Below are 57,671 nucleotides of genomic sequence, written 5' to 3'. Positions count from 1 at the left end.
TCGGCATGACGGGCGGGCGCACCCGCGGCTGGTGGGAGGAGTACCGGGAGCAGCTCCCGAACGCCGCGCTCGACCTCGTCGAACTGGAACACCACGCCTCGGCTCTACGTGTGGCCCAAGCGCTCCACATCCCTGGGCTACTGCAGACAACCCAGCACGCCCGCGCGCTCTTCGGCGACGCGGTCCCATCTCTTCTGCCTCACGAGATCGAGCACCGACTCTCCTACAGGATCAAGCGGCAGGCGGTGCTGTACGGCGACGAGCCGCTCCCCTACACCGCACTCATCCATGAGGCCGCGCTTCACATGTGCGTGGGAGGTCCAGACATCGCGTCCGAGCAGCTCTCCCACCTCGCCGACATGAGCGAGCGCGACAACATCACGATCCTCGTCATCCCTTTCGGGCGGGGGGCTTTCCCCGGTTCGGGGCAGGGCGTCGACTACGCACACGGCCCCGTTGCCCAACTCGACACAGTGCAACTCGACACCGAGCATGGAAGTGAATTCCTCGACGCGGCAGCCCAGTTGGAGCGCTACACAATCGTCTTGGACCGACTCGAGAAGCTCGCGTTGCCCGCCGAGGAATCTCGCCGCCTCATCCGCCACACCGCCCACCGCGCCTGAAGGGACCACAACCCTCATGCCCGCCCCGCACGCACTCGCCTGGCAGAAGTCCTCCTACAGTTCCGAGGCCTCCTCCTGCGTCTACATAGCCGCCACCCCAGACGGCCGCATCTACCTCCGCGAGAGCGACGACCCCGACATCACCCTCACGACGACCCCCGACCGCCTGCACAACCTGATACGCACCCTCAAGGCCGCCCCTCAACGCCGTTGACACCGATCTCCATCGTCGGCGAGCACCACAGGGCCGTACAGCCCAGGGACGGAACTCCTCAGCACACCCCCTCGCTGTATGACGCCCACATTTGATCCGAAATACAGGGTTCGCTCTTGAGTGCGCAGACTACGAATCTGCGATGCATGCGGTATCAGCCAACCCAGTGCCCCATAGGCCGGCGCGGATCATTCGCATGAAAGCATTTGCACCTTGGCCATCGTCAGGTGCCCAAAACGCCGTCACCCTCACTGGAGTCAGAAGTGAACCGCCGTTTCCTGCCCGTTGCGGTCGCGATCACCGCAACCACCGCGCTCGTGCTGACCGGATGTGGTTCCGGCGACAGAGACGACGACTCGTCCGACAAGATCAAGGGAGCCGGAGGCGGGGACAAGGACGCTTCAGCCTCCGCCGGCGCATCGGCGAAGCCGAACGGGGCCAAGCGGCCGGAGGTCAAGCTGCCCAAGTCCTTCAAGGTCGGCTTCGAGGGCTGGACGAACAGCGATCCGAAGCTGCAGGCCATCCTGGACGACGGCAAGGAGAGGCTCCTCGCCTCCTACGCAGCGATCATCAACAAAGACCCGAAGTACAACGCCTTCACCTTCTACAGCGAGAGCGACGCGCTGCGCACCGGGACGACATGGATCAAGGGTTTCACGGACAAGAACCTGGTCCTGATCGGCAGCGGCCGCGTCTTCCAGCCGCAGCCCCGCATCAGCCCAGATGGTTCCGGCACGCTCTTCTACTGCGTCGACGAGGGCAAGGGGTCCACCAAGGACACCAAGACCGGCAAGGTCACCGCCACCCCCGCCGATGACGCCCTCGTGCTGTACCGGACGAAGCTGAGCAAGAACAAGGAGGGCATCTGGAAGACCACAATGGTCCAGACAGAGCGGGGGGCCTGCGAATGAGGAAGCCGTCCCGCCGCGCGGTGGCACTCGCCACGGCACCCCTGTTGATCACGCTGCTGACACCGTCGGCAGCCTTCGGCTGGGGGGAGGACCCCGGAGAGGGCAGCAAGCCGCCTGGCGACGACAGCGCTCAAGGCACAGCCAGCGGCCCGGAACTGGGGGCGGAGGTCACCCGCTCTCGCATCGTCGTCAAGCAGTCGGGCGGCGGCACGGCCAAGCCATCGGCCGGAGGGCTCACCGCCGTCGACCCGAACTGGAAGCCCCCAGCCTGCTGGTACGAACCGCTCGCGACGCCGCAGCAGCTCAAGGACGCCACAGAGAAGCTGAAGAAGGGCGACTTGCTCTCGGTCAACTTCGGCCGCCGCTGGGGCAAGGACCTGCTCGTCGACGCGTTCGACAAAGGCGATCCGACCTTCACCGACACACCCACCAAGAACTACAACGTGGGCAAGAAGGGCATGTTCTGGCGTGCGGTGGCCCGCAAGGACCGCGCGAACGACCCCGAAATCCTGGACTGCTCGAAGAACATGTTCTGGCAGGACGGCGACACTGTCCCCAAGGACCCGAACGCCCCCACCCCCGAGGTGCTGGCCGCCTACGCCTACGACAAGATCCGCGTCCCGGACACCGAGATCGAGCTGAAGCCGCAGGGCAAGTCGACGGTGAACCTGCCCACTTGGGTGTGGCTGGACAAGGCGGTCTTCAAGGACGTCACGGTGCGCGCCGAGCTCCCAAACACCCCGCTGTACGCGGTGACGACCGCGAAGCCGGTGGCCCTGCACCTGGAACCGGGCACCCAGGACGCGAAGACCTTCCCCGCCTCCGGCGACTGCCCGGTCAACGAGGACGGCTCGATCGGCAGTCCGTACACCAAGGGCGCGTCGAAGCAGGACCCTCCTTGCGGCATCGCGTACGAACGAGCAACGAGCGGCGAGCCGTACCAGTTGAAGGCCTCCGTCACCTGGGAGATCTCCTGGAAGGGAACAGGTGGCGCGAAGGGCGACCTGCCCAACGGCTCCTTCGAGACCACCCAGAACATGAACGTCCAGGAGATCCAGTCCATCAACCGATAGACGACGGCACAAGCAAGACGGGGAGAGAGGCATGGCGGGCCACAGGCCGCGGGATTGGCACGTCCTGGACTTAGACAAGGATCCGACTCCGGGTGATCCGGACCGGGTTCGCAGCCTCGCCAAGAACCTGCACGACTTCTCCGACGATGTCGGCAGGGTGCTGCGCGACATCAAGGGGATGGCGGGCGAGGACGCGATCCTGAAGTGGGCGGGCAAGACCGCGGACGCCTTCACCGAGCAGTTCGAGGACGCGCCGAGCAAGCTGAAGAAGCTCAAGAAGAGCTACGAGATGGCCGGCGACGCCCTGTCCGCGTACTGGCCGGACCTGGAGCGCGCCCAGACCCTGGCCGACAAGGCGCTGGTCAAGGGCCGTGAGGCGAGAGCCGACCTGTCCTCCGCCAAGTCCAAGCTGTCCTCGGCGAATTCGTGGGTGGAGCGGGCGGGCAAGGAAGCCGACAAGTACAAGGACGACAAGGGCTCGGGCAAGAAGGACGTGCCCGAGCCGGACCCGGACAAGGTCAAGGCCGCCACCCGCAACGCCACCTCGGCCGAGAAGGCCCAGACCACCGCCAAGGGCGATGTCACCTCCGCGCAGAGCGCGCTGGATGCGGCGAAGAAGATGGCCGAGGACGCGCGCAAGATGCGCCAGGACGCCGCCGGTACCGCGAAGCGGAAGATCGACGAGGCCTCCGACGCGGGCATTCAGAACCGCAAGTGGTGGGAGGAGATCGGCGACTGGGTCTCCGACAACTGGGACACCATCGTCGAGATCTGCAAGGTCGTCGTCGCCGTCGTGGGCGTCATCGCGATGATCGTGGGCGGGCCCATACTCGCCGCCATCGTCGTCGTGGCCGCCGTCATCGTCTTGGCCGACACCCTCAATAAATACGCAAAAGGCCAAGCAGGCCTACTAGATGTCGCGTTCGCTGCCCTGGACTGCATACCCGGCATGAAGGGCCTTACCACTCTCGGCGGCCTCGCCAAGGGCATGAAGGCCCTCGCCAAGGGGGGCCTCAAGGGCATGGCCAAGGGCCTCGGCAAGCGCCTGAAGGGCCTAGGCCGCAAGAGTGTCAACGATTCACCAACCGGTTCAAGCCGCCCCAAAGACAGCGTCTGCTCGAACGGCACAGACCCAATCGACCTCGCCACCGGCAAGATGTACCTGCCGCAGACCGACATCACCCTGCCGGGCACGCTGCCACTGCTTTTCAGGCGCCGCGTCGAGTCCGGGTACGAGTTGGGCCACTGGTTCGGCCCCTCATGGGCGTCAACTGCCGACCAACGCCTGGAATTCGACTCCGAGGGCGTCATCTTCGTACACGAAGAGGGCCTGATCCTCGCGTACCCGACGCCTGCCGGTCCAGGCACTCCGGTCCTCCCCAGCCATGGCCCGCGCTGGCCACTGCTGCAGACCGGCGACACCACCTTCACGATCACCGAGCCCGCTACCCGCCAGACCCGTCACTTCACCCGACACGACGACGATGTCGCACTGCTCGAGCGGATCGAGGACCGCAACAGCAACACGATCACGTTCGCGTACGACGCCGAGGGCGCGCCTACGGACATCGTGCACAGCGGCGGCTACCACCTCAAGATCACCACCGAGGATGAACGGATCACCGCCCTCCACCTAGCGGGCGCGGCCCCGGACGGCAGCGACCAGGAGTTGTTCCACTACAGATACACCCTTGGCAACCTCACCGACGTCATCAACTCTTCAGGCACACCCCTGCAGTTCACTTATGACGCCGCGAACCGCATCACCTCATGGACCGACACCAACGGCCACAGCTACCGCTACGAGTACGACGCCCAGGATCGCTGCGTCGCTGAGGGCAGTCCCGAAGGCCATATGGCCTTGCGACTCAGCTACGACGACACCGACCCTGCCACCGGGCACAAGGTCACGACGACCACCACAGGCGAGGGCAACACCCGCCGATTCGTCATCAACGACACGCACCAACTCATCGCGGAGACCGATCCGCTCGGAGCAGTTACGTGCTACGAACGGGACCTCTACGACCGACTACTGTCTGAAACCGATCCGCTCGGCCGCACCACCGCCTTCCGGTACGACGAGGCCGGGAATCTCACCACGGTCATCCGCCCCGACGGCAGCGAGGCCCACTCCAAGTACAACGAACTTGGACTTCCCGTCGAGGTCGTCAACGTGGACGGGGACACGTGGCATCAAGCCTTCGACGACCGCGGCAACCGCACACAGATCACCGACCCCGCTGGAGCCACCACCTGTTTCACCTACGGCGAGGCCGGCCACCTCACCGCGATCACCGACGCACTGGGCCACACCACGTACTTTCGTACAGACGCCGCCGGTCTTCCGGTCGAGACGACCGATCCGCTCGGTGGGATCACGCGGTACGAGCGGGATGCCTTCGGCCGCCGTCGCGCCGTGACCGACCCACTGGGGCGCACCGTGCGTCTGGAGTGGACGGTGGAAGGCAGGCTCGCCCGCCGTACCCTGCCCGATGGCAGCACCGAGTCCTGGATGTACGACGGCGAGGGAAACCGCACGCGTCACACGGACCGGATGGGCGGCGTCTCCTCCTTCGAGTACGGACACTTCGATCTACTCACCGCCCACACCACCCCGGACGGCGTCCGCCTGGAGTTCCGCCACGACTCCGAGCTGCGTCTCACTCAGGTCACCAACCCCCTTGGGCTGACCTGGAACTACACATACGACGCCGCGAGCCGCCTGATATCCGAGACGGACTTCGACGGCCGTGCCGTCGCGTACGCGTACGACGCGGCGGACCAGCTCCGCGCCCGCACGAACCACCTCGGGCAAGTGGTCCATTACCAGCACGACTCGCAGGGCCGGATCCTCTCCAAGGACGTCGACGGTGACGTCACCACCTTCGAGTACACACCCGCCGGGCAACTCACTCGGGCTACGGGCCCCGGCGCGCAACTCACCCGCGACCACGACCCCGCAGGCCGACTGCTCGCGGAATCAGTCAACGGCCGCACCACCACCTATGCGCAGGACGCAATAGGCCGACGTGCGCACCGCACGACCCCGACCGGCGCTGCAAGTTCGTGGTCCTACGACGCGGCCGGGCGGCACACCCAGCTCTCTACCGCAGGGCGCACGATCGACTTCGAACATGACGCGGCAGGCCAGGAACTCACCCGCCACATCGGTGAGACCGTCACCCTGGCCCACACCTTCAACGAGGTTGGCCGCCGCACCACCCAGTCGGTGGACACCATGGCCGGGCGCGGCATCCAGAGCCGGGCCTACACCTACCGCGCTGATGGCGTCCTCATCCGCCTGGACGACCAGCTGAACGGGGCGCGGGACTTCGACGTCGACGCGGCAGGCCGGGTAGCCACTGTCAGCGCCGCCGACTGGAGCGAGTCCTACGCCTACGACCAGGCGGGCAACCAGACCCACGCCTCATGGCCCGACAGCCACCCCGGCCACGAGGCCACCGGCACCCGTGCCTACGCGGGCACCCGCATCACCCGTGCGGGGAACGTGCGTTACGAGCACGATGCCCTGGGTCGAATCGTGCTTAGACAGAAAACCCGACTCTCCCGCAAGCCGGACACCTGGCGCTATGCCTGGGACGCCGAGGACCGTCTCATCTCCGTCACCACTCCTGATGGGACACTCTGGCGCTATCAGTACGACCCGCTCGGGCGCCGCATCGCCAAACGGAGGCTCGCCCCCGACGGCGAGACCGTGGTCGAGCACACCGACTTCACCTGGGACGGCAGCACCCTCTGCGAACAGACCACCAAAGCACCAGGGCTGCCGGGACCGATCACCCTCACCTGGGACCATCGGGGTCTCCACCCGGTGGCCCAGTCCGAGCGCATCACCGCCGTCGACGCGTCACAGGTCGAGATCGACTCCCGATTCTTCGCGATCGTCACCGATCTCGTCGGAACACCCACCGAACTCGTCGACGAGACCGGTGACATCGCTTGGCGCTCTCGCAGCACCGTGTGGGGCACCACCACATGGGCGGCCACGAGCACCACGTACACGCCGTTGCGCTTCCCGGGCCAGTACTACGACCCGGAATCGGGCCTCCACTACAACCACTTCCGCACGTACGACCCCGAGACCGCCCGATATCTCACTCCGGATCCTCTCGGCCTGATACCAAGCCCCAATCCGAACAGCTACGTCAACAACCCATACCTGTGGACCGACCACCTCGGCCTCTCGCCGGACGGCTGCCCTCCGATGCTCTATCGGGCACCGAAGACGGGCCAGCGCGAACCAGCGAGGCAGGGTCTTGACCAGGCGATGCACGGCGCCCACGGCCGCCATGAAGGTACGGCGTATCTTGGCGACAGTCCGGAGGTGGCGGCTCAGTACGCGGGAACACCTGGATTCGAGCCAGGTTTCTGGGAGTACAAAATGAAACCCGAGTTTCGCGATGAATTCCCGGCAAGCGAATATCGACAGCGGCACGAGAACAGCAGGGGTGCGGAGGAATACGAGTGGGTCATCCCAGAGGAGAAGATCCCCCTGTTCAACTCCCTCATTGACGGCGAGCCGCAATGGTACGACTCCTCGCACGGCTGGTTTGAGCGGGGTCGCTGACGCGTTTAAACTCTGACACCGACTGAAATACCAACCCACACAAAAGGTGGCCATTTCATGCCTGAACAGAACACTTCAAATCCAGTGAAGGCAGGCGACGTCCGCAAAGGAGTCGTCTCTGCCGTCGAGGAATTCGGCGTACTTGTGGATATGGGGGACTGTGAAGGGCTGATCGACCGGCTTGAGGTCTCCTGGAAGCGAGGGGTAGATGCCTCCCAGACGGTTCGCGTCGGGCAGGAGCTCGCAGTACTGGTCCTCGGCGTCGATCAGAGACGCGGACGGATCGCCTTGTCGTTGAAGGGACTGGAACCGGACCCCATGCAGGAGTTCGGGCGAAAGAGCCTAGGCACAACAATCTCGGGACGCGTTACGGAGATCAACCGGATCGGCACGTTTGTACAGCTCGACGACGACCTCGTGGGATTGCTCTTCGGGCAACCCGAGAAGCAGATGAAGATCGGCGATGAGGTCTCCGTCACCGTCCGTGGGGTCAACCTCCACACGCGGCAGATCCGCCTCAGCCTTGCGAATGCCGATTAGCCCGACCGCGTGCCGTACGAAACCTCCGCCCCTGTTACTTAAGGCCATATCTCTGGGGGCCTGGAGGAGCCTTCCAATGACGTGACCGACTGAGCCAGGATTTGAGCCCGAAGCCTTTGCAGTAGAAGGCGGGACTCTACGACTACTCGGCGGATATGGCAGCAACCACGGCTCTCGTTACGAAGCACGGGTCATCCATCGCGGAGATTTCCCTGGCGAGATCAGCACGCACGTCGGGATGGCGCAAGAACACGACGTTGAACGCACTCTTCGACAGCCCAGGAGAATCGGGCTTATCGCCCCATGATTCGCCCTTGCCGCTGTTCTCGAGTACTCGGGGCATTGACGACCCCATAAGCCGCGGGCCAGCACCCTGCGCTTCAACTCCGAATTGACGACCCTGAGACAGGCCTCAACTATAACTATTTCCGCCACTATGCCCCCGAGACAGCCCGCTACCTGACCCCGGAATGCAACGTTGCAGAACGAGGTCCTTGGCGTTCCACTTGGTGCATCGCCAGAGGCCTGGGAAGCGAGACTCGGTGGGGATTTTCTGGACGATGTCCAGAAGTCGCGAATACGCAGGGACTACGGACTGATTGAAGTTGCATTCGCCAAACGTGACGGCATCTGGAAATCTGTGACAGCCTCGCTTCAGATCCACCGAATGGCACGTGGTCCCGGAAACGTCGTCCCGCCGCCGCTCACGGATACCTATGGGGAGTTCTCCGAGAGCGTACCGTTCGACCTGTTCCATGAGACGTTGCAGGCTCATGGGGGAAGTCTCGAAGAGGTAGCGAATCCCTCCACTGAGGGGTTTCGTCAGTTCCGGGAACCCAAGGATCAGAGCCACTTGTACGTGGCTGTCAAGTCTCCACTCAGCGGCATGCAGCCAGGTTCTCTTTGGTCGATCATCTTGTCCCGTGGTAGCCAGTTGTAACTCTTTCCACGCTCCATTGGTTTTCGATGACGCTGAAGGAGATGAGGACGCAGCGGAGGCTTCTCAACGCCTTGATACGCATCCTCAGGGCCCCCCTCCCCCGTCAAGGGCCCGAATCGGAGACACCAACTGCCCTCGGCTCACCCCAAGTGCGTATCCCCGAGCGACACCAACAACCGCCGCAACGCCCCATCCAGCGCCCGGCGGTCATCGGCCGACAGCGACCCCAACATCCGCTCCTCGTTCGCGACATGGTCCATCACCGCCCGGTCGACCAACTCCAGCCCCGCCTCCGTCAGGCGGACGCGGATCGCGCGGCGGTCCGCCGGGTCGGGGTGGCGTTCGATCAGGCCCTTGCGTTCCAGTTTGTCGAGGCGGTTGGTGATCGCGCCCGACGTCACCATCGCGGACTTCAGGAGGCCGCCCGCCGTCAGTTCGTGGGGGGCGCCGACCCTGCGGAGGGTGGCGAGGACATCGAACTCCGCGAACTCCAAGCCGTGTTCGGCAAAGATCGGCTTCATTCCCTTGCTCAGCAAGTGATCGGCCCGTTTGATCCGGCCGACCAGTGCCATCGCCTCCAGGCCCGCCGCCTCCATGTCCGGGCGCTCGCGGTGCCACTGAGCCCGCAACTCGTCGATGGCGTCGGTGTCCGCCGCCTCGGGCCGCCGGTCCGTCTCCTGCTCAGCCGCCACGCCTGGTCCCTTCCTCGTCATAGAAGCCCCGGCTCCAGATCTCTCAACATTCAGATACTTGACGTTCGCAGACCCTGGGGTTCATATTTATCTCAACGTTGAGAATAACAGCGTTGAGGGGAACCCGAGGGGGAGCACACCATGTCCATCAGCAGCCCGCCAGCCCGCACCGCACGCACAGCACACCGCCCCATCAGCCAAGGCCGACCCGACCCCGCGCCCCGCAGCCGCTCCCTCGCCGCCGCAGGCCTCGCCGCCATAGGCCCCGCCACCTGGGGCACCACCTACGTCACCACCACCGAGCTGCTGCCCCCGGACCGCCCGCTGCTCGCCGCGGCGCTCCGCGCACTGCCCGCCGGGCTCATCCTGCTCGCGCTCACCCGGCGGCTGCCCACCGGCGACTGGTGGTGGAAGGCAGGCGTGCTCGGCCTGCTCAACTTCGGGGCGTTCTTCCCGCTCCTCTTCTTCGGCGCCTACCACCTCCCCGGCGGCGTCGCCTCGACCATCAGCGCCGTCATGCCGCTGCTCGTCGCGGGATTTGGGATCGGTGTTCTGAAGGTGCGGCCCACGCGTCGGACCCTCGCCGCCGGGCTCGTCGGAGTCATGGGCGTCGCCCTCCTCGTACTGCGCGGCAACGCGTCCGTCGACCTCGCGGGAATCGTGGCCATGCTGGTCGCCACGACGCTGATGGCCCTCGCCGTCGTACTGAGCAAGCGGTGGGGACGGCCGGAGGGGGTCTCGCTGCTCGCCCTCACCGGGTGGCAACTGACCGTGGGCGGACTGGTGTTGGCCCCCATCGCCCTCACCGCCGAAGGACTCCCCGACCACTTCACCGGCGCCAACCTCGCCGGATACGCCTACCTCGGCATCATCGGCACCGCCGTCGCCTACGCCCTCTGGTTCCGCGGCATCGAACGCCTCCCCGCCTCGTCCGTGTCGTTCCTCGGACTCACCAACCCCGTCGTCGCCACCCTCGCCGGACTGGTCCTGCTCGGCCAGACCCTCACCCTCTGGCAGGTGGGCGGGCTCGTCCTCGTCGTGGCGAGCGTTCTGGTCGGACAGGGCCGCCGCCGCTCGACCCGGCGACACCCGTAATTCCCGCCATCAGGCCCACCAAATCCCCACCATCAGGCCGCCAACCAAGGAGCAGTTCACATGCGCATCACCGTCTTCGGAGCAGCCGGAAACGTCGGCAGCCGCGTAGTCACCGAGGCCCTCACCCGCGGCCACGACGTCACCGCCGTCGTCCGCGACCCCGCCCGCTTCGGCGAGCTGCACCCGGGCGCAGCGCATCGCGTCGGTGACGCCCAAGACCCCGAGCAGGTGGCCGAGTTGAGCACCGGCCAGGATCTCGTGGTCAACGCCACCAGACCCGCTCCCGGCCGCGAGTCCGAACACGCCGCCATCAGCCGGGCGTTGCTGGCCGGACTCGCGAGCGTCAGTGGCGTACGGCTGATGATCGTGGGCGGAGCCGGCAGCCTCACCGTGCCGGGCAAGGGGGGCGTGCTCGCCGCCGACGATCCGGCGTACGTCCCCGCCGCCTGGCGGCACATCGCGCTCGCCTCCAACGATCAGTACGACGCCGTCCGCACCGCCGAGACCGAGGTCGACTGGACGTATCTGAGCCCGTCCGCCCTGCTGGAGCCGGGTGTCCGGACCGGTGTCTTCCGGCTCGGCACGGATGAGCTCATCGTCGACGCCGAAGGCAACTCCTCCCTCTCCATGGAGGACTTGGCGGTAGCGCTCCTGAACGAGGCCGAACTCCCCAAGCACCGGCGCACTCGCTTCACCGCCGGGTACTGAACGGCACAGAGCCCTCGGCCGCAGCCGCATGGTCAACCGCCGCGGCGGCCAGCGCCCGGATGATCGGGTGGGGCCGAGTGCCGTCGCCCGCGAGCTCGGGCTGGAACAAGGTGGCGAGGAAGAACGGGTGGTCGGGCAGCTCGGCCATACGCACGTCGCCCGCCTCGTCGACACCGCCGAAGCGCAGTCCGTGCGCACGCAACACATCCAGATAGGCCGGGCTGAGGCCGTACGAGCAGTGGTACCGCTCTACAGTCCGCTCAGCGCCAAGGACACGCTCCGCCAACGAGCCTGCCACCACCTTGACCACGCCTTCGTGCCCGACCAGGGAGCAGGCCAGGGGGACGACGAGCAAGTCGTCCCCCTCCGGTCGGTTCTCCGCGTGGTCAACACCGGAGAGCCCGCACACGTCGCGCGCGAACTCCAGGAGCGCGTGCTGGAAGCCACCACACGTGCCCAGGAACGGGATCCCCTGCTCACGGGCGGTGCGGGCCGCCGCGATCGCCCCGGCTTCGCTGCGGTACGGGCTTCCGGGCACAAGCCAAATGGCATCGAACCCGGTGAGGGCGTCGGCGGCTTCCGCGTCCTGGGTCGGGATCCAGTACGCGTCCAGGACCAGCTGGTCGCGCTGGGCCAGCGCGTCGAGAAGACCGGGGATACGGGTGTGGGCTCGCACGCTGGGCGAGCGGTCGCCCACCAGCGCGATACGGGCTGTCGAAATGTTCAAAGGCTCGGGCATGCGAACATCCTGCTCCAGCAAGCGAGTTCAGCACCAACGATGATCTGCGACCCTCCCATTAGCAGTACTGATGGACACTGATGGACATGGATCCGCACCTTCTCCGTACGTTCGTGGCTGTGGCACGCCGCGGTTCCTTCTCCGAGGCGGCTCGCGAACTGGGCTACACCCAGTCGGCGGTGTCCCAGCACATCGCCACGCTCGAAAATGACCTCGGAGCAGTCCTCCTACAGCGGCGCCCAGTCTCTCCAACGGCCGTCGGCGTCCGACTCCTGGAACACGCCGGGCCGCTGCTGTTGCGGCTGGACGCCGCCCGCGCGGACATCGCGCGCCTCACCGCGGCACCCGCCGCCCGCATCGTCATCGGCGTCTCACCTCTGGCGCTGACCCCACAGCTCACCCGACCTCTTGCCGACATACGCCGGACCCAGCCCCTTTGGGACATGACCGTGCGAGTTCTGAGTCGCGAGGTCATCACCCGCCAAGTCGCCACCGCGGACCTGGACATCGGCCTGGTCGACGGCATGACAGCCCCCAACGACCCACTCCACCTCCCCGACATCGGCCCCCTCACCGCGACGGCTGTCACCGAGCAACCGCCAGCCGTCGCTCTGCCGTCCCAGCACCCGCTGGCCGACCGGACCGGCCTCCGCTTGGCCGACCTCGCCGACGCCCGATGGATCGACGCCCCCGACACCGCCATCCCACTCGCACAACTGCGCACCGCGAGCGGAACCGACGGCTACCGCGCGTCCTTGCGCTACGAAGGAACCGACGTACGCGTACTCCTCGCCCTGACCGCTGCAGGACACGGACTCACTCTGCTGCCCCAGCCGTCGATCGAAGGCATACCCGGCATCAAGGCGGTCCTCGTCTCTGCACCACGACTGATACACCGCACCGAGGTCCTGCACAGCAATGCGGTGGAGGGTCCTCCGGCACTTCTCGCGGCAGCTCTCATGTCCGTTACGGGATGACCGACGCGAGCGGATCGTCGAAGCTCACCAGCTCCGCGACCTGACCGAGGATGGCGCGGTACTGCTCCCGGCGAGCGATCCCGGCAGTGGCCAGCGTGAGGATGGCCAGGCGCTTGCCCGCCGGGTGCGGGAGGTGGGCGTGAATCTGGAGGAGGGGTTGCTGCGGGAGACCGCTGTCGGCGGAGGCCGTACGTACGGTCTCGCTTACGGACGCGGGGCCACAGGGCAGTTCGACGTACTCGACGTGCGTGTGCCCCTCGGACGATGCGACGGCTCGGGCGGCGGTGATGGCGGGCGGTGCGACGGTGATGTCCCGCCAGGAGAGCGTGAGGAGGGAGATCAGCGGCGGGCCACCGGTTCCGCCTACGTCGTCGCGGTGCAGCCCCACGGAGCAGTGCACCGTCCCGGCCTCGCGCAGGGCTTCCAATATCTGCTGCCCTGCGGCTAGTTGGGCGATGAGCTGCTGTCGCGTCGCGTCATCGGGCGCCGCGTCGAGGAGCGGGGCGAGGGCTGTGCGCAGCTTCTCGGCGGCTGGGGAATCCTGCGGGGCCAGCAGGACGTCGAGCGGGATGGTGGTGAAGCCGGCCGGTTCGACGAACCAGATCTCGGCGTCGGGGTCTTGGGCGGATTCGTGGAGTGTGAAGTAGGGGGTGGTGGTGCTCACGGGGCATATCCCTTTTCGGGGGACGCTTCCCAGCCGGAGAAGCGGCTGCCTTCCTCAGCAAGCATCTGCTGGCGGAGGACGTGGAGGCGCCTGGGCGCCCGGCCACTGGCTGTTGGGGCGGCGATGATCCCGCCGAACCGTGGGTCACCGGCAAACCACACCACTTCGATCTGCGCCTTCAATTTGGGTTTGGCCCGGGGAGCCAGTCGCCGCATCCACCAATTCACACGCATGTGCTGAGGGAAGACCAACGGCAGCAGTTGCTCAGGGCAGGCCGGGTTGGAGAAGGCGAACCATCCGTACTGATTGCCCTGAACGTCAGGGTGATCGGCCAAATCCCTAGGTACATCTCGCAGCACCTGCCATGGGTACGTTCGGAGAATACGCAGTATCCGCAGCGCCGGCCGGAAGTACCTGAGCTGGACCGTTGCCCGGTATGGCCCATAGATGAAATAGGGCATGAAGATCCATACAACCCAGTTTGGGGTGTAGGTCGAGATACCGAGGAGAGCAATCCATCCGGCGATCCACCCGATGAGCCCGACCACATTCATGCCCATGTGTCGCAGCCAAGCTCGGCGAGTCGGTGGATGGTCCCAGGCAGCGTCACAAGCTTCCGGATTCACGGGGGTACTCCATCTCCGCTAAAAGGGTCACGAGAAAGCGTGGCGAGCCAGACTCAGGACTCCGCCGCTGTCGAGGCCGAGGCGTGCACCGTCAATCCCCGCGACGGCACCGTCCTTGACCTTGGTGTCGTCGCCGTCCATGGCGCTGTCGACCAGGCCGAAACCCGCTGTACCCACGCCAAGAGACCCTGACCCGGCGGCTACCGCCTTGGCCGCCCCAGCCGGGTCACTCGCGCGACGGGCCGCGCGTGCGATCAACCGGTTCTCCAGTGCTGCGATGGTCCGTGCCTCATCCATGGTCTTGGTACCGAAGGTGGCCATCTTCTGCCCGAGGCTCATGACCTCTGTGCTTGTGTGCACCGCACGCACGGCCTTCATCCCTCCCTTACCTACAGCCCCAAGCCCCGGCAGCAGCCCTGCGACCTCCGCCCCCACCGACACCGCATTGCTCCAGAAATCCGCATCGAACTCCCGCTTGGTAACCCCGTCCATCAGCGACGCCCGCACCTCCGGATCCGACACCCTCATCCCAAGCGCACCTGCACTCAACGCCGAAGACGCCAACATCAACGCGGCCACCATCGCGATCCCCAACGGACCGGAAAAGACGATCGCCACCAGGGCGACGACACCAGCCAGCGCACTGAGAATGTCCGGCAGGTTCTCCTTGACCCAGTCGGTCGCCTTGTCGAACCAGCCTGGTTCGTTCGGCGCCAGCCGGTGCGTCGCGTCGCGGATCTTGCTCGCCCGATAGTTGGCCCGCTCCTCGTGCTCGTCAGCCAGGCCCCGGGCCCTCTTCAGAATCCGGTCGAGTTCGTCCTGGGCGTCCTGCACCTGCCCGTTGGCGCGCTTCAACGCCTTCCTCGCGTCGTCGTGCCGGGCCGCGCCCTCCTTTTCAAGGTCCGGGTCGTCACCCGCACGCTCGGCGCGCCCCTTCTCTGCTTCCAGGGCTGCACGCGCATCCTTCGCCGCCTGATTCAGGCGTTTGGCCCGGCGCTGGAAATCGTCGAGTTCACCGTGCCAGCGATTCAGATGCTTGGCCGCCTTGCCGATGGAATTGGCGGCGTCCTTAAGGTTTTTCGGGAGTGGACCATCCTCGATTTGCTCCCGGAAGGCGACGGCCGCGTCGCCCTTCCAGCAGCTGCCGTCCATCAATCGAGTCACCACACCGTGCGTCTCATGGAGAGTCGTGGCGCAGTCGACCAGTTTCCGGCGCAGCGCCTTCACCGTGTCGGTGTCGCCCGGCACCGGGTTGAACCCGAGATCCGGGTAGTCGGGATTCGGGACCTCCGGGGAGGACTTCATGCCCTGCGGAAGCGGACCGTTGCGGCGGGCCGGCGAATCCGGCGGGAGGGTCGTGGTGCCAGCTGCGGGGTCATACGTCACGCCGCACCCCCAGTGCCGCCACTCTTCCCCTTGCCCTTGCCCTTCTCCCTCAGGCACTCCTCCAGCGCCTTATCGACCTCGCGGTAACTCTCCTTGCTCGCATTGAAGATCTTCGCGAGGTCCTCGGCCTGCTCACCGATCTGCTCCGTGCCGTACTTCCAGTCGTCCTGAAAGTCCTGGCAGGCCCAGTCGAGGTCGTCCGTCCCGAGGCCCATGGTGGTCGCATCACCCAACACCTTGCGCATGCTCTTCAGCGAATCCCTCGATCTGTTGAGCAGCTTCATGAAGTGTTCGAGCTCATCACCGTCGACCACGAGCCGATCCGCCATCGCGCGCGCTTCTCCTCAGATTGCCGAATACGTAGACACTCACCGATTGACGGACTGGATCTCCTGCACCACGACGTCCCGCGCCGCCCCGTACACCCCGTCCGGCAGACCGCCCCTGTCACCTGTGGTGCTGGTCCAACTGATCCGCCAAGTCAGAGTGGCGTTCAGTTCGTACGAGTCGCCCTGCCCCGGGGCCCGCAAGTACCGCACGCCACACGGAGGCAGCGTCTCCGCCGGCGTCCCCTTGGCCCGTGGCGCACCTATCCGCCCGCCTCTGATGGGGCACTCCCCCGAGGTCGGGAACGTCTCGGCGTCCGCCGTGCCGGGATCGATCGTGAGGGAGACGGGCCGGGCGGTCGTTGTTGCGGAGAGCCCGGACCCCGGGATGCTCGCGGTCACCGAGACCTTCTTGAACTTCGCCTTCTCCAGCCAGATCCAGGTCGGCAGATTGACCTTGGTCTCACTGGGCGGCGCCATGGCGAATTCCGTGTCGGGGACGGGGAGTTCGTCGTAGGCGTACGCGGCGAGAACCGCGGGGCTCGCGGCGAGAGGCTCGTCGGGGGTTTCACCCTTGTCGACCCAGAAGGGCGGCCTGTCGCATGCCATCGCCTCGGGGTCGTCCTTGCGGTTGGGGTTGATCACCCGGGCCCAGAACATCCCCTCGCCCTGCTTGTCGAGGTTGTAGTTCTTGTATGGGTGGCCGTCTTTGTAGTACGTGTCTAAGGCGTTCCCGAGGGCGGCGCCGATACCGCCCATGAACGGGGCGCCGGCACCCAGACCGCGCATCCCCTTGACCACCGCTTCGATTTCCTTTGGAGAGAACGCGGGCTCGTACCAGCACGCCGGAGGAGTCCAGTTGGTGTCCGCAGAGGAGAGGTTGCCGGTCCTTCTGGCGTCCCTCGTATGTCCGTTGACGCTCGTCTGAATGCTCGTCCGGACAGTGATGGTCTGGCCCTGCTTGCCACCCTGAGCACTCCCGTGGCTTCCACCCAGGCTCTTGTCACCCGCGTACGCAAGAGCGGACGACGCACCCGCAACCAGCGCCAGAGCCAGCGCAAGACCCACGAGCTTCAGGGCCTGGCGAGACAGTCCTCTCATGGCTGACACTTCTGCGCGCCTTCCTCGGAGGTCACGCTCGTCGCCTGCCAGACGCCGCTGGTGTTCTTCTCCATGCGCACGTTGTACGAGATGTAGTCATCCGAGTCGCCGGGGGTCTTCTTGACCGCCCCGCTCTTGCGGTTCGCGCTGTACGCCTTCGTCTCGTCGCCGCAGTAGGTGACGGCCGCGGCTCCGCCCTTGAGGAACGTGACTTGCTGGTCGTAGTACCGAGTCAGTCCCACCCACGTGACGCCTGCGTCATAGAACGACTGGACATACGTGGCAGCGCTGACGAGCGCGTCACCCGCCGAGTAGAACTCCAGCGCCGGATGCTTCTTGGCGTCGACGGTGATGGCCTCGTCGATTGAATTGATCATGCGCTCGTGGTCCGCGAGCACCGCATCCTTCTTCGCATCGCCCGTCTCACCGCCCTCGAAGACGTTCTCCACGCCCTTCGGCAGCTTGATCTCCGGTCGGTCGATGCCGTCGTCGGACGCCGCCGGGGACGGCGACCGTCTCTTCCTGTCCCCCGTATCCGCCCCCGCGATCTTCTCCCCGCCCTGGTCCCCCTCGGCGCCTCCTCCACACGCAGACAGCGAAAGCACCACGGAAACAGTGGCGGCGGCCGCTGCGAACAGGAACAGGTGGGGGCGACATGGCATGTTCGGCTCCTGGCGAGGCAAGGCGAGGCGAAGACCCTCGGGAGCGAGCAAGTTATCCATCAGGGGTGGGCGGTGCCAGCGGCATGTTCACCGAGCGTTAGGACATATCAGCACATTCAAGGGCTCCAAGTTCACCCTTAGTTGGTAACTTCGCGCCGCGCCCCCACAGCGTGCTCACGCACCACCTGTGTCCGCCCCCGCACACAAAAGTGGCCGCACACCACACCAAAGTGCGATCCGCGGCCACCCCCACGCTGACGCGCGCTACCGAGCCCTCCGCCCCTTCCCCACCTTCCCCACCTTCGCCCCATTAGGCCAAAGCCGAGGCCTCCGCTGCGCCGCCACATCCTCCAGCCAGCCCACAGCCACAATCATCAGCCCGATCAACGGCCACACCAGAACCGTCATCCACAGCATGTACGTCGAGTCCAGCGCCGAGCTCCACTGCTCGTCCTGCATGAACGGCAAGTCGTACGCCATGTCGATGATCGGCACCGTCGCCATGATCAGCAGGTTGTGCCAGAGGTAGATCGTGACCGCCCGATTGTTGGACAGCGTCACCAGCTTGTCCCACTTCCTCAGACGTCCCGGCAGTTCCTGCCACGACGGGGAGTACTGGAACAAGATCACAACGAAGCCGAAGGACCACGCCGCCTGCGCCAGCGGGATGTCGTTCAGGTCCCAGCCGTCCGGGCCCAGATGGCCCGACGCCCACCACAGGCCGAAGGCCATGATCAGGGCCGACACGGAAACCGCCAAGTAGCGCGGCACGCGGGCCAGTACGCCCTCCTGGTGGGCGAAGCCAAGGACCCAGCAGCTGCCGTACACCGCGAAGTCCGACACCGCGTTACCCGTCTCGCCGGGGATCTTCACGACGTCCGTGGCGAGCACCGCTGTCAGGGCGAGGGGCGCCAGCAGCGTGACCCACGGAACCCTGCGGAACGCCCACAGCAACAACGGCGACGCGATCACGAACCACAGGTACGCGCGGATGTACCAGAGCGGGCCCGCGGCCTGCGCCGGCCACGTGTCCTCCAGGAGGCCCGCCTTGTCCCCGATGTGCCAGGGGAACGGCGGGGCGCCTATCGGGAACACGTAGTTGAGCATCGACACCAGGCCCCACGTGTCCCCGTGGTCCGGGTCCTTCGTCACATTCCAGCCGCCGTAGAACAGCAGGAACAGGGCCACCGCGCTGAACGCCCACATGGGGGGCAACAGGCGCCGTATTCGGCCCCTGATCACGCCCCACGCCGGGCGCTTCAGCGAGCGTGCCATCAGTGCGCCCGCCAGCGCGAACATCACGCCCATCGACGGGAACAGGATCGTCAGCCAGGCCCAGCCGAACAGGTGGTAGATGACGACGCGGACCAGGGCCAGCGAGCGCAGTACGTCGAAGTAGCGGTCCCGGCCGCCTGGCTTCTTGGGGGCCGCCGGCGGCGGTTCAACCGCCGTCGGAACCTGCGGCAGCGGCTGCGTGGGATAGGTCATGCGACGGGCCTCCGATCAGCGCCGCCCGCCCGCTGCTGCGGAATCGAGGGCGGCGACCCCAGCACGCCCGTACGCCGGAGCTTCTGCCAGCGAAGGCGGCCTCCGGTCAGGGCGGTGATCCAGGACTGCAGCAGCACGACGTACATCAGCTGCCGGTAGAGGATCTGCTGGAGGGGCAGCGAGATCAGATGGGTCATGCGCTCGCGGTCGAGGCGGAACGCGTATGCCGCGCACACCGCCTGGATGGCGAGCACGCCGAGCCAGGCGATGATCGTCTTCTGGGTGGGGCCGAAGACCAGTCCGTACAGCAGGAATACGTCGATCAGCGGGGCCAGCAGTGGCGCCAGGACCATGAACAAGGACACCAGGGGCATGCCCACCCGGCCGAAGCGGCCCGAAGGGCCCGACTCGATCACCGAGCGGCGGTGCTTCCAGATCGCCTGCATCGTGCCGTACGACCAGCGGTAGCGCTGGGACCACAGCTGCTGCACCGTCTCCGGCGCCTCGGTCCAGGCGCGCGCCTTCTCCGCGTACACGACCCGCCAGCCGTCGCGGTGCATCGCCATGGTGATGTCGGTGTCCTCGGCGAGCGTGTCGTCACTCATGCCGCCGACCCGCTCCAACGCCGAGCGGCGGAAGGCTCCCACCGCGCCGGGGATGGTCGGCATGCAGCCGAGCATGTCGTACATACGGCGGTCCAGGTTGAAGCCCATCACGTATTCGATGTGCTGCCACGCGCCGATGAGTGAGTCCCTGTTGCCCACCTTCGCGTTGCCCGCCACCGCGCCCACGCGCGGGTCGCCGAACGGCTGCACCAACTCGCGGACAGTGGACTGCTCGAAGACCGTGTCGCCGTCCATCATCACGATGAGGTCGAAACGGGCGTTGGCGATCCCGCGGTTGAGCGCCGCGGGCTTGCCCGCGTTCTGCTGGCGTACGACGCGTACGTTCGGCAGGCGAAGGCCCTCGACGATCAGCGCGGTGCCGTCCGTCGAGCCGTCGTCGATGACGATGATCTCGATGGGGTGGTCGCTCGTCATGAGGGAACGGACCGTGGCCTCTATGCACTTGGCCTCGTTGTAGGCGGGAACGAGGACCGAGACCGGTTCCGTGACGTCGGGGCCCCAGCGGAAGCCGCGTTTGCGGACCTTGCGCGCGTGCACCGCGGAGAGCAGCAGCATCAGGGCGAAGCGGGCCATCACCAGGAAGCCGATCACGGCGAGTGCGACGACGAGGCCGCCGGTGATCTGCTCCGACGCACCGACCAGGAAGACCCAGGCCTTGCCCTTCCACAGCTCTATGCCGGTGACCGGCGCGTGCGCGCTGCGCGTCTCCAGGGCCTCGGTGAGGTTGGTGAAGTGGTAGCCCTTGTCCTGTAGATCGGGCAGGAAGGTGTCGAGCGCGGCGACCGTCTGCGAGCGGTCGCCGCCGGAGTCGTGCATCAGGACTACGGCGCCCTTGCCGCCCTTGGGCGTGGCACGGCGGATGATCTCGTCGACGCCGGGGCGCCTCCAGTCCTCGCTGTCGGTGTTGTTGACGACGGTGAGATAGCCGCGGCTGCCTATGTACTTCGTGACCGGCCAGGACTTGTTGTCCATCGCGTCCGAGAAGGAGGAGTACGGGGGGCGGAACAGGGAGGTGCGGATGCCGGCCGCGCCCGCGAGGGCCAGCTGGTTCTGCGAGAGCTCCCAGTCGATGCGGCTCGTGGACTGGTAGGAGAGGTCCGGGTGGTTGAACGTGTGCAGGCCGACCTCGTGGCCCTCGGCCACCATGCGTTCGACCAGGTCGGGGTAGCGCGACGCCATCGTGCCGGTGACGAAGAAGACGCCGTGCGCGTGGTGCTTCTTGAGGACGTCCAGGACCTTGGGGGTCCACTCCGGGTCCGGGCCGTCGTCGAAGGTCAGCACGAGGCGGTGGTCGGGGACGCTCAGCGTCTCCTCGTGACCGCCCCGGGTGTCGATGACCGGGCCGCCGCCTTCGAGGACCTCCTTGGGCACCTTGTCGGTGGCCGCGGGCGGGCGCACGCGGTGGTCGGCGAGGATCTCGCTGTGGGTGTACCCGCGCAGCATCAGCATCGCCATCAGGGCGACGAGAAGCAGCGAGGGCAGCAGATGGCGCAGGGGGAGTCTGCGCCGCCTGGTGGCCCGCGCGGGCTTTGCGCGGCGGCGGCCGCCCCCGGACTGGGCGTGGCTGTTCCGGGCGCGGTTTGACCGGCCCCTGTTGGTGCGGGCGTTCATCGCTGTGCGGCCTCCGAGGGCTGCTGGTCAGCGCTTTGCGGGGACTGGTAGCCGACCGACTGGGCGCTCATGGACTGCTGGTCGGCGGCGGGGTTCACCACGGGGACTTCGCCGCCGCCTCCCGCGCCGCCGCTCGAGGACTCGGTGGGGTCCGGATCCGTGGGCGGGTCCGTCGGCTCGGTCGGGTCCGGGTCCGGGTCGGGCGTGGTGGGCTTGTCCGTGGGGTCGGGGTCGCCGCCGTCGTCCGTCGGGTCCGGGTCGGGCTTGCCGTCGTCCGTCGGGTCGGGGTCGGGCGATTCACCGGGCTTGCCGGTGTCGTCGCCGGGCTTCGTGGGGTCGGCGGCGTCGCTGCCGCCGGGTGCGGGCGCGGTGCCACTGGCGTCCGTCGCGCCGGGCGACGGGGTCACGCCGGGCGAGGCCGAGGGGTCGGCCGAGTCCGCCGGGCCGTCGGGGGTGTCCACCTGGCTCGCCGGCTTGTCGCCCTTGGGCCCGGGCGTCGGAAGCCAGGGCGCGCTGGAGTTGCCCGAGAGCAGCGTGCCGACGATGATCACCGCGTAGACGGCGCAGGCGATGCCGACGATCACGCCTATGCGGCGGTACCTCCGGCTGCGGCGGCCCGTCTCATCGACGAAAACCGGCCCGTCCGGCGCGTCCTGGTCACTCCCGGCGGAGAGATCCGCCAGCTGTCGCCCCACCCCGTCGATCTGAACGGTGACCTCGTTCGGATCATGGGTGTGTTCTGGTAGGGCATCTTCTCGCCAATTGTCCATGCGTACGCGCAACCCCCCACATAACCTGTCTCGGGCGCGCACGACTCCGGGCAAGTCTGCCGTCCGGACCGGGCCCCCACCCGATCCGAGCGCCCCCCTACCACACCGCGCCCGGACCATGAATGTAGCGCACGGCGGCGACAGTCGTACTAATCCGTCAGTCCAGACTCATCATGATGAGTGCATCTGTGGCCGGAACCCATCCGTCTTCGGGCCTTCGGAGCCATCCTTCGGCGGCGGCGAGCTCGGCGGCGGCCCTGCGCAGCGCGTCCACTCCTGGATGCACCAGGCCCTTCCGCCACACCAACGACACGGGCGACAAGGGAACAGGGTCGGTCAAAGGGCGCAGAACGGCCCCGGGCATGGCCGGAAAGTCCACCACGGCGAGCACGGGGTTCCGGTTCTTGGCCATGATCCGCCCGAACTCCTCCTGGCCCACCGCGAGCGGCGCGGGCGGCGCCACCTCGATGCCTCTCCCCGCGAAGAGCCGGTGCGCCAGGTCGGTCCACTCCAGCGTCCGGTGATTGCCCGCCCCCGCGTACACGCTCTCCCCGGCGAGCGCGTCCAGCGGCACCGCGTCGAGTTCGGCCAGCGGATGGCCGATCGGCAGCAGCACCGCCATCGGCTCGTATCGCACGGGCTGCTGGTCGAGCCGCGCCCGCAGCGCCGGTTCGAGCCCGGCGTACCGTCCGAAGGACACATCGAGCCGCCCCGCGTCGATCTCCGCCGCGGCCCAGGTGAGACCGCTCTCGAAGCGGGCCATCAGCTCGCAGCCGGGGGCGAGTTCACGGGCTCGCTCCAGGATCCGCCCGAAGACGAGCCCGGGGCTGTTCAGGTCCACGAGCAGCGGCCTGGCCGAAGCGGCCGCGCCGCCGCGGTCCCGCGGGAAGGCTGCCGCCAGATCGTCCTGGGCCTCCAGAACCCGCCGCGCGTACGGCAGCAGCCGCTCCCCCTCGGCCGTCAGCGTGACTTGCCGCGTCGTGCGCGCGAAAAGATCGGCGCCCAACTCCCGTTCCAGGCGCCGCACATCACGGCTCAGCGCCTGCTGGGCGACGTACAGCCTGGCGGCGGCCCGGGTGAAGTGCAGCTCTTCGGCGACGACCACGAAGGCCCGCAGCAGGCGCGGGTCCACCAAGTCGCGTACGTCGCGCGAGAGCGGCCCCACCAGGTCATGAGATGTACGAGGCTCTCCGGTCACCCCGGGAACTTACAACGCAGGTGCGTGAATCGGCATCCAGAAGGTGTTGGACCGTGCGCCACCGCCCCGGCGATGGTGATCCCATGCCGCCTGCCGAACACCCCCGCCGCATCCCCTACGCCCGCCTCTTCCGCATACCCGGAGCCGTCGCCTTCACCGTCGGCAACCTCATAGCCCGCCTCCCCATGGGCATGTTCAGCGTGAGCGCCGTCATCATGATCGCCGGGGCCCGCGGTTCGTACGCGCTGGCCGGCGCCGTCACCGCGACGGGCCTCGCCGCGACCGCCGTCGTGGCCCCCTGGACGGCGCGCCTTGTCGACCGCCACGGCCAGGCCCGGATCGCCGTGCCCGCCACCGCGATCGCCGCGCTCGGCTCGCTCTCCCTGCTGCTGTGCGTGCACTACGGAGCGCCCGACTGGACCCTGTTCGCCTCCTACACGGCGACGGCCACGACCCCCAATACCGGCGGCATGTCCCGGGCCCGCTGGGCGCATCTCCTGAAGGGCGACGCCAGGGCCCTGCACACCGCCAACTCCTTCGAACAGGCCGCGGACGAGCTGTGCTTCATGCTCGGCCCCGTCGTCGCGGCCTTCCTGTGCGGGGCGTTCTTCCCGGAGGCGGGCACCCTCGTGGGCATCGTCCTGCTCCTGACCGGCGTGCTGCTCTTCGCTGCCCAGCGCACCACGGAGCCGCCGCTCCAGGAACGTACGGACACGAAGGAGAAATCGCCCCTCCACGCGCGCGGGATGCCCACCCTGCTCGCCGCGTTCCTCGCCACCGGCGCCGTCTTCGGCTCGATGGAGGTCGTGACGATCGCGTACGCCGACGACCAGGGCCACAAGTCCGCCGCGGGCGCGATCCTCGCCCTGCAAGCGGCCGGCTCCTGTGCGGCGGGCCTTCTCTACGGAGCGGTCGGACCGCGCGGTTCACTGCGCCGCCGCCAGATCCTGTGCGCCACCGCGATGGCGCTCCTGATGACCCTCCCCCTGCTCGCCGCCACGCTCACCGGCTCGCTCCTGGTGCTCGCCGGGGCCCTCCTGATCGCCGGGATGGCGACCGCCCCGACCATGGTCACCGGCATGACCATCGTCCAACAGCTCACCCCCGAGGGGCGGTTGAACGAGGGCATGACCCTCGCCGTGACCGGCCTCCTCGGGGGCATCGCCTGCGGTGCGGCGGGCGGCGGCTGGGTGGTGGAGCACCTGAGCGCCACCACGGCTTACGCGGTCCCGGTCACCGCCGCGTGCTGCGCGCTGCTGCTCAGCATCGCGCGGGCTTCCGCCACGAGCACTCCAGATCACCGCTCGGCTCGGCCGCACGCTTCGCACGCGGCTTGACCAACACGGCCTTGTCCTCGGTCGACTTGGCGAGCGTCACCACGATCGCGTCCTCCAGGGCCTTCACCGAGGAGGGCAGGTAGTTGTTGAGGACGATGCTGAAGACGAGTTCGCGGCCGCCCGCGTCCTTCACGTACCCGGAGAGGGCGGACGCGCCCGTCAACGACCCTGTCTTCGCATGTACGTTGAGGGCCGCCGGAGTCCCGCACATCCGCGAACGCAGCGTTCCCCCGACAGACTTGCCCGGGCCGCAGGCGACCGGCAGCGACTTGTACCAGTCGGCGTACCAGGGCTCGCCCTTCGCCGAGAGGAGCAGCTTGATCAGCTGATCGGCGGGCGCGTTGTTCTTGCGGGAGAGTCCCGAGCCGTCGACGTGGCGCAGCTTGCCCGGGTCGACTCCGGCCGTCTTCAAGTAGCCACTGATGGCGGCGATTCCGTCCGTCCAGTTTCCGGACCGACCGGTCGACTCATACCCCATCGCCTTCGTGAGGTTCTCCGCGTGCATGTTGTTGGAGAGCTTCATGAAGGGGATCATCAGCTCCTTCAGCGGCATGGAGTCGTGCTCGGCCAGCTGCCGCGCGCCCTTCGGGGTCGCGATCCCTGCCTTGGTGGGTCCGCTCACCCGCACCCCGTGCGCGGCGAGCGCGTCCCGGAAGATCGCGGCCGCGTAGCCGGTCGGCTCCCAGACGGCGATCCACTCCTTGGTGGCGTCGCCGCCCACGGGGACGGTGCCGGTGACCGTGATGGTGTTGGTGCCGTGCTCACGCTCGACGGTGAGCGTGTCCTCGCCGCCCGCCGCGACCGTCTCCGCGCTGATGTCGACGTCTACGTAGTCGGTCTTCGGGGACACCGTCACCTTGGGCTTGTCCCCGGCCTTCGCGCCGGGCGTGGCCTCGACGATGACCGTTCCGGTGTCGTAGTCGGTGTCCGGGGCGACGCTCAGCGCGGAGATCTGGGCGGCGTAGTACGCGAATTCGTCGTCGCCCGCCCAGGTGTCGCCGATGCGCCGGTCGTCGAACCGGGTGTCGTCCGCGACCAGGCGCCCCGAGACCCGCCGGACGCCGGAGTCGGCGATCTTCGCGGCCAGCCGGTCGTAATCGGCGACGAGCGTCGTCGGATCGCCGGTGCCGCGCAGATACAGATCGCCGGAGAGCACGGGTCCGTGCTGCTTGCCGTCGGTGAGGACATCGGTGGTGAAGCGGTGGTCGGGGCCGAGCCGCTCCATGGCGGCGGCCGATGTGAGGAGTTTGGTGTTGGAGGCGGGCATCAGGCGGCCGCTTGGCAGGTGCTGGTAGAGCACGTCACCGGACTCGGCATCGGCGACGACGACACTCGCGGCACCTCCCTCCATCCGGGGATCGCCGAGGATGGTGTCGATCGCCTCGGGCAGACCACTGCGGTCGGAGTCCGCCCCGGCCGGGGCACTCAGCGAGAGGGAGGCCACCGCGAGGCCGAGCACGGCGGGCCAGATCCAGTGGCGCATACGGGTGTTGACGCGTCTCACGGGTCTACTCATGACCCAGGAGCATCCCTGACTCCGGCGCCCGGCAACAGACCCCACTCCGCGGTCCTCCGCGGCCGGCGGCAGCGGACCTGCAGCGCGGCCGCCAGCAAGAGGGCCGGTGCCGGGTCGGCGGGGGCACCGGCGGCGCGGCGGCAGACCAGGGCGTCGGGGTCGTCGGGAGGCTGCTGGAGGCTGTAGCCCTCGGGGCAGGTGGGCCCCGCTTCCCCCTTGGGGCCTCGCTCGCCGGGAGGCCCCGCGGGTCCCGCCGGGCCCGCGGGACCCGTGGCACCGCCGTCGCCCGTGGGACCAGGAGGGCCGTCGGACCCTGCCGAGCCGGCCGGCCCTTCGGGCCCCTGCTCGCCGTCCCGGCCGTCCACGCCCGGGGGTCCCGTCGGCCCTGGCTCTCCGGGTTCACCGGACTTCCCCGGCTCCCCTGGCTCGCCCGGATCTCCAGGGTCGCCCTGCTGCCCGCCGCTTCCGCGCGCGCCCTTCTCGCCCGGCTTCCCTTCCGAGCCGTCCGTACCGTCGGCCCCGTCCTCGCCGGGCGAACCGGGCACCGTGACAGGCACGCGCACCCGGGCCAGCAGATCGTCGATGGCCTCGGACGGGTCCGGCGCCGCGGGCGTGCCCCCCTGGGACCTGACCTGCGCCCGCAGGGTGCGCACGTCCCGGGCGAGGGTGGACACGGCCTCGCCGCGCCGGTCCGCCTCGACGGCGAGCTGGTCGGCACGGCGGTCACCCGCGTCGATACGGGCCCAGAGAATCGCCGCGACACCGGTGAGCGCGACCAGCACACAGACGAGGAAGATGCTGCGCCAACGGCGGGCCAGGAGTCGCTCGAGCTGGGTCACGGCGTGCCTCCGAGCCGTTGGTTGTCGATGAGAAGCCGTGCGATCTCGCTCTGGTCATGGGCGTGCAGGGCATTTAACTCGGCCAGTTTCACGTCGCGTTCGGCGACCTGGCGCTCCAGCCGGTCCCGCTCGACTGCTGCGCCCAGGACGCCGAGACTGGCCAGAACGGAGCCGAAAAGAGTGACGGTGGCATCCAAGCGGCCTCCTGCACTTTGCGTACTCAACCGGGCCCCTGCGCCGCCCGGCCCGTGCTCCGCACACGGAAAAAGCCCCCTGGCCGGTGGCCAGAGGGCTTTAACCTCACATGGGAATTGTGGAGATGGCGGGAATCGAACCCGCGTCCAACGGTGCTAAAGGAGGGCTTCTCCGAGCGCAGTTCGCTTCGATTTTCTCGGCCCCGGTGATCTCGCGAACAAGTCTCCGACGGGCCCAGTCACTGTTTGATTTCCCATCGAACCCCGTGACCGGGCTCGATGGTTTAGTTCCCTAAATTATGCCAGGATCCGGGTCGGGAACACTCCCGGGCTGACACCCATTAAGGGTCCTTCACTCACTGCTTATTAGGCAGCGAGGGCGAAGGACTGGGAATCGCTCTTAGAATTGGCGATTATTGGTTGCGACATATGGTTTACGAGATCATTGCCGCTTCCTCGGCTCGCTTCCCCTGCTTCGACATCCGCTGTCGAAACCGATCATCCCCATGTTGGCACTCTTGAATTAGATACTGCTCAAACCGCGCCCCTGCTGTGAGGGGCAAGGCCCATCGTACGTGACCAACGCACGACAATGCCAGCTAATTCCTGGCGGCGGCCCTCGCGGCAGCCCTTGCCGGCACCTCAGGCACTGCGCTGGCGCCGCTTGACCGCCGCGATCGCGCGGTTCGTCTCGCGGGTGTCCTGCTTCTCACGCAGCGTCTGCCGCTTGTCGTACTCCTTCTTGCCCTTGGCAAGGGCGATCTCGACCTTGACCCGGCTGTCCTTGAAGTACAGGGCGAGGGGCACGATCGTGTGACCCGTCTCCTGGGACTTCGACTCCAGCTTGTCGATCTCGGCCCGGTGCAGCAGGAGCTTGCGCTTCCGCGTGGCCGAGTGGTTGGTCCACGTCCCCTGCACGTACTCCGGGACGTGGATGTTGTGCAGCCACGCCTCTCCGTTGTCGATCTGTACGAAGCCGTCCACCAGGGAGGCCCTGCCCATCCGCAGCGACTTGACCTCGGTGCCCATCAGGACGAGGCCACACTCGTACGTGTCGAGGATGTGGTAGTCGTGCCGCGCCTTCTTGTTCTGCGCGACCATCTTCCGGGCGGGGGCCTTCTCAGCGGCCTTCGCGGCCTTGCGCTTTACCTTTTCCTTCGCCATAGTGCGGCCATTTTCGCACTACGAGGGGGGTCCGAGGCCAGTCAATACTGTCTCGGCCCGGGTCTCCGCCCCGCCGTCGACCTCCAGGTCGGGGGTGATGCCCTGGCCGTCGACCGCGCGCCCCGAAGGAGTGCGGTAGTGCCCGACCGTCAGCTCGGCGACCGAGCCGTCGGGCAGCCGGCTCGGCATCTGGACCGAACCCTTGCCGAAGGTCTTCGAGCCCACCACGACCGCACGGCCGCGGTCCTGCAGCGCTCCCGTGAGCAGTTCCGCCGCGCTCATCGTGCCGCCGTCGACCAGCGCGACCACGGGTCTGGATGTGTCCCCGCCCTGCTCGGCGTGGAGCGCCTTCTGCCGGCCGCGCACGTCGTACGTGGCCACCAGGCCTCCGTCGACAAGGCCCGACGCCGCGGTGACCGCCTCCGACACCAGGCCGCCGGAGTTCCCGCGCAGATCGAGCAGGATCCCGGCGCCCTCGGGGGCCTCGCGCACCGCGGAACGCACCCGCTCGCCCGTCCCCTTGGTGAAGGCGTCGACCTTGATCAGTACGGCGCCGCCCGCGAGCCGGTTGACCGTGACGGGGTCCGTGGAGAGGCGGGCCCGGTGCAGTGTCTCGCTCCACGCGCGCGTGCCCCGCTTCAGGTCCAGGGTGACGGGAGTGCCGGCGCGGTCGCCGCGCAGCAGGGACACCACCTCGGTGACGGGGAGCCCCGCCACACGCCTGCCGTCGATGCTCGTGAGCCGGTCGCCCTCGTGTACGCCGGCCTGGTCGGCGGGGCCGCCGCGCTGGACCCGGGACACCTCGATGCGCCCGTCGGCCGCGCGCCTGGCCCACAGGCCGACTCCGGTGTAGGCGCCGTCGAGGGCCTGCTCGAACTCCTGGAACTCCCCGGGGGAGTACACCGAGCCCCAGCGGTCGCCGCTGCGGCTGACGGCGTCCTCCGCGGCCTTCTTGCCGGACTTGCCGTCGGCCATCGCCTCGGCTGCGGCGTCGGCCGCTTCGCCGGCGGTGTCGCCCGTGTCGCCGGACGAGGCGACGGAACGGGTGGCCGGGGACGGCGACTTCCGGCCCTGCTCGGCGCCTTCGCTCCAGGATCCGGTGGCCGCGCCGGTGGCGAGCACGCTCGCGAAGACCAATGTCAGCGTGGCCCCGCGGCGGATGCGGCGGGGCCGGGAGAGCCGGTCGCAGAACCGGTCGGGGCCTGACATGCCGGTGAGTCTAGGACAACGAAGGGCGCCGTACGGCCGGTTGAACCGTACGACGCCCTTACGTACAGGCGGGTCTTGTCACACCTTGAGGTACTTGCGCAACGCGAAGAACGCGGCCAGCGCGGGCATCAGCAGGCCGATGGCGAGCACCAGCGGCAGCTTGGCCAGGACCGCGTCCCACCCGATGAAGTTGATCAGATTCAGCTTCTCGGAGAGCGCGAGGCCGTGGTCGATGATGAAGTAACGGCCCACCAGGAGCATGCCGCAGGCGACACCGCCGCCGATGAGACCCGCGACGGCGGCCTCCATGATGAACGGCATCTGGATGTAGAAGCTGGACGCGCCGACGAGCCGCATGATGCCGGTTTCACGTCTGCGGCTGAACGCCGAGACGCGCACCGTGTTGACGATCAGCATCAGCGCGACGACGAGCATCAGCGCCATCACCGCGAGCGCCGCCCAGTTCATGCCGTTGAGCAGCCCGAAGAGGTTCTCCAGGATGCCCTTCTGGTCCTGCACGGACTGCACGCCGTCACGCCCGGAGAAGGCGGTCGCGACCACCTGGTACTTCTCCGGGTCCTTCAGCTTGATGCGGTACGACTCCTGCATCTGGTCCGGCGTGAGCGAGCTGGACAGCGGGGAGTCGCCGAACTGCTCCTTGTAGTGCTTGTACGCGTCGTCGGACGACTCGTACGCGACCTTCTCCACGACGGGCATCTTCTTCAGATCCGCACGGATCTGTTCCTTCTGCTCGTTCGTGACCGCGCCCTTGGCGCACTTGGGGTCCTGCTCGGCGTCGGCCTTGTTGCAGAGGAAGATCGAGACGTTGACCTTGTCGTACCAGTAGCCCTTCATCGTGCTCACCTGGTCGCGCATGAGCAGCGAGCCGCCGAACAGGGCGAGCGAGAGGGCGACGGAGACGATGACCGCGAAGGTCATCGTGAGATTGCGGCGGAGACCGACGCCGATCTCCGACAGGACGAACTGGGCGCGCATGGCTCCCTTTCAGTGGATCAGTGCAGTGGATCAGTACGGGTCGTCAGTGCTGGTAGCCGTATACGCCGCGCGACTGGTCGCGGACGAGACGGCCCTTCTCCAGCTCGATGACCCGCTTGCGCATCTGGTCCACGATCTGCTGGTCGTGGGTCGCCATGACGACGGTCGTGCCGGTCCGGTTGATCCGGTCGAGCAGCTTCATGATGCCGACCGACGTCTGCGGGTCGAGGTTGCCGGTCGGCTCGTCCGCGATGAGGAGCTTCGGGCGGTTGACGAAGGCTCGCGCGATCGCCACCCGCTGCTGCTCACCACCGGAGAGCTCGCCGGGCATCCGGTCCTCCTTGCCGCCGAGGCCGACGAGGTCGAGGACCTGGGGCACGGACTTGCGGATCTCGCCGCGGGACTTGCCGATGACTTCCTGCGCGAAGGCCACGTTCTCGCCGACGGTCTTGTTCGGAAGGAGACGGAAGTCCTGGAAGACGGTGCCCAACTGGCGCCGCATGTGCGGCACCTTGAAGTTGGAGAGGCGGGCCAGGTCCTTGCCGAGGACGTGCACCTGGCCGTGGCTGGTGCGCTCCTCGCGGAGGATCAGCCGCAGGAAGGTGGACTTTCCGGAGCCGGACGATCCCACCAGGAAGACGAACTCGCCCTTCTCGATCTCCAGGGAGACATCCCGGAGAGCGGGCCGGGACTGCTTGGGGTAGGCCTTGGAGACGTTGTCGAATCGGATCACGGATGCACCACGGGTAGCCGGGGGTAGGTGTGCGTGACCATACGCGAAGGCGGTGCGCGAGCGCAGTCAGCGTCCTGAGTTGCGCGAATTGTCGCGGATATACCACGGAACAGATCAGTCGGAAACCGACTGTGCCGGGCGGGCCGCGCCGAAATCCGTGGAAGCTGGCACAGTGGAAGGGGAACGGTTGGGTTCCCCCTAGCGTTGGGCAGGCTGTGACTGTGCGGGAGGAGGAGCGCATGACCTATGACAGGTTGGTGTGCGCGAACTGCGCGGCGCCCGTCAGCGAAGGCCGCTGCCCCGTGTGCCGGGCCAGTCGCGAGCGCATGCAGCAACAAGAGGGGCCGTTCGGCGGCCTCAGCCCTGTGGCCCTGATAGGGGTCCTCGTGGTGCTGATCGCGGCGATGGCGCTGCTGGCGCAACAGACCGTTTAGCGCGCCAGGGGCGCGCCAGGACACCCAGAAGGGCCCGGAGCGCAGCTCCGGGCCCTTCTGACGTACGTCGCGTACATCACGTACGCGTACCGCGTGCCCTGGATCAGGCAGCGGCGCCACGGTTGCCGACGAAGCGCGGCAGAACGCGGAAGCCGATGCCGCCGGCGATCATCGTTGCGGCGCCGATCAGCAGGAACGTGGTCTCGGCGGCACCCGTCTCTGCGAGCTCGCCCTTGTCGGCCTTGTCGCCGCCCTGCTCGACCGGGGTGGAGCCCGTGTCGGTCAGGCTGTCCTTGCCCTTGCCCTGCTCGACGGGGTTCGACCCGCCGTCGGGGTCGTTGTCGTTACCGCCCGTGCCGTTGCCGTTACCCGGGTCGCTCGGGTCGGCGGTGGGCTCGTCCGTCGGGTCCGTGGGGTCCGTCGGGTCCGTGGTGGGCTCGGTCGGCTCCTCGGTGGGCTCCGTGGGCTCCTCGGTGGGCTCGGTCGGCTCCTCCGTGGGCTCCGTGGGCTCCTCGGTCGGCTCCGTCGGCTCCTCCGTGGGCTCCGTCGGAATCTCCGTGGGCTCCTCGGTGGGCTCCTCGGTCGGCTCGTCGTCATCGTCGCCCAGGCCGACGTCGACGCCGATGCCGTTCTCGTCGGCGTTGGCGTGGACGCCCGCACCGCCGAGCTCGACGCCGACGTCCAGGGCCGAGGCGGCACCGGCAGCGGTCAGCGAAGCACCCGCGGCGATCACCGCACCGGCCGCTATCCGTGCCACGCGGATCCGCGTCTTCTTGGTCATCTGGCTGCTACCCCCAGTAGCTGAATCGTCAGTGAGGCAGCGTCCGGGACTGCGTTCGCCGGGGGCGCTGGATCGGCCCCCACAGATCACACGCGTCCCAGAGATACGCATGCCGCTCGCTAGCCTTTCCACTTTTCATGGCAGCGTCAAGGTCGTTGCGGGCGCGATGTCTGAATTGGGGTCAGTTGACCGGCGTACGGAGATGTGACTGTGACGTAAGAGGCACAACAAAAGGCAACTGCCGCCACTGGGGCAGCAGTTGCCTTGTCGATTAAGCGGCGCGAACGCCTTTCGCTACTTCTCCTGCTGCTTGCGCCAGCGAATTCCGGCCTCGAGGAAACCGTCGATCTCGCCGTTGAACACGGACTCCGGGTTGCCGACCTCGAACTCCGTACGCAGGTCCTTCACCATCTGGTAGGGGTGCAGGACGTACGAACGCATCTGGTTGCCCCAGGAGTTGCCGCCGTCACCCTTGAGGGCGTTCATCTTCGCCTGCTCCTCCTGGCGGCGGCGCTCGAGGAGCTTCGCCTGGAGGACGTTCATCGCGCTCGCCTTGTTCTGGATCTGCGAGCGCTCGTTCTGACACGAGACGACGATGCCGGTCGGCATGTGCGTCAGGCGGACCGCGGAGTCGGTCGTGTTGACGCCCTGGCCGCCGGGGCCCGACGAGCGGTAGACGTCGATGCGCAGCTCGGACTCGTCGATCTCGATGTGGTCGGTCTGCTCGACCACCGGGAGGATCTCGACGCCGGCGAAGGACGTCTGGCGACGGCCCTGGTTGTCGAAGGGCGAGATGCGGACGAGACGGTGGGTGCCCTGCTCGACCGAGAGCGTCCCGTACGCGTACGGGACCTGGACGGCGAAGGTGGTCGACTTGATGCCGGCCTCTTCCGCGTACGAGGTTTCGTAGAGCTCCGTCTTGTAACCGTGGCGCTCGGCCCAGCGCAGGTACATGCGCTGCAGCTTCTCGGCGAAGTCGGAGGCGTCGACGCCGCCGGCCTCCGCGCGGATGGTGACGAGCGCCTCACGGGCGTCGTACTCACCGGAGAGGAGCGTGCGGACTTCCATCTCGTCCAGCGCCTTCTTCACGGCCGTGAGCTCGGACTCGGCCTCGGCGCGGGTGTCCGGGTCGTCCTCCTCCTCGGCCATCTCGAAGAGCACGCCGAGGTCGTCGATGCGCCCGCGCAGGGCCTCGGCCTTGCGCACCTCCGCCTGGAGGTGGCTCAGCTTGCTGGTGATCTTCTGTGCCGCTTCCGGGTCGTCCCACAGGGACGGCGCGGCCGCCTGCTCCTCGAGCACGGCGATGTCTGCCCTCAGCTTGTCGAGGTCCAGGACGGCCTCGATCGACTCCATGGTCGAGGAGAGGGACTTGAGCTCTTCGGATACATCGACGACTGCCACGGGTCCAGCCTAACGGCTGAGGGCAAGCGGTCTGCCCTCCCGGGCGGGGGGACGGGCACGGGCGCCCCTCCCGGGGCGGGGGTGCCGCGCGTCTGCTGCCCTGCGGGCGGCTGGGTCGGTGCGCGTGCGCTGCCCTGCGGGCGCCTGGGGTCGGTGCGTCTGCTGCCCTGCGGGCGGTTCCTGTCCCGCCGCTCCGCGGCGGATCTTTCCCACCCACCCGCCCGATTACCCCGCGTATGCGTTCACGGCACGCTCATGCCCCCACCCACCCGCCCGATCACCCGGCATCACCCAGGACTCGATGCAGGGCAAACGGGTGGGCGGGAGGGAGATCCGCCGCGGAGCGGCGGTGAAGCCGCCGGGCAGCGGGCGTGCCGCGCCAGGCCCGGGGATACCGGGCGATCCCGGCCCACCGTGCCGCGGCGGCGGGGCTCAGGGTGTTGTGGAGGAGGAGTTCTTCGTGTCCTGGGGAGGGGTTGCGTCCGCGTCGTCGCCGCTGGTGGCGGCCCAGGTGCCGATGCCCGCGGCCGCGACCAGGACCGCGCCCGCCACGCCGAGCGTAATCCTGCGGCGGCGGGCCGAGGCGCGGTGGCGGGCCGAGCCGGGGCGGGCGGCGCCGGCCGCGCGGGGGGCGCGGGCCGTGCCCCGTGCGCCGCCGGCGAGCTCGTCGGGGCCGGGGACACGCATCGAGGTGTGGGTGTCGCGGTTCGAGTCGGGGGCGGCTCCGGGGACGAGAGGGACCGCTCCCCGGCGGGGGGCGCCCGGCGCCGGGTCCGGCGCGGGCTCCTCCTCGGCCTCGTCGGGCAGCGGCTCCGTGTCCGGCTCGTCCACGTCCAGCGGCGGCATCCCTGCCACCAGCGGCTGCAGCTCCCGCAGGCGCGCGGCCAGCTCGGAGGCGCGCAGGCGGGATGCCGGGGCCTTCGCCAGGCACTGGACCATGAGCTGCCACAGCTCGTCCGGGATGCCGGGGAGGGGGACCACCGTCTCCGTGACGTGGCGGCGGAGCACCGCGCCCGGGTGACCGCCGCCGAAGGGTGTGAAGCCCGCCAGGAGTTCGTACAGGACCGTCGCGAGGGCGTAGATGTCCACCGCCGCGCGCGGGGGCAGGCCCTCGATGATCTCGGGGGCCAGGTAGTCCGGGGTGCCGATGATCTTCGTCGCGCGTGTGCGGCGCGGGGAGTCGATCAGCTTGGCGACGCCGAAGTCCGTCAGGAGCGCCGGGTGCGAGCCGCCGGGGCCCAGCGGACCCTGCATGTCCAGGAGTACGTTCTCCGGCTTCACGTCACGGTGCACGATCCCCGCCGCGTGCGCCGCCGCGAGCCCGTCCGCGACGTCCGCGACGATCGCCACCGCCGCCTCCGGAGCGAGCCTGCGCTCGCGGTCCAGGCGGGTGCGCAGGTCGGTGCCGCGGACGAGGTCCATGACCAGGGCGAGGTCGTTGCCGTCGACCACCAGGTCGTGGACGCCCACCACGCGCGCGTGGTCGAGGCTGAGGAGTGCCGTGCGCTCCTGGACGAAGCGGCCGACGAGCTCCTGGTCAGACGCCAGGTCCTCGCGAAGCAGCTTGATGGCGACGGGACCCTCGGGTCCCTCGCCGAGCCACACCGTGCCGGCGCTGCCCCGACCAAGGATCTGGTGGGCGGTGTACCGGCTGCCGATCTTGCGTGCCAAGACTGCTCCTACGGATGCGTGTTGGCGACAAAACTACGCGGCCTCGACGCCAACCTTCACTCCAGGAGCAGAAATCACCCTGCAGGTGTCGACAAATCCCCTGAGTCGGTAGGGGATTCGCCAAGAAGAGACCGGAAAACGGGACCGGAAACCCAAAGAGCGACCGGGAACCAATGGCTCCCGGTCGCTCTTTGGGTTCGCGTCGCGTTCTGGTTGTCGCCGCCCAGTGCTAGTTGCCGCCGCCCAGCTTCCCTATCCAGCCGGATACGGAGTCGTACCAGTCGGTCAGCTGGTCCCAGTAACCCTTCGTCGTACCGATCCACTCCTGGAGCGGGCTCAGCTCCCAGACGAGCCAGCTGGCCACGAAGAGGATGACGATGGTGAACAGGCACCCCTTGAGGCAGCCGAGACCCGGGATCTTCATCGGGTTCGCGCTGCGCTGCCTCGGCTCGCGCGGCGCGCGCCCGGCGGGCGGCTGCTGCGGCGGTGCCTGCTGCGGCGGCGCGGAGTACTGGCGCGGCTGCTGCTGGGGCTGCGGCGCCGGTGCGTACTGCTGCGGACGCTGCTGCTGCGGCGCGTACTGCTGGGGGCGCTGCTGCGGCTGCTGCGGGCGGGCCACCTGGCGCTGGGGGCGGCGGCGCAGCGGGTCCTGGCTCGGGTCCAGGTACTGGACCTGCGTCTGTTCGTTGCGGTCGCGGGCCGCCCGCATCTGGTTCTGCCAGGGGTGCGGGTCGTCCGGGTTCGCGCCGGACTGGTTCGGCGGCACCGGCGGCATGACGGCCGTCGGGTCGGCGTCCCCGGCACCGGGACCGGAGCCGCCGGTGTTCTGCATGACGCTCGTCGCGGCGTTCGGGTCGTACGATCCCGCGTTGCTCGGCAGGACCTGGGTGGGGTCGGCGGCGCCGGCCGTCCCCGGCACCGTCGCGGGCGCCGGATCGGGCATGAGGAGGGCGCCCACGCCCTCCGCGGCGGCGATCTGCGCGCTGGACGCGTGCACGCCCACGCCGTCGGCCACGGCCCGCAGGCCGCGCGCGAGGTTCTCGGCGCTCGGCCGGTGGTCGGGGTTCTTGCTCAGGCAGCGCTCTATGACCGTCCACAGCGGGTCCGGGACCGTGGAGGGGCGGCGCGGTTCGGCGCTGAGGTGCTGGTGCAGGACTTCGAGGGCCGAGCCGCCGGAGAACGGCGGCTGCCCGGTGACCAGCTCGTACAGCAGGATGCCCGCGCCGTAGATGTCGACCGCGCTGGTCTGCGGGCGGCCCTCGGCGGACTCGGGCGCCACGTACGCGGGCGTGCCGACGAATTCGTGGGTGCGGGTCAGGCCCGGGGAGTCGGCGAGGCGCGCGATGCCGAAGTCGGTGAGCATCGGGTGCAGCGACCCGCCATCGGCCTCGGTGGACTGCTTGAGCAGGACGTTCGCGGGCTTCAGGTCGCGGTGCACGACGCCGTCCGCGTGGCTCGCGGCCAGCGCGTCGGCGATCTGCGCGGTCATGAGGGCCGCGGCGACCGGCGTGAACGGGCCGTTCTCGCGGAGGTAGCGGTGCAGGTCGGGGCCCTCGACCAGGTCCATGACGAGGGCGAGGAGATCGCCCTCGACGACGAGGTCACGGGTCCGCACGATGTTCGGGTGGGTGAGCCTGAGCAGGACGGACCGCTCCCGGAGGAAGCGCATCACGACGTCCGCGTCGTTGGCGAGCTCCTCCTTGAGGACCTTGATCGCGACGGTCTCGCCGGGCTGGCCGGGGACGGCCGCCTCGGCGCCCGCGGTCTCGCGCTGGCGGGCTCGCCAGACGGTGCCCGTGGCGCCGCGCCCGAGCGGCTCCTCGAGCAGGTACTTGCTGCCTACCGGCCGCACGTTGCGCTCCCTGCTGATCTGGCTGGTCTGTCCGGACCCGGCTACCCGCCGGAGGGTGTTCCGACCCACTGTAATGCCGCCGAACGGGGCACCGGCGGGTCACATTCCGCGCCCGGCCCCAAGGTGTCCGGATCGTTGTTCGGTGGAAAGACGCCCGACCGGGGGCGTTGGTTGCCGGGTGGCGGCGAATTGACCTCCGTCACCAACAGGTGAACGTTGATCGCAACGGTCCAAGCAGGAACTTTTCCGAGCAGAGCCGACCAATCAAGATCACTTACGGGTGGCCGCCGGGCGCGTTGTCAGTGGCAGGTGCGAGGATGCTTTCCTGATACTGGCCGACGTGCCCGTGTGTGGTGGGGGAATCACAGCGCGAGTCCCCCTGCCCGGCGGCAAGGGCAGAAGGGACCGCTGACGGCGATGCAGATCCGGCTGACCGTCCTCGGGCCGCGCAGCGGCCGGACCGAGCCCCAAGGCGGCCCCGCGCGCGGGGCCTGTGACGTGCTGGTGACCGCCCCCGCGGGGACCGCGCTCGCCGCCGTCGCCTCCGGCCTCGCATCGGCCGTCGCGGGCGGCGAAGGCCCCCTGGTCCTGTACGCGGACGCGGAGCGGCTCGACGCGCAGCGCAGCACACTCGGCGAGCCACCGCTGATCGACGGAGCGGTGCTCTCGCTCGGCACCCCCGCCGAGCCGGGACCCGAACTGGCGGGCGTGGCAGCCCAGTTGCACGTGGTGGCGGGCCCGGACGCGGGCGGTGTGCACCTCCTGCACGGCGGGCAGATCCGCATCGGCCGCTCGGCGGACGCGGACGTCCCCCTCGACGACCCGGACGTCTCCCGGCTGCACTGCGCGGTGACGCTCGGCCCGGACGGCCAGGTGACCGTCACGGACCTGGGGTCCACGAACGGCACGACGGTGGACGGCCGCGAGATCACCCGCCGCCCGGTGCGCCTCTCCCCCGGCTCCCTGCTGCGGCTCGGTGAGTCCGCGCTGCGGCTCACCGGCGGGGACGGCGTGGGCGGCGCGCTGGCGACGGCTCCGGACGGCGAGGGGCACGTGCGCGTGCGGACCGCCCAGGACACCGAGGCCCCGCAGACCCCACCCCAGTCGGCCACCCCCTCCGAAGGCACCCACCACGCGTACGGCACCTCGGGGTGGGGCGCCTCCGGCGGGGACGGCCAGGACAGCGAGGAAGGGGCGTACGGAGCGCATGCGTACGGACAGACGCCGGTCACCGACGTGCCGCTCGTCCCCCAGCAGGGCGGCGCCCCCGACGCCGAGCGGACCCGCGTCGGCACTCCGCCGCGCGGGACGACCGTGCCGCGCGGCCTGCGCAAGCGGGGCGGCCTCTCCGCCTGGGCCCGGCGGCTTACCGGAGGCCGGGACGACGAGCATGCGCAGGCCGACATCGACGATGACGACGACGCGTACGGCACCGGCTCACCGGAACCGGCAGGCCCCACCCCCGAGGACCTCGCGGTGGCCGCCGCCGCGCGCACCCCGGAGTCCTGGCCCGACCCCGCGGCCCTGCTGCTCACCGCGCTCGGCCCCGGCCCCCGCCTCTGGGAGCGCGGCCCCGGCCACCCCGAGGCGCTCGCGGTCCGGCTCGGCACGGTCGACAGGGCGACGCCGGACGACCGCGGCCTGCTGCCCGCCGTCCCCGTGACGGTGAGCCTGCGGGAAGCGGGCGCGCTCGGCCTCGCCGGACCGCGCGAGCGGCTCACGGGCCTGGCCCGCGCGGTCGTCGCCCAGCTCGCGGCCCTGCACTCCCCCGACGCCCTGGAGATAGTGCTCCTGAGCACGGACCGCACGCGGCCCGCACCGGAGCGCGTCGCCGAGTGGTCCTGGCTCGGCTGGCTCCCGCATCTGCGGCCCACCCACGGCCAGGACTGCCGCCTCCTGCTCGCCTACGACCGCGAGCAGGCCCTGGCGCGTACGGACGAGCTGACGCGCCGCCTGGAGGATCACCTGGCGGACGCATCCGGGACCGGCCGTTCCGAGCCCGGCCGCGGCCCGTCCGCGCGCACCGTCGTGGTGGTGGACGGCGACCCCGGGGCCGCCGGGCTGCGGGAGGCCGTGACGCGGCTCGCGCGGGACGGATCCGCGGCCGGCATCCATGTCGTCTGCCTCGCCGAGACCCCGGCCGCCTCGCCCGCGTCCCCGGTGTCCGCCACGTACGAAGCCGCCTGCTCGGTGTCGCCCGCTTTCCGTGCCTGCGGTGCGGTCGCGCTGCTCAGCGGTGACGTGGCGACGGCGCTGCGGCTGCTGCGCACGGTGGACGGGCATCCGGCGGGGCACGGGACGGTCGCCGCGGTGGACGCGGTGTCGCAGGCCTGGGCGGAGCGGTTCGCCCGCGCGCTTGCTCCCTTCCGTACGGACGGGGCGCCCGGTGACGGGCACGCGCGCGTATCCGCGCCGTTGCCCCAAATGGCGCGGCTGCTCGACGAGTTGGGGCTGGCCCGTGCCACCCCCGCGTCCCTGATGGCGCGGTGGGCCGCGGCCGCCGACGATCCCGAGGCGCTCGGCGGGCGGGCCTGGACGGTGCTCGGGGCGGGGCCGCGCGGTCCCGTCGTCGTGGATCTCGCCGCCGAGGGGCCGCATCTGCTGGCCGAGGGCCCGGCGGGCAGTGGCCGCACCGAACTGCTGCGGTCCGTCGCCGCGTCCCTTGCCGCCGCCGAGCGGCCCGACCGGCTCGGGATCGTACTGATCGACGGGCGGGACAGCACGGGCAGCGGGAGCAGCGGCACGAGCGGGGGGAACGTACGGCTCGGGGAAGGCCTTTCGTCCTGCACCGATCTCCCGCACGTCACCACGCATCTCGCCGCCAACGACCCGGTCCGGATGCGGGAGTTCGCGCAGTCGCTCACGGCCGAGCTGAAGCGGCGGGCGGAGTTGCTCGGGCGCCTCGGGTTCGCCGAGTGGCATACGCAGCGGGAGGTTTCGGGGCGGCTTGTCGCGCAGCGCACGGGCGGTGGCGCTTCCGGCGCGGGGGCGGCTGCGGCCTCCTCCGGTGACGGGGATCTTGATCCGCCGCCGAGTTCCACGATGCGGTTGCGGCCTGCCGCCGCGCGGAAGGGGGCCGAGCCGGGGCCGCCGTTGCCTCGACTCGTCGTGCTTGTCGACGACTTCGACGCGCTGCTTTCGCCTGCTCTCGGGTCACCGGGGCGGCCTGCGGCGGGGTCGGTCGTGCGGGCCCTTGAGGCTGTGGCGCGGGACGGGGAGCGGTTGGGGGTGCATCTCGTGGCTACGGCGGGGCGCAGCGAGCGGACTCCGGAGACGGAGTTGGGGCGGCGGGCCGCGCTGCGGATCGTCCTTGACGCAGTGTCTCCTGGGGTGGACGAACCTGCCCCCGGCCGTGGGGAGTTGCGGTCCGCCGAGGGGCGGGTGAGTGCCTTCCAGGCGGGGCGGGTCACTGGGCGCATTCCTCGTACGGCGACCCTGCGCCCCACTGTTGTTCCGCTGGAGTGGGAGCGGATGGGGGATCCGCCGGCTCGGCGGCCTGTGCGGGAGCTGGGGAACGGGCCTACTGACTTGGCGTTGCTGGCCAGTGCGTTGGAGCGGGCTGCGCGGTCCGTTTCGGCGGAACAGGTGCCGTCTCTCCTGTAGCTCCGCACCGTGTCTGCTGTAGCTCCGCACCGTGTTGTTGCCGGGTGGGAATGTTGCTCCTCCGCTCGTGACGGCACGTCACAACGGCATCACGATCGGCTAGTTGTCATGGTTGGTGCTCTTGCCGGTGTTCCCCGGGCGGGCGTAGACAAGCCGCACGGGACTCGCTCGCCAGTGAAGAGAACGGGGCAGTGATGCGCAGCACTCTTCGTACACGCAGGGCACCGCACCATCGGCGTACCACCTCCAGGATCGCCGCGGCCGTCGTCGCGGGGGCGCTCGCCCTCACCGTCACCGCGTGCGGTGACGACGACAAGGACGACGGGAAGGGCGGGGACAAGGGCGGCGGCAAGGAGAGCGCGGCCGCAGTTCAACTGCCCAAGCTGGACGGGCAGAAGGTGTCCGTCGCCGCCGTGTGGGGCGGATCGGAGCGCAAGGTCTTTCTCAAGGTCCTCGACGAGTTCGAGAAGCGCACCGGCGCGGACGTCTCCTTCGTGCCCGCGCAGGACCCCATCATCAGCTTCCTGGAGTCGAAGGTCGCGGGTGGCCAGCCGCCGGACGTCGCGATGCTTCCGCAGGTCGGCGCCATTGAACAGGCCGTGACCAACAAGTGGGCCAAGCCCGTCGGGCCCGAGGCGCAGAAGCAGCTCGAGAAGAACTACGCGAAGGGCTGGCAGGACCTCGGGGCCGTCGACGGCAAGCAGTACGGCGTGTACTTCAAGGCGGCCAACAAGTCGCTCGTCTGGTACAACACGAAGGTTCTCGACAACGCGGGCGCCAAGGAGCCCAAGACCTGGGACGACTTCATGAAGACGGCCCAGACCGTGTACGACTCCGGCGTGCCGCCGATATCGGTCGCGGGCGCCGACGGCTGGACCCTCACCGACTGGTTCGAGAACATCTACCTCTCGCAGGCGGGCCCCGAGAAGTACGACCAGCTGGCGAAGCACGAGATCAAGTGGACAGACCCCTCCGTGAAGGAGGCGCTGACCACGCTCGGCGAGCTCTACGGCAAGAAGGGCTTCGTCGCGGGCGGCGCGGACGGCGCGCTGCAGACCGAGTTCCCGGCCTCGGTGAAGCAGACCTTCACCGGCGGCGAGCAGCCCAAGGCGGGCATGGTCTTCGAGGGCGACATGGTCTCGCTGCCGATCTCGGAGACCAAGTCCAAGGTCGGCACGGACGCCAAGGTCTTCCCGTTCCCGGCGGTCGGCGCCGAGTCCCCTGCGGTCGTCGGCGGTGACGCCGCGGTGGCACTGAAGGACAGCAAGGGCGCGCAGGCGCTCCTCACCTTCCTGGCATCGCCGGACTCGGCGAAGATCTGGGCCGAGGCGGGCGGCTTCGTGTCCCCCAACAAGAGCCTCGACCTGGCGGCGTACCCGAACGACGTACAGCGGGACATCGCCAAGGCGCTCATCGCGGCGGGCGACGACATCCGCTTCGACATGTCCGACCAGGCCCCGCAGGCCTTCGGCGGCACGCCGGGCAAGGGCGAGTGGAAGGCGCTGCAGGACTTCCTGAAGAACCCGAAGGACGTCGCGGGCACACAGAAGGCGCTGGAGACGGCCGCCGCCAAGGCCTACAAGGACTGACGCGCCATGGCGTCCGCGAACGCCGGGGGCACGCCGAACGTGGCGCTGCCCCCGGCCGCCAAACCGCGCAAGAGCGTGACCGGCACCCGCAAGTCCGTGGCAGTGCTCTTCCTGCTGCCCGCCCTGGTGCTGCTCGGCGCGCTCGTCCTCTACCCCATCGGGTACTCGCTGTTCCGCAGCTTCTTCGACAAGTCGGGCGACTTCACGGCGTTCGGCAACTACGAGACCCTGTTCACCGACGACACCATCCTCACCGCGATCAAGAACAACGCGATCTGGGTGGTGGTCGCCCCGACGATCGCGACCGGCCTCGGCCTGATCTTCGCCGTGCTCACCGAGCGGATCCGCTGGGGCACGGCGTTCAAGCTGGTCATCTTCATGCCGATGGCGATCTCGATGCTCGCGGCGGGGATCATCTTCCGGCTCGTCTACGAGTCGGATCCCGACCGGGGTGTCGCCAACGCCGTGTTCGTGACGGCGCACGACACCTTCGCCGAGTCGTCCGCTTTCCCGCAGGCGCACCCCAGTACGGAATCCCCGCTGAAGTCGGCGGGCGGGGGCGCCTTCATCACGCGCAAGGCGGTCTCGGCGGGCACCCCTGTCGCCCTGCCGCTGACCGGTGTCGCGCCGGACAACATGCCGGACGACGCCAAGTCGGCCGCGGCGGCGAAGCCGGACCCGGACCAGGTGACCGGCACGGCCTGGCAGGACTTCACACGCGGCAAGGGCCGGGGCGAGCTCAACGCCCCGGACAAGGCCGAGTTCGGCTATGCCGGGATCAAGATCGAGGCCGTCAAGGACGGCAAGGTGGTGGCATCGGCCGAGGCGGCGGGCGACGGCACCTTCGCCCTGCCCAAGGAGGCCGACGGGGCCCAACTCCGGTTCCCCGCATCGAACTTCCGCGAGCCGTACAACGGCGTGGACTGGCTCGGCCCGTCCCTCATCACGCCCGCGGTGATCGGCTCGTATCTGTGGATCTGGACGGGCTTCGCGATGGTCCTGATCGCGGCAGGCCTGGCGAGCGTGCCGCGTGAACTCCTGGAGGCGGCCCGGGTCGACGGCGCCAACGAGTGGCAGGTGTTCCGCCGGATCACCGTGCCGATCCTCGCGCCGGTGCTCGCCGTGGTCGCGGTCACGCTCATGATCAACGTACTGAAGATCTTCGACCTGATCTTCATCATCGCGCCGAACTCGTCGAAGGACGACGCGAACGTCCTGGCGCTGCAGCTCTACAACTCCGCGTTCCTCGACAAGGATTCGGGAGTGGCGAGCGCGATCGCCGTGCTCCTGTTCCTCCTCGTGATCCCGGTGATGCTCTTCAATATCCGGCGGCTGCGGCGGGAGGGACGACGATGACCACCCAAGTCGAAACGGTGAAGGCCAAGCAGTCGCTCGGCGGGCGGATCGCCGCCGTGGTCAGCGGCAGTGCCGTACGCGTCTTCCTCGTCGTCATCGGTCTCTTCTGGCTGGTGCCGACGGTCGGGCTGCTTCTCGGTTCGCTGCGCACCTCGTCCGACATGGCCGAGAGCGGCTGGTGGAAGGTGTTCAGCACCCCGTCGCAGATGACGCTGGACAACTACACCGACCTGCTCAAGGACGAGACGATCACCGACTCGATCCTGTCCAGCATCATGATCACCGTCCCGGCGACGCTGCTCGTCGTGATCATCGGGTCCCTGGCCGGATACGCCTTCGCGTGGATGGAGTTCCCGGGGCGCGACTGGTGGTTCCTCGGCGTCGTCGGGCTGCTCGTGGTGCCCGTGCAGGTGGCGCTGCTCCCGGTATCCAAGATCTTCGGCGGGATCGGCATCTTCGAGACGACGACCGGCGTGGTCGTCTTCCATGTGGCCTTCGGCCTGCCGTTCGCGATCTTCCTCCTGCGGAACTTCTTCGCGGAGATCCCGCGTGAACTCCTGGAGGCCGCACGCCTGGACGGAGCCGGTGAGCTGCGGCTCTTCCTCAGGGTCGTGATGCCGCTCGGCGCGCCCGCGATCGCCTCGCTCGGCATCTTCCAGTTCCTCTGGGTCTGGAACGACATGCTGATCGCGCTGATCTTCGCCGATTCCGAGAGCCCGCCGATCACGGTCGCGCTCCAGCAGCAGGTGCGGTCCTTCGGCGACAACGTGCAGATCCTGGCGCCCGGCGCGTTCATCTCGATGGTGATCCCGCTGGCCGTGTTCTTCGCGTTCCAGCGGCAGTTCGTGTCCGGCGTGATGGCGGGCGCCGTCAAGTAGCCGCCGGACAGTCGTCAAGTAGCCGCCGGATCAAGGCACTTGTACGTTCGTTCGGCGAGTGAGGCGGTCCCCGGCGGGGGCCGCCTCACCTGCGTCCATCCCCCGTCTGCCGCATCCGGCGTAACCCGACCGGCCCTCCGGGCGTTCCGGGCTGTATGCCCGCGTCGACCCATGGATGTGCCTTGCCCCGGTTCAGTGTCATCGTTCCCGTGTACAAGGTGCAGGCATATCTGCACGCATGCCTGGAGTCGGTCCTCGACCAGTCGTTCACAGATCTCGAACTGATCGTGGTGGACGACTGTTCACCGGATGCCTGCGGCGCCCTCATCGACGAGTTCGCGGCCCGCGACAACCGGGTGGAGGCCGTCCACCTCCAGGAGAACGTCGGCCTCGGCCGGGCGCGCAACGCGGGCATGGAGCACGCGACCGGCGACTACCTGGTCTTCCTGGACGGCGACGACACCCTCACCCCCGGCGCCCTGCACGCCATCTCCTACCGCCTCAAGGAGACGGACGAGCCGGACGTCCTCGTCTACGACTACGCGCGCACGTACTGGTCGGGCGAGACCGTACGCAACCAGTACGCGAACCTGCTCGACGAGGACGGCGACGCGCCCTTCCGGCTCACCGAGCGGCCGAGCCTGCTCAGGCTCCTGATGGTCGCCTGGAACAAGGCCTACCGCCGCGAGTTCATCGAGCGCGAGCGCTTCGTCTTCCCGCCCGGCTTCTACGAGGACACCCCCTGGACCTTCCCGGTCATGCTCTCCGCGGACTCGATCTGCACCCTCGACCGGGTCTGCCTGCACTACCGGCAGCGGCGCCGGGGCAACATCCTGAACACCACGAGCCGCAAGCACTTCGACATCTTCGACCAGTACGACCGGGTCTTCGCGTTCCTCGACGAGCACCCCGGTCTGGCGGCGTCCTGGCGGCCCGTCCTGTTCCGGCGGATGATCGACCACTTCTCGACGGTCTTCACCAAGCGCGACCGGCTGCCGCGCGGCACCCGCGCCGACTTCCTGCGCAAGGCCCGCTCCCACTACCGCCGCTACCGCGTCCCCGGCTCGCGCGGGAAGCCCGGCAGCCGGCTGCGGCACGCGCTGGTGCGGATGGGCTCGCACCGCACCTACCGGACCCTGTGGACGGCGCTGCGGCTGCGGACCAGGGCCAGGCGGTACGCGGCCACCGCGGGCCGCCGCGCCAGGGGCGCCGCGCTCCAGCTGCACTACCGGATCCAGCTGCGGCTTCCGGTGCGCGCCGACCGCGCGGTGTTCTCCTCGTACTGGGGGCGCGGCCACGGCTGCAACCCCGGCGCCCTTGAGGCCGCGGTGCGCGAGCACGCCCCGCACATCCGCACCGCGTGGATCGCCGAACCCCGCCACCACCACGCGGTGCCGACGGGAACCCGGAAGATCCGGCCCGGCACGGCCGCGTACTGGACGGCCCTCGCCCGCTCCAAGTACCTGGTGAACAACGTCGACTTCGACCGCAGGCTGGTCAAGCGCCGCGGCCAGGTGATGATCCAGACCCAGCACGGCACGCCCCTGAAGCTGATGGGCCTCGACCTCCAGGACCGGCCGGCCGCCGCACGGGACACGGACTTCGCGACACTCCTGAAGAACGCCGACAAATGGGACTACGTCCTGTCGGCGAACCGCCACTCGACGCTGGTCTGGGAGCGGGTGTTCCCCGCCTCGTACACGACCCTCGAGTACGGCTACCCGCGCAACGACATCTACCAGCGGGCGACCTCCGCGGACGTGGCCCGCCAGCGCGAGCTCATCGGCATCCCCCAAGGCGCGGTCGCCATCCTCTACGCGCCCACCCACCGCGACTACCGCCGCTCCCAGCTCCGCGCCCTCGACCTGGAGCGGGTGCTGCGGGCGCTCGGCCCCCGCTTCGTGATCCTGACCCGCGCCCATCACTCGTACGAGGCACCGCTCGCCTCCTCGTCGGGTCGCCTGATTGACGTGTCCGACCATCCGAGCGTCGAGTCCCTCTGTCTCGCGTCGGACGCCCTGGTCACGGACTACTCGTCGCTGATGTTCGACTACGCCAACCTCGACCGGCCCGTCGTCCTGCACGCCGACGACTGGGAGGCCTACGAGGCGGCCCGCGGCACCTATTTCGACGTGCGGGACTTCCCGCCGGGCGCGGTCGCGCGCAGCGAGGACGAGCTCACCGACATCTTCGCGACGGGCCACTGGCGCGGCTCGCGCTCGGCCCAGCTGCGCACGGCCTTCCGAAACCGCTTCTGCGTGTACGACGACGGGCGAGCGGCTGAACGAGTTGTGAGGCATGTGGTGCTCGGTGAGCCAGGGGGTCTACCGTCTGTGGCGCCACTGGCGGAGCGGCACCCCGCGCCGGCCGCGGGGGTGGCCGATGAGCCGCTGCCGCGGGCCGACGTATCCGAGCCCACTCCGCGCTTCTAACGGCATCGTGCGCCGAAACGTCCCCCACACGTCCGGCAGCACTGTCCGCCTCCCCCCATCCCCAGGACCAGACATGCAGCAAGCAACAGCGCACGCGTCCACGAACGGCACGGACACGGATCAGTTGCCGAGGCCGCACCGGCTCTCCGACGTGAAGGGATGGTTCCATCCGGTCGACCAGGTGCTCTTCGACTGGATCCTGAGCAGGCAATACGAACGTTCAGAGCGGGGCGACCTCCTGGAACTGGGCGCCTATCTCGGCAAGAGCGCCATTTTCATGGGTACGTATCTGCGCGACGAGGAGACCTTCACGGTCTGCGACCTCTTCGACTCGCCCGCGCCCGACGAGGCCAACTCCGCCGAGATGGGCCGCTCCTACCGGTCCACGCTCACGCGCCGCGCCTTCGAGGCCAACTACCGGTCCTTCCACGACGAGCTCCCGCAGATCGTCCAGGAGCCGTCATCCGGCATCACCGCTCACGTGGAGCCGGACACCTGCCGCTTCGTGCACATCGATGCCTCGCATCTGTACGAGCATGTGCACGCGGACATCGCCGCGGCCCGCGAGGTGCTCGGTGCCGACGGGATAGTCGTCCTCGACGACTTCCGTGCCGAGCACTGTCCGGGCGTGGCCGCGGCGACCTGGGGCGCGGTGGCGAGCACGGGGCTCAAGCCGCTGTGCATCACGGCCACCAAGTTCTACGGAACGTGGGGCGCCTACGACGCGATACACGCCGATCTCGCGGCGTTCCTGAAGGAGCGCGACGACATGTGGCACGGCGCCGAGGAGGTCGCCGAGTTCCCGATGATCCGGATCAGCGGCAAGAAGGCACGGTCGCCGGAGCATCCGGTGTCCCGATACGCCGGAGAGACCCCGGAGCCGGCGCCCACGCCGACCCGCACCAAGGGCCTGCTCGCATCACTGCTTTCGCGGACGGGACGTAACTGAGAGGGCCCCGTAAGGGGCGCGGGGAACTGCGCGACCAGCCCCCACCGACCCGCAGCCATCTCCGCGCCCCAGCAAAGCGCTCAGCGCTCAAGCAGCTCGAACAACGCTTCCCAGCGCTCAAGCACAGCCGCCTCCGAGAACCTCTGCACATTCACCCGCGCCCGCTCCCCCATCGCGTCCCGCAACCGCGGATTGCCGGTGAGGCGGAGGAGACGGTCGGCAAGGGCCTCGACATCGCCCGCAGGGGCAAGCAGCCCGTCCTCGCCGTGCCGGACGATCTCCCGTACGCCAGGCGCGCAGTCGAACGCCGCGCACGGCACCGCGCTGGCCATCGCCTCCATCAGGGCCAACGGAAAACCCTCACCGCGCGATGACTGCACGAAGACCGAGCTCTGCGCGAGCACGCCCGGCACATCGCCGGTGCGGCCCATCCACTCCACCGAACCGTCGAGGCCGAGCCGCGTGCACTGGCGCCTGAGGTCGGCCTCGTCCGCGCCCGCGCCGTAGATCCGCAGCGTCCAGTCGGGGCGCTGCGGGGCAACAAGGGCCCAGGTGTCGACGAGCATGTCGACGCCCTTCTGGTCGGCGAGCCTGCCGATGCTGCAGACCACCTTCTGGCGGCGCTGCGAGGGGACTTCGGGCAGGTGCGCAAGGGCGTTGGGCATCGCTCCGACGTTGTGCATGCCGTCGGCGATCCAGTCGTCGGCGTCCTCCTGGGTGAGCGCGAGCCAGCGGTCGACGGAGGGGTAGTTGCGCTTGACCGAGCGGTAGCGGTGGCAGGCACGGGTGTAGGCGTACGACTCGTGGCTCATGCCGATGATGCGCAGGCCGGCGGTGTCCGCCTCCCTGATCCACTCCATCGGCCAGACCTGCGTGACGATGGCGACGGCTCCGGGGCGCGCGGCACGGAAGAGCCCGGAGAGCCGGTCGACCGTCCGCTTCTTGGCGGCGATCCGCGCCGATTCGCGGCGCAGCGCCACGACGTTGAGACGGCCGAAACCGCGTAGGGGGCGGGGTGTCGGGGGGTGCTCGCGGTAGAGGCTGGTCACGGGGTAGCCGAGGTCGTCGGGGAGCACCAGTTTCAGCTCGGCCTCGTGGACGCCGATCACGTGCACGCGGTGGCCGCCGGCCTTGAAGAGGCGGGCCATCTGGTGGGCCCAGGCGGTGACTCCGCCCAGCTCGTCGACGGTGTTCGCGACGAGGAAGAGGTCGCGGCTGCGCACCGCGGCCGCGGTCGTGGTGGTCATGTGCCGGCCCCCTTGGCTGCCTTGACTGCGTCTTTCGTGTTCCCGAACCGCTCCCCGAACAGCGCGTCCACCACGTCCGCGGCGGCCCGCCCCTTGTCGTACGCGCCGAAGCGTTGCGCGAACGTCCGCCGGGCGTCGGTCCACGCCGCGTCGGACTGCTTCAGCGTGGCAAGCATCCGCAGCAGCTCCTCCTCGGTCTCGACCACGGGGCCGCCCGCGTCGTCCCGCAGCGCGAAGTAGCTGCCCCGCTCGGCCGCGTACGCGTCGAGGTCCGGCGCGAAGTGCACCAGCGGCCGGTCCAGGAGCGCGAAGTCGAACATGATCGACGAGTAGTCGGTCACCAGGATGTCGGCGAGGCAGAGCAGTTCGCTGACGTCGTGGTGGGCGGAGACGTCGACGACGGTGCCCGGCGGGCACACGGGGAGGCTCGCCGCCTCCATGTAGTGGGCGCGCACCAGGAGTACGTGGGTGTCGCCGAATCGGTCGGCGAACTTCCGTACATCCAGGGGGAGTTGTGCGGGTCTACTGCCCTTGGGCAGGCCGCGGAAGGTCGGCGCGTAGAGGACGACCGTCTTGTGGTCGGGGATGCCGAGTGCGGCGGCCGCGGCCGGGCGCGGGAAGCGGCCCGACGTCTCGTCGTCGGCGCGTGCGGCGACGAGCCGGTCGTTGCGCGGATAGCCGCAGCGCAGCAGCCGGTCGTCGGGGATGCCGTAGGCGCGGGCGAGGGTGTTCACGTCGTGCTCGGAGCGCACAAGGAAGTGGTCGAAGCGGTCGACGGCGCGCTGCAGGCGGGCGCGCTGCGGGGCGTTCTGCGTCTTGAGGCGCGCCTCGTCGAAGCCCATCCGCTTGTACGCGGAGCCGTGCCAGGTCTGCAGATACGTGGTGTGGCGCGGCTTCTCCAGGGCGTGCGGGAAGCCTTGGTTGTCGATCCAGAACTCGGCGCGGGCAAGGGACCAGAGGTAGCGCCAGGACCAACGGCGGGCCAGCCGGGCCGACTTGGGGAATCCGTCGGTGGACTTCGCGTACGACCAGGTGCAGCGGAGGCGCAGTCCCCGGTCGAGGATCTCCTGGTGGACCGCGCGGGGGCTGTCGCCGTAGCACTTGCCCATGTGGCTCTCGAAGACCACCGAGCCCTTGCTGACGGGAAGGCGGCGCAGCACCCGCCGGTAGGCGCGGATCTTGACGGGCTGCGCGCCGAGCCGGTCGAGCCTCTTGCGCAGGGCGCGGATCCGCAGTTTCAGCTTGCGGGCGGGGCGGAAGTGCGTGGCGTAGTGCAGTGCCGCACGCAGGGCGCGGGTGGTCCGGTCGCGGGGCCGCAGGCGCAGCTCCAGCTTGTTGCCGCCGGTGACGGTGATCCCCGGGCTCCTGCTCACGGTCTCCCGCTCGGCGACGAGTTCGGTACTCAACTCATCGCCGCCCGCCGTCAGTTGGAGTCTTGGCTCCCACACGCGGTCGCCGGTGCCGAGTTCGCGCGGGCCGCCGGTGAGCCGGACCCTGGCCCGCCAGACGATCGCGCCGTCGTCGTGGCGCACTTCCTCGACGGGTACGCGAAAGCCGCGCCGTGCAGCTCCGCGCGCCCGGACGTGGAGCCGGGCGGTGAGCGGCGGGCGCTCCGGGAGCAGGTTCGCGGGCAGCGCGACCCGGCCTTCGAGGACCGCTTCAGCGCCGTCGACCGCGCATCCGGTGAGGCGGTTGAGGAGTCGCGTCTCGCTCAACTCCCGGTGCTGGTGGCCGAGTTCCGTGACGTCGAGCACCTCGCGTACGCGGGGATCGTCGAGGCCGTCGGCCCGCCAGTAGACCTTGCCGTCGCGCTCGGTCAGCTCCGAGACCACCGCCCCCGGCCTGCCGAGTGCGTACGCGGCCGCGAGGACGCCCTCCGTGTCGCCCTCCGCGAGCAGCCGTACGCACACGCGCTCCACCGGTGCGAGCTCGTCCAGGGCGCGCAGGTCCACGCGGCCCTCCAGGTGGGGGGCGAGCGCGGCGGTGGTCTCGCGGCGCTGCTCGGCGGTGAGCCGCGGGAACGTCCGCGCGCACGGCAGCACATGGTCGCCGAGGAAGGCCCGCTCGCGCCGGTCGCAGAGGTCGAGGCGGCCGAGGCCGATCAGGAGCGCGGCGGCGCGGGAGTTGGCCTCCGCGAGGGCGGGGGTCTCGCGGGCGGGGGCGAGGGCCGCGCGGCGGGTGGTGATCAGGTTGGGCACGATCGCGACGCCCTTGGCGGCGAGCGCGGCCCGGACGCCGAAGAGGACCTCGCTGTGGGCGAGGTCCTCCGCGTACCGCAGCGCTGCCCGTTCCAGGACGTCACGGCGGATGCAGAACCCGGTGAGCAGGGAGTCCCTGACGACGAGTTCGGGGGCGTCGGCGAGGTCGTGCACCACCCTTGTCCTGCCGTGCACTCGGTCCTGCCAGCCGGGGCCCCGCTCCTTCTTGCCGCTGCCCGTGAGCCGCGTCCAGCGGCCCGCCACCAGGTCGGCTCCGGTGGAGCGCGCCGCCTCGAAGAGGTTGCGGCAGGCGTGCGCCTGGACGCGTTCGCCCGCGCCGACGACCATGACGTACCGGCCGCGTGCCGCGTCGAGCCCGAGGTTGCGCGCCGCCCCCGTGGAGAGGTCGCCTTCGGCGCGCACGAGGCGCACCCGGTGCGGGTGGTCGGCGGCGAGTGCGGCGGCCGCCTCGCTCACCGCGGGCTCGGTGCCGGGGTCGACGACGACGGCCTCGACGCCCGCCATCGACTGGCCCATGACGGACCGCACCGAGGCCTTCAGCGCGCCCGCGTCCTTGCCGCCGACGACGACACAGCTGATGTCGTGCAGATCGGGCGTACTGCTGCTCATGCGCGGCCTCCCTCGGGTGTGCCGTCCCCGCGCGCGACGCTGGCGAGCATGGCATCCACGACACCGGCGGCTGCGCGCCCGTCGTCCAGGTCGCAGAAGACCTCGCGGAATCGGTCGTACGCGTCGGCGTACGCGGCGGTGGCCGCCCGCGGGTCGCGCAGCGCTTCGATCACCTCGTCGCCCGTCGTGAGCAGCGGCCCCGGTGCCTGGGCCGCGAAGTCGAAGTAGAAGCCGCGCAGGGTGTCGCGGTAGTGGTCGAGGTCGTAGGTGTGGAAGAGCATCGGGCGGCCGGTCTGCGCGAAGTCGAACATCAGGGACGAGTAGTCCGTCACCAACACGTCGCTGATCAGGAGGAGTTCACTCACGTCGGGGTAGCGCGTGACGTCGCGGACGAAGTCGGACTCGGGGACGGCGCCCCCCACCAGGTAGTGCCTGCGCACGAGGAGCACCTGGTCGTCGCCGATGGCGCGCTCGGCGGCGGCCAGGTCGAGCCGCAGGTCGAGGCCGTAACGGCCGCCCTTCTTGGGCTGGTTCTCGCGCCAGGTCGGCGCGTACAGGACGACGCGTCTGCCCTCGGGGATGCCGAGCCGTTCGCGTACGGACGCGGCGACCTTCTCGCGGTCGACGGCGTGCAGCAGGTCGTTGCGCGGGTAGCCGCACTCCAGGACCTCGCCGGTGTGGCCGAAGGCGCCGCGCAGCAGGGGCGTCGAGAAGCGGTTCGGGGACACGAGCACGCTCCACTGGGCGGCGCGGGCGGGCAGCGTCGCCATGTAGGCGGCGTCCCCGGACGCGTGGCCCGCCAGGTCGCGGCCGATGCGCTTGAGCGGGGTGCCGTGCCAGGTCTGCACGACGAACTGCCCTTCGGCGCGCTCGAACCAGTCGGGCAGCTGGGTGTTGGTCACGATGTGGCGGCATCGGGCGAGCGCCTCGTACCAGTCGGCGCTCCACATGGCGATCGGCACGGCGCTCTCGGGCAGCTCGACCTGCTGGTCGCGCACCACCCACAGATGCTCCAACTCGACGTCACGGCCGACCAGTTCCTCATGGATGGCGCGGGGCGAGTCCGAGTACTGCCGTCCGTCGAAGCTGCAGTACAGGACGGCGTCCCGCAGCCGGGCGCCGCGCTGTGCCGCGTACGCCTCACGCAGCCGCCGCTGCCGGGGGCCGCCCCGGTCGGCCGGGGGCAGCGCGGATCCGGAGCGCAGGTGCAGGCCGTCCTGGGCGTGCCGCTTCAGCGTGATCTCACGGCGGGACAGGGTGCGGGTGAGCGGCAGTCGGCGGTCGGTGCCGGGCGCCACGCACACCGGGGTGTACTCATCGGGGTCGCTCTCGCCCGGCTCGCGCAGGTAGAGGTTCCAGCGCCCCTCGGCGAGCGGCAGGGTGCCCGCATGGCCCCGGACGGCCTCCGGTCGCAGTGCCGCCGTGAACCGTCCGCCGTCGATCCGCACCGGAAGCACGGCCTCGTCGCCGTGGCCGCCGTGCACGAGGACGAGCTCCCCGGTGCGGGGCCGCTCGGCCGGGTGGCTGCCTTCGAGGACGAGTTCACCGTCCCAGGTCACGCTGTCGACGAGCGGCCGCACGGTCTGGTCGCGCAGCTCCAGGTTGCCCGACGCGTTGGCGAGGACGAGGAGTTCACGTCCCGGCCGCAGGCCGTACCGGCCCGGCGCCACCTCGGGGCGGACGGCCAGCGGGGTGCGCTCCCCGCCGCCACGGACCACCGCGACACCCCACGGGTCGGCCTTGCGCGGCTCGCCCGTGCGCTCGTCCACCTCGGTCTTGAAGAGGCCGAGCGGCACGTCCGCGCTGAAATCCCGGCTGTTCACCACGGCCGGGACGTCGTGTGCCTCCTTGGTGTGCCAGTTCTCGACGCGTACGGAGTCGATGGCCTGGGACTCGCCCGCCGCGAGCCGCCCGTGCAGCCGGACGGCACCACCGCACCCCTCGTGCGCGACGAGCCGCGCCGCCACCCGCTCCGTGCGCAGCCGCAGACGTCCCTTGCTGTGCGTGACGGCCACCCGCAGGAAGTCCTCCAGATACCGCACGGGCAGCGCGGGAAGGCCGCTCATCCTGACAGGCCCTGTGCGCGGCAGGAGCCCGCTGACCGCGCCCATCTCCACGTTCCAGGTGGTACTGCGCAGCTTGGTGACGGTCCTCCTGGGATCGACGACCGTCTCGAACCCGGACCGGTCGTAGCTGTGCAGCCCCTGCTTGGAGCGGTACGTCGCCTCGCGCGCCCGCACCGTGCGCAGCTTCAGCGGAAGGACGCGCCGCCGCCCCGCCCGCAGCCAGGCGACCCTGGCCCGCGCCCCGATCCGCCCGGCCGGCAGATTGCGGATGTACGCGAAGCCCTTGAGCCGCAGCAGGCCGTCGTCGTCCCACGCGGCCTGCGTGAGCTGCGCGGTGAGCGGCACGTCGGAGCGCTTGAGGGCGACCGTCTCGCGCGGCAGCCCGCCGATCCCCGGGTAGTCGGCCCGGCGCCTGCGCAGGCCGCGGACCCGGAAGGCTCCCGGGTTGGACTTCTCGTACGCCATGAAGGCCATCAGGTCGCCGACGCGGCGCTGCTGTACGAGCCGCCATCGGACGCGCAGGGCGAGCGGCAGCGCGTCCACGACCGATCGGTCGACGGTGGCGGCGAAGGCGTTGGCGTGGTCGAGGAAGGCCTCGTGGTACTCGGCGTCGCCGTGCGGCAGGGCCTCCATGAACAGCCACAGGTCCCCGGAGAACACCGTCCGGTCGTAGCGCCGCTTGGCCTCGGCCCAGAGCTCGCCCTCCGGTGTCCCCTCCGTCTCCCCCGCCTTCCCGGCGAGGAAGCCGCTCGCCGCGAGGACGGCGGCGGTGCGGTCGCGGACGGCGCGGGGCTCGGTGCGGCCGCTGGTGATGGAGCCGTCGCGGTCGCGCCAGAGATAGACGGGGTCCTTGAGCACGTCGACGGCGTCGGCGAGGAAGTGGGCGGGGATCGTCACGGGGGTGTCCTCGAAGAGGACACCCTCCGGGAAGGCAAGGTCGTGCCGGTCCCAGAAGGTCCTGCGGAAGACCTTGTTGCAGGCGATGCGGTCGCCGAGCAGACCCCAGTCGCGGGTGACGTGCGTGCCGCTGCGGTCCGTCTCCATCGTCTTGCGGAACATCGGGGACTGCCTGCTCACGCCGTCGGGCCGCAGCCGGTGGACGTTGCCGGTGACGAAGTCGGAGCCCGACTCATCGAGCGCCGCGAGCATCCGTTCGTACGCGTCGGGCGGCACCACGTCGTCGCTGTCGACGAACGCCAGAAAGCTGCCGTGTGCCTCTCTGACCCCCGCGTTGCGGGCCGCGCCGAGCCCTGCGTTCTCCTGCTCGACCAGCCTGAATCTCTCGTCCCGTGCGGCGAACTCACGGGCGATGCGCGGACTCCCGTCGGTGGAACCGTCGTTGACCATGACCACTTCGAAGTCCGGCATGGTCTGCTCGGCCAGTGACCGTAGGCAGGAGTCGAGGAACTCCTCGACGTTGTAGACGGGGACGACGACGGCGAGTCGGGGTGTCATGCGCTGCGCACATTCCTTCCGGAGAACTGTCGGGCACGGCTGCGCGTCCTGCGGGGGACCTACTGGTTAACAACAACAGCCGCCCTCGCGGGTCACCCGCCCAGAGCCATTCGAGTGATCACGCGTCGAGCCCCGTGCCCGCGGCCGGACGGCTTGCGGGTACGGGGCTCGATGACAGGTGTGTCCGGTTCAGGGTTTGACGGCGATCCGCCCCTCGTCCATGCGCAGCAGAAGCAGCCGCTCGCCGGTCTTGTCCAGGAACTCGTCGACCGCCTGGCGCGACCCCTGCCAGTAGCCGTAGTCGTCGATGAGCAGGACGCCGCCGCTGACCAACCGCCCGTAGAGGTAATCCAGTTCGTGCTTGGTGGAGGCGTACCAGTCGGTGTCGAGGCGCAGGACGGAGATCTGCTCGGGGGCGCGCTGCGGGACGGTCTCCTCGACCCTGCCCTGGACGTAGTGCACCCGCTCCTCGGGGTACGGCACCTTCGCGAAGCCCGACTTGACGTCGTCCAGGGAGGCGACCGCCCAGATCGGACGGTCCTTGCCCTGCACCTTGAGCAGTTCCTCCGCGGACTTGCCGTCCCTGCGCAGGTCCTCGTCGGTGGGCGAGGTCATGCCCTCGTACGTGTCGAAGAGGTACAGGTCGCGCTCGGTGTCACCGGCGGCGAGCAGGGTCTTGGCGCAGGCCTGCATCGAACCGCCGCGCCACACACCGCACTCGACGATGTCGCCGGGGATGTCGTGCCGGACGACGTGGCGGGTCGCCAGGATGAAGGCGTTCAGCCGCTCGGGAGAGGTCATCGTGTACGGCTTCACCGCACGGATGATGTCCTTCGCCTCGTCGTCGTAGTCGGCGGGGAGCTTCAGGGCCTTCGGCTTCGAGGCCGCGCCCGGCACCGTCACGCCCTGGGCCGGCATCGGGTTGCGGGTCAGCTGGTATCCCGTCAGTTGCTTGAGTGCGCCGTTCACTGCGCGTCGCCATGACATGGGAGCGGACAGTACGCGCGACTCATCCGTGATGTCATATTTCGTCAACCTAGAGTTTTTCGGCTTGACTTGATGCCGATGCAGGCCGTTCGTCCCCCGAGCGCGGGGCCATCACCTTCGGCCTTCCGCAGTGCGCGCGGCCCTCGACGGGCTTGGGCAGCGGGACGGATTCGACGCCGCCGACCTTGTTCGCCCACCACCTCGTCGTGGTCCGTACGAAGGCCATGGTGAGCCTCGGGTAGCGCTCGGGCCGCTGGAAGACGCCGACGGAGTCACCCCAGTAGGCGTGCTTGGCGTCGATGCTTCCGTAGGCGTGGCGGATGCCCTTCATCGGCGGGAAGTCCGTGTAGGCCTCGCGGAGTTCGAGCCGGGTGTACGCGGCGAGGGCGCGGTATCCGTCCGGGTAGTAGCGCCAGCAGTCCTGCGCGTCGTGCACATGGCCGCGCGAGGGCGCGGTCACGAAGGCGATGCCGTTCGGCCTCAGGACGCGGGCGATCTCCAGCATCGTCGCCCAGAAGAAGGGGATGTGCTCGAAGGCCTGCCCGGAGATGACGAAGTCGGCGCTGCGGGACTTCACGGGGATGCGGTACGGC

45 protein-coding genes and 1 other RNA gene (2 of these 46 cut by a window edge) are annotated in these 57,671 nt (G+C 69.3%); 17 read left to right on the top strand and 29 right to left on the bottom strand.

Features of this window, described 5'->3' with window-relative positions:
- From AB0O76_RS00425 to AB0O76_RS00400, 6 genes are all read left to right on the top strand, one after another.
- Positions 1-623, top strand: partial view of a helix-turn-helix transcriptional regulator gene (locus AB0O76_RS00425; protein ID WP_365483291.1) — the 3' portion only. It extends 229 nt beyond the left edge of the window; only the last 623 of its 852 coding nucleotides appear in the window; the start codon falls outside the window, past its left edge; it ends in the stop codon at positions 621-623.
- A 16-nt stretch (positions 624-639) separates the two neighbouring features.
- Positions 640-837, top strand: a complete 198-nt coding sequence (locus AB0O76_RS00420) for a DUF397 domain-containing protein (protein WP_365483288.1) — start codon at positions 640-642, stop codon at positions 835-837.
- A gap of 263 nt (positions 838-1,100) precedes the next feature.
- Positions 1,101-1,748, top strand: coding sequence for a hypothetical protein (locus AB0O76_RS00415; protein WP_365483285.1), 648 nt, complete (start codon positions 1,101-1,103; stop codon positions 1,746-1,748).
- The gene (locus tag AB0O76_RS00410; protein WP_365483282.1) at positions 1,745-2,821 is read left to right on the top strand and encodes a hypothetical protein; all 1,077 of its coding nucleotides are present in this window, start codon (positions 1,745-1,747) and stop codon (positions 2,819-2,821) included. The genes AB0O76_RS00415 and AB0O76_RS00410 overlap by 4 nt, the downstream gene beginning before the upstream one ends.
- A 31-nt stretch (positions 2,822-2,852) precedes the next feature.
- Positions 2,853-7,412: a DUF6531 domain-containing protein gene (locus AB0O76_RS00405; RefSeq protein WP_365483279.1), complete on the top strand. Its 4,560-nt coding sequence runs from the start codon at positions 2,853-2,855 to the stop codon at positions 7,410-7,412.
- 57 nt (positions 7,413-7,469) lie between these two features.
- On the top strand, positions 7,470-7,952 hold the full coding sequence (locus AB0O76_RS00400) for a S1 RNA-binding domain-containing protein (RefSeq protein WP_365483276.1): 483 nt from the start codon (positions 7,470-7,472) through the stop codon (positions 7,950-7,952).
- Positions 7,953-9,032: 1,080 nt separating this feature from the next.
- Here the strand turns inward: AB0O76_RS00400 and AB0O76_RS00395 are convergent.
- On the bottom strand, positions 9,033-9,584 hold the full coding sequence (locus tag AB0O76_RS00395; protein WP_365483273.1) for a MarR family transcriptional regulator: 552 nt from the start codon (positions 9,582-9,584) through the stop codon (positions 9,033-9,035).
- Positions 9,585-9,725: 141 nt separating this feature from the next.
- Here AB0O76_RS00395 and AB0O76_RS00390 point away from each other — a divergent pair, with 141 nt between their 5' ends.
- Positions 9,726-10,679 (top strand): EamA family transporter, encoded by a 954-nt coding sequence (locus AB0O76_RS00390; protein ID WP_365483270.1) that lies wholly within the window; start codon positions 9,726-9,728, stop codon positions 10,677-10,679.
- 60 nt (positions 10,680-10,739) lie between these two features.
- Positions 10,740-11,387 carry an NAD(P)H-binding protein gene (locus AB0O76_RS00385; protein WP_365483268.1) on the top strand — a complete coding sequence of 216 codons (648 nt, stop codon included), beginning with the start codon at positions 10,740-10,742 and terminating at the stop codon, positions 11,385-11,387.
- Here the strand turns inward: AB0O76_RS00385 and AB0O76_RS00380 are convergent.
- On the bottom strand, positions 11,371-12,126 hold the full coding sequence (locus tag AB0O76_RS00380) for a hypothetical protein (protein ID WP_365483265.1): 756 nt from the start codon (positions 12,124-12,126) through the stop codon (positions 11,371-11,373). The genes AB0O76_RS00385 and AB0O76_RS00380 overlap by 17 nt on opposite strands.
- Positions 12,127-12,212: 86 nt before the next feature.
- Here AB0O76_RS00380 and AB0O76_RS00375 point away from each other — a divergent pair, with 86 nt between their 5' ends.
- On the top strand, positions 12,213-13,103 hold the full coding sequence (locus AB0O76_RS00375) for a LysR family transcriptional regulator (protein ID WP_365483262.1): 891 nt from the start codon (positions 12,213-12,215) through the stop codon (positions 13,101-13,103).
- Here the strand turns inward: AB0O76_RS00375 and AB0O76_RS00370 are convergent.
- From AB0O76_RS00370 to AB0O76_RS00325, 10 genes are all read right to left on the bottom strand, one after another.
- Complete coding sequence (locus AB0O76_RS00370; protein WP_365483259.1) at positions 13,093-13,767, bottom strand: hypothetical protein; 675 nt, start codon at positions 13,765-13,767, stop codon at positions 13,093-13,095. The two genes, AB0O76_RS00375 and AB0O76_RS00370, sit on opposite strands and share 11 nt — an antisense overlap.
- Positions 13,764-14,327: a hypothetical protein gene (locus AB0O76_RS00365; RefSeq protein WP_365483257.1), complete on the bottom strand. Its 564-nt coding sequence runs from the start codon at positions 14,325-14,327 to the stop codon at positions 13,764-13,766. The genes AB0O76_RS00370 and AB0O76_RS00365 overlap by 4 nt, the downstream gene beginning before the upstream one ends.
- Positions 14,328-14,420: 93 nt before the next feature.
- Positions 14,421-15,779, bottom strand: coding sequence for a hypothetical protein (locus tag AB0O76_RS00360; protein ID WP_365483254.1), 1,359 nt, complete (start codon positions 15,777-15,779; stop codon positions 14,421-14,423).
- Positions 15,776-16,108 carry a hypothetical protein gene (locus AB0O76_RS00355; RefSeq protein ID WP_365483251.1) on the bottom strand — a complete coding sequence of 111 codons (333 nt, stop codon included), beginning with the start codon at positions 16,106-16,108 and terminating at the stop codon, positions 15,776-15,778. Before AB0O76_RS00355 ends, AB0O76_RS00360 begins: the two co-directional genes overlap by 4 nt.
- 39 nt (positions 16,109-16,147) lie before the next feature.
- Positions 16,148-17,206 carry a hypothetical protein gene (locus AB0O76_RS00350; protein ID WP_365483248.1) on the bottom strand — a complete coding sequence of 353 codons (1,059 nt, stop codon included), beginning with the start codon at positions 17,204-17,206 and terminating at the stop codon, positions 16,148-16,150.
- Entirely contained in the window at positions 17,203-17,868 is a 666-nt protein-coding gene (locus tag AB0O76_RS00345) for a hypothetical protein (protein ID WP_365483245.1), read from the bottom strand. Before AB0O76_RS00345 ends, AB0O76_RS00350 begins: the two co-directional genes overlap by 4 nt.
- Positions 17,869-18,132: 264 nt before the next feature.
- A complete protein-coding gene (locus tag AB0O76_RS00340; RefSeq protein WP_365483242.1) occupies positions 18,133-19,356 on the bottom strand; it encodes an acyltransferase in 1,224 nt (407 codons plus the stop codon).
- Positions 19,353-21,437 (bottom strand): glycosyltransferase, encoded by a 2,085-nt coding sequence (locus tag AB0O76_RS00335; protein WP_365484379.1) that lies wholly within the window; start codon positions 21,435-21,437, stop codon positions 19,353-19,355. The genes AB0O76_RS00340 and AB0O76_RS00335 overlap by 4 nt, the downstream gene beginning before the upstream one ends.
- 152 nt (positions 21,438-21,589) lie before the next feature.
- Positions 21,590-22,288 carry a hypothetical protein gene (locus AB0O76_RS00330; protein WP_365483239.1) on the bottom strand — a complete coding sequence of 233 codons (699 nt, stop codon included), beginning with the start codon at positions 22,286-22,288 and terminating at the stop codon, positions 21,590-21,592.
- A 232-nt stretch (positions 22,289-22,520) separates the two neighbouring features.
- Entirely contained in the window at positions 22,521-23,498 is a 978-nt protein-coding gene (locus tag AB0O76_RS00325) for a LysR family transcriptional regulator (RefSeq protein WP_365484376.1), read from the bottom strand.
- A 146-nt stretch (positions 23,499-23,644) separates the two neighbouring features.
- Between AB0O76_RS00325 and AB0O76_RS00320 the strand changes: the two genes are divergently transcribed.
- On the top strand, positions 23,645-24,898 hold the full coding sequence (locus AB0O76_RS00320; RefSeq protein ID WP_365483236.1) for an MFS transporter: 1,254 nt from the start codon (positions 23,645-23,647) through the stop codon (positions 24,896-24,898).
- Here AB0O76_RS00320 and dacB read toward each other — a convergent pair.
- From dacB to ftsE, 8 genes are all read right to left on the bottom strand, one after another.
- The gene (dacB, locus tag AB0O76_RS00315; RefSeq protein WP_365483233.1) at positions 24,822-26,414 is read right to left on the bottom strand and encodes a D-alanyl-D-alanine carboxypeptidase/D-alanyl-D-alanine-endopeptidase; all 1,593 of its coding nucleotides are present in this window, start codon (positions 26,412-26,414) and stop codon (positions 24,822-24,824) included. The genes AB0O76_RS00320 and dacB overlap by 77 nt on opposite strands.
- Positions 26,411-27,253 (bottom strand): collagen-like protein, encoded by an 843-nt coding sequence (locus tag AB0O76_RS00310; RefSeq protein ID WP_365483230.1) that lies wholly within the window; start codon positions 27,251-27,253, stop codon positions 26,411-26,413. Before AB0O76_RS00310 ends, dacB begins: the two co-directional genes overlap by 4 nt.
- Positions 27,250-27,450 carry a hypothetical protein gene (locus tag AB0O76_RS00305; RefSeq protein ID WP_365483227.1) on the bottom strand — a complete coding sequence of 67 codons (201 nt, stop codon included), beginning with the start codon at positions 27,448-27,450 and terminating at the stop codon, positions 27,250-27,252. Before AB0O76_RS00305 ends, AB0O76_RS00310 begins: the two co-directional genes overlap by 4 nt.
- A gap of 114 nt (positions 27,451-27,564) precedes the next feature.
- Positions 27,565-27,953: a transfer-messenger RNA gene (ssrA, locus tag AB0O76_RS00300) on the bottom strand.
- Between the two features lie 136 nt (positions 27,954-28,089).
- Positions 28,090-28,611: an SsrA-binding protein SmpB gene (smpB, locus tag AB0O76_RS00295; RefSeq protein ID WP_365483224.1), complete on the bottom strand. Its 522-nt coding sequence runs from the start codon at positions 28,609-28,611 to the stop codon at positions 28,090-28,092.
- An 18-nt stretch (positions 28,612-28,629) separates the two neighbouring features.
- The gene (locus tag AB0O76_RS00290; protein ID WP_365483221.1) at positions 28,630-29,820 is read right to left on the bottom strand and encodes a S41 family peptidase; all 1,191 of its coding nucleotides are present in this window, start codon (positions 29,818-29,820) and stop codon (positions 28,630-28,632) included.
- 78 nt (positions 29,821-29,898) lie between these two features.
- On the bottom strand, positions 29,899-30,816 hold the full coding sequence (gene ftsX, locus AB0O76_RS00285) for a permease-like cell division protein FtsX (RefSeq protein ID WP_365483218.1): 918 nt from the start codon (positions 30,814-30,816) through the stop codon (positions 29,899-29,901).
- Between the two features lie 43 nt (positions 30,817-30,859).
- Positions 30,860-31,549, bottom strand: a complete 690-nt coding sequence (gene ftsE, locus AB0O76_RS00280) for a cell division ATP-binding protein FtsE (protein ID WP_266866377.1) — start codon at positions 31,547-31,549, stop codon at positions 30,860-30,862.
- A gap of 239 nt (positions 31,550-31,788) precedes the next feature.
- On the opposite strand from ftsE, the gene AB0O76_RS00275 reads away from it, so the two are divergent.
- The gene (locus AB0O76_RS00275; protein WP_365483215.1) at positions 31,789-31,983 is read left to right on the top strand and encodes a hypothetical protein; all 195 of its coding nucleotides are present in this window, start codon (positions 31,789-31,791) and stop codon (positions 31,981-31,983) included.
- A 103-nt stretch (positions 31,984-32,086) separates the two neighbouring features.
- Here the strand turns inward: AB0O76_RS00275 and AB0O76_RS00270 are convergent, their stop codons facing one another.
- From AB0O76_RS00270 to AB0O76_RS00255, 4 genes are all read right to left on the bottom strand, one after another.
- On the bottom strand, positions 32,087-32,764 hold the full coding sequence (locus tag AB0O76_RS00270) for a hypothetical protein (RefSeq protein ID WP_365483212.1): 678 nt from the start codon (positions 32,762-32,764) through the stop codon (positions 32,087-32,089).
- A gap of 294 nt (positions 32,765-33,058) precedes the next feature.
- Positions 33,059-34,165 (bottom strand): peptide chain release factor 2, encoded by a 1,107-nt coding sequence (gene prfB, locus AB0O76_RS00265; protein ID WP_365483209.1) that lies wholly within the window; start codon positions 34,163-34,165, stop codon positions 33,059-33,061.
- Between the two features lie 432 nt (positions 34,166-34,597).
- Complete coding sequence (locus AB0O76_RS00260; RefSeq protein ID WP_365483206.1) at positions 34,598-35,836, bottom strand: serine/threonine-protein kinase; 1,239 nt, start codon at positions 35,834-35,836, stop codon at positions 34,598-34,600.
- Positions 35,837-36,065: 229 nt separating this feature from the next.
- Positions 36,066-37,688: a protein kinase gene (locus AB0O76_RS00255; RefSeq protein WP_365483204.1), complete on the bottom strand. Its 1,623-nt coding sequence runs from the start codon at positions 37,686-37,688 to the stop codon at positions 36,066-36,068.
- A 417-nt stretch (positions 37,689-38,105) separates the two neighbouring features.
- Here AB0O76_RS00255 and AB0O76_RS00250 point away from each other — a divergent pair, with 417 nt between their 5' ends.
- The 6 genes from AB0O76_RS00250 to AB0O76_RS00225 all read left to right on the top strand — a co-directional run bounded on the left by AB0O76_RS00250 (position 38,106) and on the right by AB0O76_RS00225 (position 48,495).
- Complete coding sequence (locus tag AB0O76_RS00250; protein WP_365483201.1) at positions 38,106-41,291, top strand: FHA domain-containing protein; 3,186 nt, start codon at positions 38,106-38,108, stop codon at positions 41,289-41,291.
- Positions 41,292-41,485: 194 nt separating this feature from the next.
- On the top strand, positions 41,486-42,880 hold the full coding sequence (locus tag AB0O76_RS00245) for an ABC transporter substrate-binding protein (RefSeq protein WP_365483198.1): 1,395 nt from the start codon (positions 41,486-41,488) through the stop codon (positions 42,878-42,880).
- 75 nt (positions 42,881-42,955) lie between these two features.
- Positions 42,956-44,236: a sugar ABC transporter permease gene (locus tag AB0O76_RS00240; RefSeq protein WP_365484373.1), complete on the top strand. Its 1,281-nt coding sequence runs from the start codon at positions 42,956-42,958 to the stop codon at positions 44,234-44,236.
- Positions 44,233-45,114: a carbohydrate ABC transporter permease gene (locus tag AB0O76_RS00235; RefSeq protein WP_365483195.1), complete on the top strand. Its 882-nt coding sequence runs from the start codon at positions 44,233-44,235 to the stop codon at positions 45,112-45,114. Before AB0O76_RS00240 ends, AB0O76_RS00235 begins: the two co-directional genes overlap by 4 nt.
- Positions 45,115-45,296: 182 nt before the next feature.
- Positions 45,297-47,546: a bifunctional glycosyltransferase family 2 protein/CDP-glycerol:glycerophosphate glycerophosphotransferase gene (locus AB0O76_RS00230; protein WP_365483192.1), complete on the top strand. Its 2,250-nt coding sequence runs from the start codon at positions 45,297-45,299 to the stop codon at positions 47,544-47,546.
- Positions 47,547-47,619: 73 nt separating this feature from the next.
- Positions 47,620-48,495: a class I SAM-dependent methyltransferase gene (locus AB0O76_RS00225; RefSeq protein WP_365483189.1), complete on the top strand. Its 876-nt coding sequence runs from the start codon at positions 47,620-47,622 to the stop codon at positions 48,493-48,495.
- A gap of 80 nt (positions 48,496-48,575) precedes the next feature.
- Here the strand turns inward: AB0O76_RS00225 and AB0O76_RS00220 are convergent, their stop codons facing one another.
- The 5 genes from AB0O76_RS00220 to AB0O76_RS00200 all read right to left on the bottom strand — a co-directional run.
- Positions 48,576-49,742 carry a glycosyltransferase gene (locus tag AB0O76_RS00220; protein ID WP_365483186.1) on the bottom strand — a complete coding sequence of 389 codons (1,167 nt, stop codon included), beginning with the start codon at positions 49,740-49,742 and terminating at the stop codon, positions 48,576-48,578.
- On the bottom strand, positions 49,739-52,570 hold the full coding sequence (locus AB0O76_RS00215) for a CDP-glycerol glycerophosphotransferase family protein (RefSeq protein WP_365483183.1): 2,832 nt from the start codon (positions 52,568-52,570) through the stop codon (positions 49,739-49,741). Before AB0O76_RS00215 ends, AB0O76_RS00220 begins: the two co-directional genes overlap by 4 nt.
- On the bottom strand, positions 52,567-56,091 hold the full coding sequence (locus AB0O76_RS00210) for a CDP-glycerol glycerophosphotransferase family protein (RefSeq protein ID WP_365483180.1): 3,525 nt from the start codon (positions 56,089-56,091) through the stop codon (positions 52,567-52,569). The genes AB0O76_RS00215 and AB0O76_RS00210 overlap by 4 nt, the downstream gene beginning before the upstream one ends.
- A gap of 189 nt (positions 56,092-56,280) precedes the next feature.
- On the bottom strand, positions 56,281-57,078 hold the full coding sequence (locus AB0O76_RS00205; RefSeq protein WP_365483177.1) for a TylF/MycF/NovP-related O-methyltransferase: 798 nt from the start codon (positions 57,076-57,078) through the stop codon (positions 56,281-56,283).
- 49 nt (positions 57,079-57,127) lie between these two features.
- Positions 57,128-57,671 carry the 3' portion of a methyltransferase domain-containing protein gene (locus tag AB0O76_RS00200; protein ID WP_365483174.1) on the bottom strand. It continues 203 nt past the right edge of the window, so only the last 544 of its 747 coding nucleotides appear in the window; its start codon lies off the right edge, out of view; the stop codon is at positions 57,128-57,130.

The sequence above is a fragment of the Streptomyces sp. NPDC086554 genome, assembly GCF_040686095.1.
GTDB lineage: Bacteria > Actinomycetota > Actinomycetes > Streptomycetales > Streptomycetaceae > Streptomyces.
This window is presented reverse-complemented; position numbering and strand designations above follow the sequence as displayed.

Bases quoted from the DNA above. Each gene is read 5' to 3' on its own strand.
- AB0O76_RS00275 (WP_365483215.1), top strand. From the start codon at position 31,789: ATGACCTATGACAGGTTGGTGTGCGCGAACTGCGCGGCGCCCGTCAGC.
- ftsX (WP_365483218.1), bottom strand. From the start codon at position 30,816: ATGCGCGCCCAGTTCGTCCTGTCGGAGATCGGCGTCGGTCTCCGCCGC.
- AB0O76_RS00235 (WP_365483195.1), top strand. From the start codon at position 44,233: ATGACCACCCAAGTCGAAACGGTGAAGGCCAAGCAGTCGCTCGGCGGG.
- AB0O76_RS00355 (WP_365483251.1), bottom strand. From the start codon at position 16,108: ATGGCGGATCGGCTCGTGGTCGACGGTGATGAGCTCGAACACTTCATG.
- AB0O76_RS00215 (WP_365483183.1), bottom strand. From the start codon at position 52,570: ATGAGCAGCAGTACGCCCGATCTGCACGACATCAGCTGTGTCGTCGTC.
- AB0O76_RS00320 (WP_365483236.1), top strand. From the start codon at position 23,645: ATGCCGCCTGCCGAACACCCCCGCCGCATCCCCTACGCCCGCCTCTTC.
- AB0O76_RS00410 (WP_365483282.1), top strand. From the start codon at position 1,745: ATGAGGAAGCCGTCCCGCCGCGCGGTGGCACTCGCCACGGCACCCCTG.
- AB0O76_RS00405 (WP_365483279.1), top strand. From the start codon at position 2,853: ATGGCGGGCCACAGGCCGCGGGATTGGCACGTCCTGGACTTAGACAAG.
- AB0O76_RS00210 (WP_365483180.1), bottom strand. From the start codon at position 56,091: ATGACACCCCGACTCGCCGTCGTCGTCCCCGTCTACAACGTCGAGGAG.
- AB0O76_RS00335 (WP_365484379.1), bottom strand. From the start codon at position 21,437: ATGGCGATGCTGATGCTGCGCGGGTACACCCACAGCGAGATCCTCGCC.
- AB0O76_RS00400 (WP_365483276.1), top strand. From the start codon at position 7,470: ATGCCTGAACAGAACACTTCAAATCCAGTGAAGGCAGGCGACGTCCGC.
- AB0O76_RS00375 (WP_365483262.1), top strand. From the start codon at position 12,213: ATGGATCCGCACCTTCTCCGTACGTTCGTGGCTGTGGCACGCCGCGGT.
- AB0O76_RS00220 (WP_365483186.1), bottom strand. From the start codon at position 49,742: ATGACCACCACGACCGCGGCCGCGGTGCGCAGCCGCGACCTCTTCCTC.
- AB0O76_RS00350 (WP_365483248.1), bottom strand. From the start codon at position 17,206: ATGAGAGGACTGTCTCGCCAGGCCCTGAAGCTCGTGGGTCTTGCGCTG.
- AB0O76_RS00250 (WP_365483201.1), top strand. From the start codon at position 38,106: ATGCAGATCCGGCTGACCGTCCTCGGGCCGCGCAGCGGCCGGACCGAG.
- AB0O76_RS00245 (WP_365483198.1), top strand. From the start codon at position 41,486: ATGCGCAGCACTCTTCGTACACGCAGGGCACCGCACCATCGGCGTACC.
- AB0O76_RS00225 (WP_365483189.1), top strand. From the start codon at position 47,620: ATGCAGCAAGCAACAGCGCACGCGTCCACGAACGGCACGGACACGGAT.
- smpB (WP_365483224.1), bottom strand. From the start codon at position 28,611: ATGGCGAAGGAAAAGGTAAAGCGCAAGGCCGCGAAGGCCGCTGAGAAG.
- AB0O76_RS00390 (WP_365483270.1), top strand. From the start codon at position 9,726: ATGTCCATCAGCAGCCCGCCAGCCCGCACCGCACGCACAGCACACCGC.
- AB0O76_RS00420 (WP_365483288.1), top strand. From the start codon at position 640: ATGCCCGCCCCGCACGCACTCGCCTGGCAGAAGTCCTCCTACAGTTCC.
- AB0O76_RS00345 (WP_365483245.1), bottom strand. From the start codon at position 17,868: ATGCCATGTCGCCCCCACCTGTTCCTGTTCGCAGCGGCCGCCGCCACT.
- AB0O76_RS00205 (WP_365483177.1), bottom strand. From the start codon at position 57,078: ATGTCATGGCGACGCGCAGTGAACGGCGCACTCAAGCAACTGACGGGA.
- dacB (WP_365483233.1), bottom strand. From the start codon at position 26,414: ATGAGTAGACCCGTGAGACGCGTCAACACCCGTATGCGCCACTGGATC.
- AB0O76_RS00290 (WP_365483221.1), bottom strand. From the start codon at position 29,820: ATGTCAGGCCCCGACCGGTTCTGCGACCGGCTCTCCCGGCCCCGCCGC.
- AB0O76_RS00270 (WP_365483212.1), bottom strand. From the start codon at position 32,764: ATGACCAAGAAGACGCGGATCCGCGTGGCACGGATAGCGGCCGGTGCG.
- AB0O76_RS00365 (WP_365483257.1), bottom strand. From the start codon at position 14,327: ATGGGCATGAATGTGGTCGGGCTCATCGGGTGGATCGCCGGATGGATT.
- AB0O76_RS00340 (WP_365483242.1), bottom strand. From the start codon at position 19,356: ATGACCTATCCCACGCAGCCGCTGCCGCAGGTTCCGACGGCGGTTGAA.
- AB0O76_RS00385 (WP_365483268.1), top strand. From the start codon at position 10,740: ATGCGCATCACCGTCTTCGGAGCAGCCGGAAACGTCGGCAGCCGCGTA.
- AB0O76_RS00380 (WP_365483265.1), bottom strand. From the start codon at position 12,126: ATGCCCGAGCCTTTGAACATTTCGACAGCCCGTATCGCGCTGGTGGGC.